A 55626-nucleotide genomic window follows, 5' to 3' on the forward strand; every position below is an offset into this window, starting at 1 on the left:
CGCAGATCCAGGGCGGCGGGTTCGACTTCCTGCTCGCGGTGGGCGGCGGCTCGGTGATCGATGCCGTGAAGTTCATCGCCGCAGCCGTCAAGTTCGAAGGCGGCGACCCCTGGGCCATTCTGGAAAAGCACGGCCGCAACGTCACCGCCGCGCTGCCCTTCGGCGCCGTGCTCACGCTGCCCGCCACGGGCTCCGAAATGAACAACGGCGGCGTCATCACCCACCGCGCCAAGGGCGCCAAGCTGGCCTTTGGCAGCAATCACACCTACCCCGTGTTCTCGGTGCTCGACCCCACCAAGACCTATACCCTGCCGCCCCAGCAGTTGGCCAACGGCGTGGTCGATGCGTTTGTGCACACGGTGGAGCAGTACCTCACCTACCCGGTCAACGCGCCCGTGCAGGACCGTTTTGCCGAGGGCATTTTGCAGACGCTGATCGAGATCGGCCCGCGCCTGCTGGCTGCCCCCGAGCCCGTGTACGACGACCGCGCCAACCTCATGTGGGCGGCCACGATGGCGCTCAACGGCCTGATCGGCGCGGGCGTGCCGCAGGACTGGGCCACGCACATGATCGGCCACGAGCTGACCGCGCTGCACGGCATCGACCATGCGCGCACGCTGGCCATCGTGCTGCCCGCGCTGCTGCACGAGCGCCGCGGTGCCAAGCGCGCCAAGCTGCTGCAGTACGGCGAGCGCGTGTGGGGCATCACCACCGGCACCGACGACGAGCGCATCACCGCCGCCATCGAGCGCACGCGCAGCTTCTTTGAAAGCATGGGCATCGCCACGCGCCTGTCGGGCTATGGCCTGGGCGCCGACACCGTGGGCGCCGTGGTGGCGCAGCTGGAGGCGCACGGGATGCTGCAGCTGGGCGAGCAGCGCGAGATCACACCCGCCGTGAGCCGGCGCATTCTCGAAGCGGCGCTGTAAGCCAACGCCGCAACCTGCGCCGCACCAGGCGCATCTGCGCGGATTGAGGGTACGGTGGGCGGCTTTACGTTTCACCTCACCCCCAGAAAGGGATCGCTATGGCCCACATCCTCATGGTTCTCACGTCCCACAGCGAGTTGGGCGACACCGGCAAGAAAACCGGCTTCTGGCTCGAAGAGTTCGCCGCCCCGTACTACGTGTTCAAGGACGCGGGGGCCGAGGTGACCCTGGCATCGCCCCAGGGCGGCCAGCCCCCGCTGGACCCCAAGAGCGATGCGCCCGATGCGCAGACCGATGCCACGCGCCGCTTCAAAAGCGATGCCGCCGCACAGGCGCACCTGGCCAGCACCCTGAAGCTGTCGGAGGTGAACGCGGCCCAGTTCGACGCCGTGTTCTACCCCGGAGGCCACGGCCCGCTGTGGGACCTGGCATACGACACGCAGTCCATCGCCCTCATCGAGGCCACCCTGGCCGCTGGCAAGCCCCTGGCCGCCGTATGCCACGCGCCTGGCGTGCTGCGCGGCGTCAAGGCGGAAGACGGCACGCCGCTGGTGCGCGGCAAGAACGTGACAGGCTTCACCAACGGCGAGGAGGCCGCTGCGGGCCTGACGGACGTCGTGCCCTTCCTGGTGGAGAACATGCTCATGTCCCACGGCGGCCTGTACACCAAGCAGGCCGACTGGCAGCCGCACGTGGTCACTGACGGGCTGCTGATCACCGGGCAGAACCCGGCGTCGTCGGAGCCGGCGGCGCAGGCGCTGCTCAAAGCGCTGGGTTGACGCCCACGGGGTGGCCGGGAGGCTGGCTACCTGCACGGGCCACCACCCGCCCACCCAGCGCGCGTTCGCGCCTGGCTCGCGCACGGCTCGCGCCCGTCGCCTGCCGTTTCGCGCCACGCCCGCGCATTTCGTCGCATCCCGCTGCCTCTGCCGGCCCGCGGTGCCTACAGTGCCGCCATGCCGCACCGACCGTCACTCCACGGTCGCGGCCCCTGGCACTCCAAGACGAAAGGCGCACCGTGATCCTCCTCATTCTTCTTTCCCTCGCCCTGCGGTGGGCAACGCGGCACATCCGGCCCGTAGCGGCCACCGCCTTCGTGGCGCTGGCCACGCTGTCTGGCGCCGCATCGGCCCAGCACGCCGGCCTGCGCACCCTGGTCGTGCCCGGTGACGAGCCGATCAACGTCGCGCTGTTCTACCCCACCGTGCGCAGTGCAGGCGCGGTGCAGCTGGGCCCCTGGCGCCCAGTGGTCGGCCTGGGTGCGCCCGTGTCGGCCGAGCCGCTCAAGGGGCTGATCCTGGTGTCGCACGGCACGGGCGGCAATGAACTCGCGCACCACAACCTGGCCACGCGCCTGGCGGCCGAGGGTTACCTGGTGGCCGCCGTGCGCCACCCGGGCGACAACTGGCAGGACCGCTCCATGATCACCTCGGGCCGCTACTTCGGCGAGCGCCCCCGCCAGGTCAGCCGCGTGCTCGACGCGCTGCTGGCCAGCTCCGAGTGGGGCCCGCGCATTCCGGCCGGCCGCATCGGCGCACTGGGCCACTCGGCCGGCGGCTACACCGTGCTGGCCCTGGCCGGCGCCCAGGCCGAGCCCGCCCGTGCTGCGCAGCACTGCCGCAGCGTGCAGGACGACCCCGGCTTCTGCGGCCTGGCCCAGGGCCCCAAGGCGCCGCAGCCGGCCGCTGCCAACGCTGCAACACCCGCCAATCTGGTGCCGGACGGCGCCCTGGTCTCCGTGCCCGACCCGCGCATCCGCGCCGTCGTGGCCCTGGCGCCCATGGCCGTGGTGTTCACCCCCGAGAGCCTGAAAGCCGTGACCGTGCCAGTGCTGCTGCGCGTGGCCGAGCAGGACGCCGTGCTCACAGGCAAGTACCACGGCGGGCTGGTGGCCGCGAATCTGGCCACCGCGCAGGCGGCCACCGTGCCGGGTGCCGGCCACTTCGCCTTCATGGCCCAGCCCAGCCAGAGCCTGCCGTCCGACGCGGGCGACGCCGCCGCCAATCCGGCGGGCTTCGACCGCGTGGCCTACCACGCGGTGCTGGAGGCGCAGGTGGTGCAGTTCTTCGCGCAGCAGTGGAAGTGAGCGAGGAGGGTGGGCGGCTGCGTTCTAGCTACAAATGACCAAGTGGCCCGCGAAGTCTGAAACTGGCGCTGCCCAAGCCAGTGCTCCCGCACAAGGGCCGCCCCGCAGTGCTGGGAGCGTCCCCCTCCCGTAGCGCGCAGCGCGTAGAGAGAGGGGGAAGGCGCGAAGCGACTCAGGGGGTGTTTCATCTCAATACGGCAGGATTCCGGGCAGCAGCGGCCGGGCCAGCCGCTCGCACCACCACTTGAGCGCCTCGCCCCGGTGCTCGGGCTTCCAGGCCAGCCAGAAGGTTTCATCAGCGCGGGGCTCCTCCACCGGCACCTCCACCAGGATGCCGTTTTCCAGCTCCACCCGCACGCAGGCGCGCGGCACGAAGCCGTGGCCCAGCCCGGCGGCCTGGCAGGCGATCTTGGCCTGCATCGACGGCACGGTGATGCGCCGCTGGCCCGACAGCAGGCCCACCGTGCGGTCCGACAGCGTGCGCGCCCCGTCGCCCACCACCACGGCCGTGTGCTCCAGCAGGTCGCTGCGCGTGAGCGGCCGGCCCATGCGCGCCAGCGGGTGCGACGCGGTCACGCAGAACACGAAGTCCAGGCTGCCCACCGCCACGGCCTTGTAGCCGCCGCCGGCGGGGCCTTCGCCCGCCGCCACGATGATGTCGGCGCGCCCGTCGCGCAGCGCCTCCCAGGTGCCCGTCAGCGCCTCGCAGCCGATGCGCAGGCGCGTGCCGCAGTCCAGCCCCTCAAAGGCCGCGATGTCATCGTTGAACGCGCTGGTGGGTATCAGCGAGTCGTGCACCAGCCGCAGCTCGGACTCGAACCCCGTGGCGATCTGCCGCAGGCGCGATTCGAGCTGCCGCGCCGAGGCCAGCAGCCAGCGGCCCTCCTTGAGCAGCTCGTGCCCCGCGGGCGTGAGCGCCACGCGCGGCCCGTTGCGCGTGAACAGTGCCAGGCCCAGTTGCTCCTCGAGCTTGCCCACGGCATAGGAGATGGTGGACGGCACCTTGTGCAGCCGCTCCGAGGCGCCCGCGAACGAGCCGTAGCGGGCAATCGCATCCACCAGTTCGATGGCTTCGAGGGAGAGTTTCAGCATGGCAAAAAGGCCCGGAATTTCAATCATCGAAATTATCGATGATTGCGGGCCAAACCTTTCAACCTGACGCCCTGCCATGCGCCGGATACTTCATCCATCGCAGCACTGAAGCCCAATGAAATCCAGCAGATTTCAAACCGGACACCCAGTGTGAAATTCATCGACAGACATTGAAAGGAAGACACCATGATCGACATCCGCAAAGCCCAACACCGCGGCAACGCCAACCACGGCTGGCTCCATTCGCGCCACACCTTCTCGTTCGGCCACTACCACGACGCCCACCAGCAAGGCTTTTCCGACCTGCTGGTCATCAACGACGACCGCGTGGCCCCGGGCAAGGGCTTCGGCACCCACCCGCACCGCGACATGGAAATCTTCTCGTACGTGCTGGAAGGCGCGCTGGAGCACAAGGACTCCATGGGCACCGGCTCGGTCATCCGCCCCGGCGACGTGCAGATGATGAGCGCCGGCACCGGCGTGCGCCACAGCGAGTTCAACCACTCGGGCGAAGAGCCCGTGCACTTCCTGCAGATCTGGATCGTGCCCGGTGCCCGCGGCGCCGCACCCCGCTACCAGCAGGTGCACTTCAGCGAGGCCGACAAGCGCGGCCGCCTGCGCCAGATCATCTCGCCCGAAGGGACCGACGGATCGCTGGCCGTGCACCAGGACGCCCGGGTGTACGCCGGCTTGTTCGACGGCAGCGAAGAGTCGGCCGATCTGGACGTGGGCCCGGGCCGCAACGTGTATGTGCACGTGGCCCGCGGCAGCCTGGAAGTGAACGGCGAGCGGCTGTCCGAAGGCGACGGCGCCCGCATCCGCGACGCCGGGGCCCTGCGCTTTGCCCACGGCGAAGGCGCCGAGGTGCTGGTGTTCGACCTGCGGCCCAACGAGCTGCCCACGATGCCGCACTGAGCGGATGGGGCGCCGCTGAGGAGCGGGGTGGGCGATGCCGCCCATCCCTTGCGCCCCGGCCCGCCGCATTGCCTTGACTCGTTTTTTTTGTTTGTTCTTCTTCTCGACGTACTTCATCTTCAATTCCAGGGAGCTCACCATGACCCACGCCAACACGACAACGACCACGACTGCCAGCGCCAACGCCGCCCGCCCCGTCGCCTACGCCAAGCCCGGCGCCACGCTGCTGAACGCCGACGACCACACCCTGGTCATGATCGACTTCCAGTCGCAGATGGCCTTTGCCACGCACTCCATCGACGCGATCACGCTGCGCTCCAACGCCGGCCTGGTGGCCAGCGCCGCCGCCGGGTTTGGCGTGGACACCATCCTCACCACGGTGGCTGAGAAGAGCTTCAGCGGCCCCATGTTCGAAGAAGTGACCGCACCGTTCCCGGGCCAGGCGCTGCTGGACCGCACCTCCATGAACACCTGGGAGGACGAGGCCGTGATCGCCCGGGTCAACGCCATCGGCAAGCCGCGCATCGTGCTGGCCGGCCTGTGGACCAGCGTGTGCATCGTGGGCCCGGCGCTGTCGGCGCTGGACCAGGGCTTCGAGGTGTATGTGATCGCCGACGCGAGCGGCGACATCTCGGCCGAAGCCCACAACCGCGCCATGGAGCGCATGGTGCAGGCCGGCGCGCGGCCCATCACGGCATTGCAGTACCTGCTGGAACTGCAGCGCGACTGGGCGCGGGGCGAGACGTACGACATGACGACGGGCATCGCCAAGAAGTTCGGCGGGGGCTATGGCCTGGGCATCACCTACGCCAAGACCATGTTCAACGCCCACGAAGGTTAAAAAGGGCGCATCAACCTACTGCGCGGCCGGATCCCGCACCTGTGGTCCTCACCGTACGAGAGTACGGTTGCGGTCCTCGGCGCAGGCTTCGGCCGCTCGCTACGGCTGCTGCACCCTTTTTGCGCTCTGCCATTGCTGAAAGTTCGAAGCCAGAAGACCATGACACAACCTGCCCAAACCCCCGACCTCATCCTGCGCAACGGGCGCTTCACCACGCTGGACCGCGCCAATCCCACGGCCAGTGCGGTCGCCATTGCGCTAGGGCGCTTCACCAAGGTGGGTGATGACCGCGAGGTGATGGCGCTGGCCGGTGCGGGCACGCGGGTCATCGACCTGGGTGGGCGCAGCGTGCTGCCGGGGCTCATCGACAACCACCTGCACATCATCCGCGGCGGCCTCAACTTCAACATGGAGCTGCGGTGGGACGGGGTGCGCAGCCTGGCCGATGCCATGGCCATGCTCAAAGCCCAGGTAGCGGTGACGCCCGCGCCGCAGTGGGTGCGCGTGGTGGGCGGCTTCACCGAACACCAGTTTGCGGAAAAGCGCCTGCCCACGCTGGCCGAGCTGAACGCCGTGGCGCCGGACACGCCCGTGTTCATCCTGCATTTGTACGACCGCGCATTGCTCAACGGCGCCGCGCTGCGCGCCGTGGGCTACGGCAAGGACACGCCCGCGCCGCCCGGCGGCGAGATCGTGCGCGACAGCGCGGGCAACCCCACGGGCCTGCTGCTGGCCAAGCCCAATGCGGCCATCCTGTATGCCACGCTGGCCAAGGGCCCCAAGCTGCCGCACGACTACCAGGTCAACTCCACGCGCCACTTCATGCGCGAGCTCAACCGCCTGGGCGTGACCGGCGCCATCGACGCAGGCGGCGGCATGCAGAACTACCCGGATGACTACGACGTGATCCAGGAGCTGGCCGATGCTGATCAGCTCACCATCCGCCTGGCCTACAACCTGTTCACGCAAAAGCCCCAGCATGAGAAGGAAGACTTCCTGAACTGGACAGCCACCTCGCAGTACAAGCAGGGCACGGACTACTTTCGCCACAACGGCGCGGGCGAGATGCTGGTGTTTTCCGCCGCCGACTTCGAGGACTTCCGCCAGCCCCAGCCCGAGCTCGCGCCCGGCATGGAAGGCGAGCTGGAAGAGGTGGTGCGCATCCTCGCGCAGAACCGCTGGCCCTGGCGCATGCACGCCACCTACGACGAGACCATCGAGCGCGCGCTCAACGTGTTCGAGAAGGTCAACCAGGACACGCCGCTGGCCGGCCTGAACTGGTTCTTCGACCACGCCGAGACCATCTCGGAAAAGTCCATCGACCGCATCGCCGCCCTGGGCGGCGGCGTGGCCGTGCAGCACCGCATGGCCTACCAGGGCGAGTACTTCGTCGAGCGCTACGGCGCCGCGGCGGCCGAGGCCACGCCCCCGGTCAAACGCATGCTGGAGAAAGGCGTCCACGTGTCCGCCGGCACCGACGCCACCCGCGTGGCCAGCTACAACCCCTGGGTATCACTGTCCTGGCTCGTCACCGGCAAGACGGTGGGTGGCCTGCAGCTCACGCCGCAGCGCAACTGCCTCACCCGCGACCAGGCCCTGCGCATGTGGACCGAGAACGTCACCTGGTTCAGTAACGAGCAGGGCAAGAAGGGCCGCATCGAGGCGGGCCAGCTGGCCGACCTCGTCGTGCCCGACCGCGACTTCTTTGCCTGCCCCGAGTCCGACATCGCCGACACCACCGCCCTGCTCACCGTGGTGGGCGGCAAGGTGGTCTATGGCGTGGGCGACTTCGCGCGCTTCGACGACGCGGCCCCGCCGCCCGCCATGCCCGACTGGTCGCCCGTGCGCACCTTCGGCGGCTACGGCGCCTGGGGCGCCCCGGGAGGGCCGGACGGCGCGCCGCTGCAGGCCGTGCTGCGCAACGCGGCGGCGAACTGCGGCTGTGCCAGCGACTGCAACCTGCACGGCCACGCCCACGCCACGGCCTGGAGCAGCAAGCTGCCCGTGTCCGACCTGCAGGGCTTCTGGGGTGCGCTCGGCTGCGCCTGCTGGGCGGTGTGACGGTGCAGCACGCATTGCAAACCGCCGCCACCGCCCCCTGGGTGCAGACGCTGGCGCTGCTGTGCCTGTGCGCCGCGTACCTGCAGGGCGGCATCGGCAAGGCCCGCGACTTTGCCGGGGCCGTGGCCGAGGTGCGCTCGCTCGGCCTCGCGCCCGCCGCGCCCATCGCTGCCGCCACGCTGGTGCTGCAGCTTTCGGCCTCCGCGCTCATCCTGTCGGGCTGGTACCGCTGGCTGGGGGCGCTGGCCCTGGCGGGCTTCACCGTGCTTGCCGCCTTGCTGGCAGACCGCTTCTGGGCCGCGCCGCCCGCCGATCGGCAGCGCAGCGCCAACGCATTTTTTGAACATTGGGGCCTGGTGGGCGGCATGCTGCTCGTCGCCTGGCACGACCTCGGAGGCCACCATGCCGGATAACCAACACGATCGTCACCACCACCACACCCCTGCTGCGCCCGCGCCGGCATCGGCTGCTCCGGCGGCTTCCGGCAGCTTCGCGCCGCTGGCCATCCCCGTCTTCGCGGTGCTCTGGGCCGCCACCGTGCTGGGCAACATCGGCAGCTTCATGCGCGACGTCGCCAGCGCCTGGATGGTGACCGAACTCTCGTCCAGCCCCACCGCGGTCGCGCTGATCCAAACCGCCGCCACGCTGCCCGTCTTTCTGCTCGCCATCCCTGCGGGCGTGCTGTCGGATATCCTGGACCGCCGCCGTTTCCTCATCGGTGTGCAGGTGCTGCTGGCCGCCGTCAGCGGCACGCTGCTCATCCTGGCCAACACCCACACGCTGACGGTGGAGTGGCTGGTGGCGCTGACCTTCGTGGGCGGCATCGGCGCTGCGCTCATGGGCCCCACCTGGCAGTCCATCGTGCCCGAACTGGTGCCGCGCAGCGAACTCAAGAGCGCCGTGGCGCTCAACTCGCTGGGCATCAACATCGCACGCGCCATCGGCCCGGCGGCGGGCGGCCTGCTGCTGGCCAGCTTCGGCGCGGCCATGGCCTACGGCCTGGACGTGCTGAGCTATGTGTTCGTGATCGCCGCGCTGCTGTGGTGGAAGCGCCCGAAGGCCGAGGCGTCAGGCCTGAACGAGCAGTTCTTCGGCGCCTTCCGCGCCGGCGTGCGCTACGCCCGCGCCAGCCACGAGCTGCACGTGGTGCTGCTGCGCGCGGCCGTGTTCTTCCTGTTCGCCAGCTCCGTCTGGGCGCTGCTGCCGCTGGTGGCGCGCCGCATGCTGGGCGGCTCGGCAGGCTTCTACGGCGTGATGCTGGGCGCCGTGGGCGCAGGCGCCATCCTGGGCGCTGTGCTGCTGCCCCGCTTGCGCCAGCGGCTCGACACCGATGGCCTGGTGCTGCTGGCATCCCTGCTCACCGCCGCCGTCATGGGCGTGCTGACCGTGGCCCCGCCCCAGTGGGCCGCCGTGGCGCTGATGCTGGTGCTGGGCCTGGGCTGGATCATCGCGCTGACCACCCTCAACGGCGTGGCCCAGGCCGTGCTGCCCAACTGGGTGCGCGGCCGCGGCCTGGCCATCTACCTCATGGTCTTCAACGGCGCGATGGCCGCTGGCAGCCTGGGCTGGGGCCTCATCGCAGGGCAGGCCGGTTTGCCGGTCACGCTGCTGATGGGCGCGGCCGGGCTGGTCGTGGCGTCGCTCATCTTTCACCGCGTGAAGCTGCCCACCGGCGAGGCCGACCTGCAGCCATCGAACCACTGGCCCGAGCCCCTGCTGGCCGAGCCCGTGGCGCACGACCGGGGCCCGGTGATGGTGCAGATCGAATACCGCATCGCCAAGCCCGACCTGCCCGCCTTCCTGCAGGCCATGCAGCGCCTGTCCCAGGAACGCCGCCGCGACGGCGCCTACGCCTGGGGCGTGGCCGAACACACGGGCGAGCCGGGCCGCGTGATCGAGTGGTTCCTGGTCGAGTCCTGGGCCGAGCATTTGCGCCAGCACCACCGCGTGTCCAAGGCCGATGCGGACCTGCAGGCGGAGGCTTTGCGGTTTCACCAGGGAGCGGAGCGGCCCGTGGTGCATCACTTTTTGGCGCTGGGGGCTGAGGATGCCGAAGCTGAAGCAGGCAATGGCGATGCCCGTAAAGCCCCAGGGTCATGACTCTCTGGTTAGCGTCGACTGGTTGCGCGCGCGGAGGGCTCGCTGGGTTGCTGACAGAACGCTCATAATTCCCCGTCCATCAGCCTTGAGAGCCCCCTTGCTTCCACAACACCTGCCCGGCCTGAACCAGCGCACCCCCTGGCTGTCGCTGCGGCCAGGGGGGCGCACAGCCCCTGAAGTATTGGCTCGACGCCTAGCCTTCGTCAGCCGCAAGCCTGCCGGAGAGGACGCCCTATGACGGCTCTGCAAGCACCATCCGACCTGTTGACCCGCATTCGCCAGATCTGGGAGTCTGCGCGCACACAGGCGGCCCGCTCGGTCAATACGGCGCATGTGTGTGCCAACTGGCTGATCGGCCAGCAGATCGTCGAGGCCGAGCAGGGCGGCGCCAAGCGTGCAGAGTATGGCAAGGCATTGCTCAAAGCGTTGTCATCGCAATTGACGGCGGACTATGGGGACGGGTTTTCCGTCAGCGCGCTGCAGTACATGCGCAGTTTCTTCCTGGCTTACCCCGACCTGCTGGCAAAACAACACGCACTGCGTGTTGTTTTGGATGTGGGACAGATTCAACACGCAGTGCGTGATGAATTGGGTGCGGATACTGATGGCGATTGGCGGCCCGGAGCGTTGCACCCGGGCTTGTCATGGACGCACTACCGCACGCTGCAGAAAGAGGGGCGCCGCGCAGTGCGTGACTTCTATGAAATCGAGGCGGTGAACAACGGCTGGTCTGCCCGCCAGCTGGAGCGGCAGATGCATTCTTTCTTGTTCGAGCGGCTGGCCAAGAGCCGCGACAAGAAAGGCCTTCTCGCTCTGGTCAACGAAGGGCAGGTACTGGCCCGGCCTCACGATGCCATCAAAGACCCCTATGTGCTGGAGTTTTTGAATCTGCCGGAATCGCATCGCTTGGTGGAGTCGCGCATCGAAGAAGCCTTGATCAACCAGCTGCAATCCTTCCTGCTGGAGTTGGGCAGCGGCTTTGCTTTCGTGGGGCGGCAGCGCAGGCTGACGCTGGATGGCGATCACTTCTACCCCGACCTGGTGTTCTATCACGTCAAGCTCAAGTGTTATGTCGTGATCGACTTGAAAGTGGGCAAGCTCACCCATGGGGACTTGGGCCAGATGCAGTTGTATGTGCACTATTACGACCGCGAGGTCACCGGCCCGGGTGACAACCCCACGATCGGGCTGCTGTTGTGCAGCGAAAAGAACGACGCGGTGGTGCGCTACGTGCTCGGTGACCAGAGCGAGCAGATATTTGCGAGTCGCTACCAGTTCGCCCTGCCCAGCGAGGACGCCTTGCGCGCAGAAATTCAGCGCGAGCTCGAACAGTGGGAGCAAGCGGCTCCCAAAGCGACGCGCAAAGCGACGCGCAAAGCGAGTGTGCCCCGTACGTCGAGCCAGCCAGCAGATGCGGGTAAAGCCGTCAAGCGAGCAAAACCCGCCAAGGCAACCAAGGCGGAGGTCAAGCCCAAGGTACCGGTCAAACCGGTGAAGGTTGCAAAGCCCCGCACGAAAACCCCAGCGTCAAAAAGCCGGCTTCAGTGATTCGGGGCGGGTCTGGCGCTTCTACGCAGCCGGTGCCCAGATCTGCTGCATCCGCCGGCTGCATTGTCGGAGCACTCAGGAAGACACCGCCGGTTCAGCGCAAGCCTCCACCTCCACCAAACAGTCATAAAACGTCGGCGCGCGCCCCAGGTCCGTCAGTGCCTGGCTCGTCACCTCGTTCACGTTCGTGCCATCGAGCCCCAGCTTGCGCCACCAGATGCCCAGGCCGTTGACCACGCCGGGGCGGGCGCGGCGCGAGACGGTGGCGTGGCACTGGTAGCTGCCGCGGTCGTTGAACACGCGCACCACGGCGTCGTTGCCGATGCCGCGGGCTTCGGCGTCGTCGGGGTGGATCTCCAGGATCGGGCGGCCTTCGATGTTGCGCAGGCTCGTCACGTTTACGAAGGTGGAGTTCAAGAAGTTGCGCGCGGGCGGCGAAATCATGGCCAGCGGGTAGCGTGCGTCGGTGCCCTGCAGCTCGTAGTTGGGCAGGTGGTCGGGCAGGCCGTCCAGGCCCTGGGCTGCCAGGCGGGCGCTGTAGAACTCGCACTTGCCTGACGGTGACGGGAAGTTGCCTTCGGCAAACAGCGCATCGGGAATGGCCACCGTGGCAAAGCCCTGGGATTCGAGCAGCGCGTAGTCCACCGCATCGCCGAAGGCCTGGCGGCACAGCGCCTCGTCGGTGTCGGCAAAGCAGGCGTCGGCAAAACCCATGCGCGCGGCCAGGTCGCGGAAGATCTGCGCGTTGCTGCGGGCTTCGCCCAGCGGCGCAATCGCGGGGCGGTTGAGCACCACGTCGGTGTGCCCGTAGGACAGGTGCACGTCCCAGTGTTCGAGCTGCGTGGTAGCGGGCAGGATGTAGTCCGCGTAGTCCGCGGTGTCGGTCTGGAAGTGCTCCAGCACCACGGTGAACAGGTCTTCGCGCGCAAAGCCGCGCACCACCTTGCCCGAGTCCGGGGCCACGGCCACGGGGTTGCTGTTGTAGACCACCACGGCCTCGACCTGCGGGCCGAAGGCGGGCGATGCTTCGCGCAGCAGGTCGTCGCCGATGGTCGTCATGTTGATGGTGCGCGGCACGCGCCCTGAGGCCGCCTGGGGCATCAGGTCGGGCCGCTGCAGCACCGCGCGCTGCGCCGGGAACTGGCCGGAGCTCGACAGCAGCAAGCCGCCAGCGCGGTGGCGCCAGGCGCCGGTGAGGGCGGGCAGGCAGGCCACGGCGCGCACGGCATTGCCGCCGCCGCGCACGCGCTGCATGCCGTAGTTCAGGCGGATGGCGGCGGGCTTCGTGGTTCCGTAGTCGCGGGCCAGCTGGCGGATCTGCTCGACCGGAATGCCGCAGACTTCGGCCGCGCGCTCGGGCGGCCACTGCAGGGCGCGCTCGCGCAGCGGGTCCCAGCCCAGCGTGTGGCGCGCGATGTAGTCGTGGTCCAGCCAGTCGTGGGCGATGAGTTCGTGCATCAGCGCCAGGGCCAGCGCGGCATCGGTGCCCGGGCGCAGGGCGATGTGCTCGTGGCACTTGTCGGCCGTCTCGCTCTTGCGCGGGTCGATGCACACCAGCCGGGCGCCATTCCTCTTGGCCTGCTGCGCGTAGCGCCAAAAATGCAGGTTGCTGCCGATGGAGTTGCTGCCCCAGATCAGGATGAGCTGCGATTCCGCGAAGAACTCCACCTTCATGCCCACCTTGCCGCCCAGGGTCTGCGTCAGCGCCTCAGCGCCCGCAGATGCGCAGATGGTGCGGTCCAGCAACGATGCGCCCAGTTGGTGGAAGAAGCGCCGGTCCATGCTCTCGCCCTGCACCATGCCCATGGTGCCGGCGTAGCTGTAGGGCAACACGGCTTCGGGATCGCGCGCGGCGATGGACTGCAGGCGCTGCGCAATGTCGTCCAGGGCTTCGTCCCAGCCCACAGGCGCGAACTGGCCGCTGCCCTTGGGGCCGGTACGCTTGAGCGGAGTGAGCACGCGCTCGGGGTGGTAGCTGCGCTCGGTGTACTTGCTCACCTTGGCGCAGAGCACGCCGTCGGTGTGCGGGTGGTCGGGGTTGCCCTGCACGCGGGTGGCCACGCCGTTGTCGTCCACGGTGGTGATCAGGGCGCAGGTATCCGGGCAGTCGTGCGGGCAGGCACCGCGCACCTGGATCGGGCCAGAAGGGAGGGAAATGGCGTCAGAAGGCGTGGACATGGGTGGGGCGATCGTTAAACTTCGTAGGAAGCGGCGTGCATATCGAACCAATATCCAACAAAAAGCCCGCCGCTTCACCGCAGACTGCCGGGGACCTGTGCGCAGGTTCTTGCCGGCAGCGCCGAGGTGTCAACCTCGTTGTGTTGACAGGAAGAGGGATTTCACCATGAAGCCAAAGGCATTGGGGCGCAGACAGTTTTCCATCGGTCTGGGCGCGGTCGCGCTCGGCGGTTTCCACACCGCGCAGGCCCAGGGCGAAGCCCGCATCGTACTGGGTCAGTCGGCCGCATTCACCGGCCCGGCCGCGCAGCTGGGCGTGCAGTTCAACCAGGGCGCCAAGCTCTTTTTCGACCAGTTCAATGCCCAGGGTGGGGTGGGCAAGCGGCTGGTCGAGATTCGCACGCTGGACGACGGCTATGAGCCCGAGCGCTGCGCGGAGAACACGAAGAAGTTCATCGCCGACGACGTGTTCGCGCTGTTCGGCTACATCGGCACGCCCACCAGCCTGGCTGCGCTGCCGCTGTTCACGCAGGCCAGGCTGCCGTTCTTCGGCCCGTTCACCGGGGCCGAGGCGCTGCGCCAGCCGTTCAACCGGCTCATCTTCCATGTGCGCGCCTCGTACTACGACGAGACCGCGCTCATCGTGCGCCAGCTCACCAACCTGGGCCTCAAGAAGATCGCGGTGTTCTACCAGAACGATGCCTACGGCAAGGCGGGGCTCGATGGCGTGACGAAGGCGCTGGCTGATCTGAAGCTGGCACCCGTCGCCACGGCCACGGTGGAGCGCAACTCGGTGGAGGTCAAAGCCGCCACCGACAAGCTCATGGCCGCCAAGCCCGACGCCGTGGTGCAGATCGCGGCCTATGCGGGCAGCGCGGCCTTCGTGCGCTCGGCGCGCAAGGCGGGGTTCGGCGGCACGTTCTACAACGTGTCGTTCGTGGGCACGCAGGCCCTGGCCGACGAGCTGGGCAAGGACGGCGCTGGCGTGGTCGTCTCGCAGGTCGTGCCTTCGCCCTACCAGCCCTCGCGCCAGATCACGCGCGAGTTCCTGGAGGCGATCAAGAAGGGCGGCGACAAGGTGCAGGCCAACTACTCCAGCATGGAGGGCTACCTGGCGGCCCGCGTGTTCTCCGAAGGCCTGCGCCAAGCGCAGGCCGGCGGCAAGGGCCTCACGCGCGAGAGCTTCATCACCGGCACCGAAGCCATCGGCAACCAGACGATCTCGGGCTTTCCGGTGGCCTTCAGCGCCACGAGCCATGCGGCGTCGAAGTTCGTGGAGATGTCGATGCTGACCGGCGACGGACGTGTGAGGACTTGAGCCCGGATGGACGCGGGTTCGCGCCCCATCATTCAATACCCAGAACCGTTCGGGCTGAGCCTGTCGAAGCCTTGCGCGGCGCTTCGACAGGCTCAGCGTGAACGGTTGTGTATTTTTGAAAGTAAGGCTTCACGGGATTTGACTAGTCGATCGACGTAGTGCGCGCCAGCCCCTGCATGAAAGCTTCGCAGCGGCCGAGCTGTTCCAGGCTCACATACTCGTCGGGCTGGTGCGCCTGCTGGATGCTGCCGGGACCGCAGACCACGGTGGAGATGCCGGCGTTCTTGAACAGGCCAGCCTCGGTGCCGAAGGCCACGAGGGTGGTGCTCTTCTCGCCCGACAGGGTCTGCGCCAGGCGCGTGACGGGGTCGTCCTTGCTGCCCAGGAAGCTCGGGATTTCGCAGATGGTTTCAAACGAGAAGCCGGCCGCGGGCGCCACCTGTTTCATGCGCGGCTCCAGCGACTTGGCGTACGCCACCACCTCGGACTGCATCTGCGCGGCATTGGCCGTGGGCAGGTCGCGGAATTCGTAGCGGAACTCGGCGTCGCGCGGCACCACGTTGTCGGCGATGCCGCCGTGGAACTGCCCCACGCTGGTGGTCGAGAACGGCACATCGAAGCCTTCGAAGCGGGGCTCCTCGCGCTCGAAGCCCTCACCCATGTCGCGCAAGCGGCTGACCACACGGGCCGCCATCTCGATGGCGTTCACCGAGTGGGGCGTGAGCGATGAGTGCGCTTCCTTGCCGCGCACGCAGCACTTGTAGCGGTACACGCCCTTGTGGGCAATGGCGGGCACCATGCTGGTGGGCTCGCCCACGATGCAGGCCAGGGGCTTGATGTTCGCGTCGCGCAGGTCGGCGATGAGCTCCTTCACGCCAAAGCAGCCGATCTCTTCCTCGTAGCTGAAGGCCAGGTGCACGGCAAACGGTGCGTTGCTGTTCAAGAACTGCTCGGCCTGCGACACGGCGATGCCGATGAAGGCCTTCATGTCCGCGCTGCCACGGCCGTACAGGCTCGGGCCTTCGGGGCCGTCTTTGATCTGCGCGCTCAGCGGGTCCATGGTCCAGTCCTGGCCGTCCCACGGCACGGTGTCGGTGTGGCCCGACAGGATGATGCCGGCCGGTTTGCCCTCGCCCAGCGTGGCGAACAGGTTGGCCTTGGTCTTGTCGTCGTTGAAGGTCAGGCGGCTCTTCACCCCCAGCCTGGCCAGGTGGTCGCGGATGAAGTGGATCAGCTCCAGATTGGAGTTGTGGCTGACGGTGTTCATGCGCACCAGGGTTTGCGCAAGTTCGAGGGCGTGGGGCGAAATCATGGTGTGGACTGGTGATAAACCCGGGTTGGCACGTGGCTTGCTGTCGGGCTAGACTGTGAGATCGTAAGGATACATATCATGAACGTAATTGATTCCATCGTCACGCAGGCGGCCAGCATTGCCGCGGTGCGCAAGGACATTCACGCGCATCCCGAGCTGTGCTTCGAAGAGGTGCGCACCGCTGACGTGGTGGCCCAAAAGCTCACCGAATGGGGGATTCCGATCCACCGCGGCCTGGGCAAGACGGGTGTGGTGGGTATCGTCAAGGGGCGCGACGGCGGCGCCAGCGGCCGGGCCATCGGCCTGCGTGCCGACATGGACGCCCTGCCCATGCAGGAGTTCAACACCTTCGCCCACGCCAGCAAGCACCAGGGCAAGATGCACGCCTGCGGCCACGACGGCCACGTGGCCATGCTGCTGGCCGCGGCGCAGCACTTTGCCAAGCACCGCAATTTCGACGGCACCGTGTACCTGATCTTCCAGCCCGCGGAAGAGGGCGGCGGCGGTGCCCGCGTGATGATCGAGGACGGCCTGTTCGAGCAGTTCCCCATGCAGGCCGTGTACGGCATGCACAACTGGCCCGGCATGCCGGTGGGCACGTTTGCCGTGAGCCCCGGCCCGGTGATGGCGTCGACCAGCGAATTCAAGATCGTGATCCGCGGCAAGGGCGGCCATGCAGCGCTGCCGCACACCGGCATCGACCCGGTGCCGATCGCCTGCCAGATGGTGCAGACCTTCCAGACCATCATCAGCCGCAACAAGAAGCCGGTGGATGCGGGCGTGATCTCGGTCACCATGATCAACGCGGGCGAGGCCACCAACGTGGTGCCCGACAGCGTCGAGCTGCAGGGCACCGTGCGCACCTTCACCGTCGAGGTGCTGGAGCTGATCGAAAAGCGCATGCGCCAGATCGCCGAACACACCTGCGCGGCGCACGACGCCACCTGCGAATTCGCGTTCGTGCGCAACTACCCGCCCACCGTCAACTCGCCCGCCGAGGCCGAGTTCGCGCGCAAGGTCATGACCGAGATCGTCGGCGCTGAACATGTGCTGCCCCAGGAGCCCACCATGGGCGCCGAAGACTTTGCCTACATGTTGCAGGCCAAGCCCGGCGCGTACTGCTTCATCGCCAATGGCGACGGCGCGCACCGGGAGATGGGCCATGGCGGCGGCCCCTGCATGCTGCACAACCCGAGCTACGACTTCAACGACGACCTGATCCCGCTGGGCGCCACCTACTGGGTCAAGCTGGCCGAGCAGTGGCTGGCCCAGCCCACGGCGACGGCCTGAACGCCACCGCTCCGCCGCCGCTGATTTCTCGTTCTGCCTTGAAACCCTGGGCGCCCCGTGTGCCCCGGGTTTTCTTTTGTCCCCTCCCCCCCGACCCCTGAAAGCCCCGCCCATGATCGGCATCCCCAGCGCCTTTTCCTCCAGCTACGCAGAGGCCCGCACCAAGCTCCTCGAAGCCGCCGCCGCGGCCGGCCTGCCCATCGAGTCGCACGCCCACCCGCTCAAAGGCCGTGACGGCGAGGACCTGGCGATGGACGTGGTGCTGGACGGCCCGGCCGATGCGAAAAAGCTGCTCATCGTGAGCAGCGCCTGCCACGGCGTGGAGGGCTACTGCGGCAGCGGCGTGCAGGTGTTTGCGCTGCACGACCAAGAGTGGCGCGACAAGGCACGCGCCGCCCGCGTGGCCACGCTGTACATCCATGCGCTCAACCCCTACGGTTTCTCGCACGTGCGCCGCTTCACGCACGAGAACGTGGACCTGAACCGCAACTTCCAGGACTTCTCCCAGCCCCTGCCGGTGAACAAGGCCTACCGCGAGGTGCAGCCCCTGCTGCTGCCCGAGCAGTGGCCGCCCTCGGCCGAGAATGCCGCCGCCCGGCAGCAGTACATCGACACGCACGGCGAAGCCGCCTGGCAGGCCGCCATCTCGCAGGGCCAGCACGAGTTTCCGCAGGGCGTGTTCTTCGGCGGCACCGAGCCCACCTGGAGCAACCGCACGCTGCGCCAGGTGCTGCGCCAGCACGGCGCCAACGCATCGCGCATCGCCTGGATCGACCTGCACACGGGCCTGGGCCCCAGCGGCCATGGCGAGCGCATCTACGCCGGCAAGGACGATGCCGACTCCGTGGCGCGCGCCCGTGCCTGGTGGGACGGCGGCGGCGCCACGCCGGTCACGTCCATCTACGACGGCTCCTCGACGTCGGCCTTCCTCACCGGACTGATGTGGAACTCCGTGTACGACGAGTGCCCCCACGCCGAGACCACGGGCATCGCGATGGAATACGGCACCGTGCCGGTGCTGGAGGTGATGGACGCGATCCGCGCCGAGCAGTGGCTCAACCTGCACCCCGAGGCACCGGCCGAGCAGCATGCCCAGATCAAGGCGCAGATGCTGGCAGCGTTCTACACCGACACCGATGTGTGGAAGGGCCAGATCGTGAGCCAGGCGCGCCAGTCGATGTTCCAGGCGGTCGACGGCCTGGCCCGGTAGTTGGGTTTCATCGGCCTCCAGCGCTTGCCTGGCAAGCGCAAGGTGCTACAAAAAACATAGTCATGTCGGGGCATGAGGCCCTGTGCGCCGTGGCGCAGGGCGGTGCGGGTGCACGCTCTGGGCGGGCCGGGGGCGCTGGCGTCGTGCGCGCGGCGGCTACCATCGCGCCAAACCCAGGAGACCGCGCCATGGCCTTTGCCCCTACCTCGCTGCGCGCGGCGCAGCGCCCGCTCCGATGAGCGTTCCGGCCCCCCAGCCCGGCGCAGGCCCGCACCCCGATGCCGTGCGGGCGCTCAGCCGCAGCCTGCTCGCGCTGGGGCAGCTGGCGCGGCACACGCAACCCCAGGACATGCTGCACCAGGCCCTGCAGACGCTGCAGGCGCTGGTGCCGTTCGACTCGGCCTGGTGGGGCGAAATGTCGGCAGGCGATGTGCACACCAGCCCCCGCAACTGGCTGCATGGAAGCATGGGCCTGAGCCAGAGCTTTGCGCAGGAATGGAATGAACTGTCTGCGGTGGACGAGTTCGCGCGCCAGTCCATGAGCCGGCTCGGCGTGGTGATCCGCGAACGCGACGTGACCGGCGACATCGCCGAACACGCCGAGGTGCTGGCGTTCAGCGAGCGCCATGGCCTGTACCACTGCATGGCGCTCACGGCCGAGCTGCCGCACAGCGGCCTGCTGTTCTTCGTCTCGGTGTACCGCCCGCAGACCCGCACCGAATTCACCGACCAGGAGACCGTGCTGTTCGGCGAGTTTGTCGTGCACCTGCTGCAGCACTGGCACCACCGGCTGCAGGCGCTGCAAAGCGATTCGCCCAGCCGCCCGTGGGACAGCTTTGCGCTCGCAGAGCCTTCGGGCGATCTGCTGTTCGCGGGGCTGCGCATCAGCCTGGCGCTGGGCGAGGCCCACCCCGGCTGGGCCGGCACGCGGCTGCCGACGGCGGTGGTGCAAGGCCTCGCGCGCGCGCCGTGCACCGTGGCCGTGGGCAAGGCCTGCCGCCTGCGGATGGAGCCCTGCGGTTCGCTGGTGGCCATCAGCATCGCATCGCGCCACCCGAAGTCGCCGCTGGCGCCGCGCGAACTGAGCGCGGCCATGCTCTATGCGCAGGGGCGCTCGCACAAGGACATCGCCGCCACGCTCGGGCTCACGCCCGCCACCGTGCGCACGTACCTGCGCACCGCCTATGCGGCGCTGGGGGTGAGCAACAAGCTGGAGCTGGTGGCGGCGCTGCGCACCGCCTGAGGGCGTTCAGCACACGTGGTACCTCGGTCTTCCTGCCGGGTGTTGGTGGCCGTGCGGGTCGATCCCGGCGCTCGGTAGTTTCCCGGGCCCTCTGCATTTGCAGAGGCTGCAGCAGCGCCTTCTTTTCCTATCGTCCGCACCGGAGCCGCAAGGGCTGCGGTGGCGGTGCTGCCGCGCACAGCCCTTGCGGCTCCTGAAGAAACATCATCACAGGAGACGCATCCCATGTTCCCGAGCACATCCCGCGCCACCGAGGCGCACCGCCGCAGCATCCCCGGCCCTGCACACGCAGGGCGATGGGCCGCCCGAACCCTGGGCGCCAGCGCGGCCCTGGCGCTGGCGGCCTGCGGCGGTGGCGGCAGCGACGCCCCACCCCTGGCCGCCAAGCCCCTGGCCGAAGCCTGCGCCGCCTACACCTCGGCCGCGCTGCCCCATGGTGCCAAGGTCACCCGCACCGAGCTGCGCAAGGCCGACAGCACGCTGCCCGACGCCTGCATCGTGCGCGGCGAGATCGTCTCGTCGCCCGAGTCCACCATCAACTGGGCGGTGGAGCTGCCCACGCTCGCGCAGTGGAACGGCAAGACGCTGACCATCGGCGGCGGGGGCTTCGACGGGTTCATCCCCACCGACGACCCGTGGTACCAGCAACTCGTGGGGCCGTCCGCCCACGCCTACGTGAAGATCAGCTCCGACTCGGGCCACCAGATTCGCGGCTTCGCCTGGGGCAAGAGCGATGTCGCGCTGCGCAACCATGCGTTCGACGCGAACCATTTCGTGCTCGAGGTCGGCACGGCGATCGCCACCGAGTTCTATGGCAAGCGCCCCGCGCGGCGCTACCACATGGGCCATTCCAACGGCGGGCGCTCCGGCCTCATCGCCACGCAGAAGTACCCCAAGGACTACGACGGCGTGGTGGCCATGGAGCCCGCCATCAGCCAGCAGGCGCACCAGGTCAACCTGGGCCCCACGGTGCTGCGGCACATCTTCAAGAGCCGCGACAACTGGCTCAGCCCCGCCAAGATCGCGCTCTACGCCAAGGCCGAAACCGCAGCGTGCGACGGCCTGGACGGCCTGAAGGACGGCATCATCGGCAACGTCGAGGCCTGCAGCTATGTGCCCACCGACCTGCTGTGCAAGGGGGCCGACAGCGACACCTGCCTGACGGCCGGGCAGATCGAATCGATCCGCCTCATCTACAGCGACCACAAGACGCCCGTGACCCTGTCGCGCGGTGCGGTGGGCTATCCGCGCTACGGCCGGGGCGGGGCGTCCACCTCGGACTGGCAGTCGTACATGTTCGGCACCAGCTTCGACGCACCCGATTCGTTCAACCACATGGCCGTGACGGAAGCCGCGCGGCTGGTGGAGGGCAACCCCAACGCCAACATCCTGACGCACGACCCCACGCAGTACCAGGCGCAGTACGCGCGGCTGGCCGGGATGATCGATGGCACGGACCCCGACATCTCCGCCTTTGCCGACAACGGCGGCAAGCTGCTGATCTGGTATGGCCTGGGCGACACCTGCGTGTCGGTGTACCGCACGGCGGACTACTTCGAGTCGGTCAAGCAGCGCCTGGGCGCCAGCAAGGTGCAGGGCTTTGCGCGCATGGTCACCTCGCCCTCCAACGGGCATGACCTGGACGGCACGGGCACCGAGCCGCGCTCCATCGACCTGCTGGCGGCCATGGATGCCTGGGTGGAAAAGAGCACGGCGCCCGACAAGCTGGTGGCCACCAAGTTCGCACCGGGCACCAGCACCCCCGTGGCGCAGCGCCCGGTGTGCGAGTACCCGAAATTCCCGCGCTACAACGGCACGGGCGACCCGGCCAAGGTCGAGAGCTTCACCTGCTCTGCGACGTAGGCACTGCAGTGCGGGCCAGTTCGATGAAGGCCCGCACGTAGTCAATGGCGGTGTCCGTCTCGCGTGCCCCGAGGAAGATCTGCTTGGCGATGCCGCGCGCGCCCAGCCGGACAGGCACCACATCCATCTTGGCCGCGTACTCTTGCACCAGCCAGCGCGGCAGGGCGGCCACCCCCCGGCCGCTGGCCACCATCTGCAGCATGATGTCGGTGGTCTCGATGGCCTTGTGGCGCTTGGGCGTGACACCGGCCGGTAGCAGGAACTGGCTGTAGATGTCCAGGCGCTCGATGTCGACGGGGTAGCTGATGAGCACTTCCTGTGTCAATTGCTGGGGCTTCACATAGGCCGCCGAAGCCAGGGCATGGCCCTTGGCCACGACGAGCACCTGCTCGTAGTCGAACACGGGTTCGAACTTCAGCCCTGGCTTGAACAACGGGTCGGGCGTGACCAGCAGGTCGATCTCGAAGCCGAAGAGCGCGCCGATCCCGCCGAACTGAAACTTCTGCTTGACGTCCACGTCCACGTCGGGCCATGCGGCCAGATAAGGGGACACCACCTTGAGCAGCCACTGGTAGCAAGGGTGGCATTCCATGCCGATGCGCAGCGCACCGCGTTCGCCCTGTGCAAACTGGCCCAGGCGCTCTTCGGCCAGGTCCAGCTGCGGCAGCACGCGGTTGGCCACTGCCAGCAGGTACTGGCCGGCCTGCGTGAGGCGCAGGCTTCGACCTTCGCGCAACCACACGTCGGTGCCCAGTTGCTGCTCCAGCTTCTTCATGCTGTGGCTCAGGGCCGACTGGGTGAGGTTCAACACGCCCGCCGCGGCCGTCAACGACCCTTGCTTCTCAACCTGCTGAACGATGTTGAGGTGAATGCGTTCGAGCATTTTAATGAACCGTGTTCATGGGTTGATGAAATAAGACCATTTTACTTCATGGTTCACAGCCACTAGCATCCCCTCCCATGAACGCACTTACAGCACATCCCCTGCGCATCGTCGCAGTCTCCGGCGGGCTGCAGCGCCCCTCCAGGTCCGCTGCCCTGGCAGAGCACCTGCTGGACCTCATCGCCGATGAGCGTCCCTGCGAACAACGCCTGGTCGACCTAGGCCAGCTCGCACCGATGTTCGCTGGCGCGGTCAGGCGCGATCAACTGCCCAGCGCTGTAGAGCGGGAATTGGCGGCGGTCGAGCAGGCCGACATCCTGGTGGTGGCGACACCGGTGTACCGCGGTGCCTATGCGGGGCTGTTCAAGCACTTCTTCGACTTCGTTCACCAGGACGCCTTGATCGACACGCCGGTGCTGCTGGCCGCCACCGGCGGCAGCGAGCGCCATGCGCTGGTGATCGACCACCAGCTGCGGCCGCTGTTCAGCTTCTTCCAGGCGCGCACGTTGCCGCTGGGCGTGTATGCGACCGACAAGGATTTCGTGGACTACCAGTTGCAAAGCCAGGCCCTGATCGCCCGGGCCAGACTGGCCGTCCAGCGGGCACTGCCGCTCATGCCGTTGGCGCGCCACGCCCAGCCCTCGCTGGCCGACGAAGTGGCGCTGGCCTGAAACAAGCACCGCCCCTTCCCCTCCCCAATTCAAGCCACCGGACCGCCATGAACGACGAACTCAGCTTCAGCCTCAAAAGCATATGTTTCGATGAAAACTATGAGCCATCGGACAGCACACGCATGACCACCAACTTTGCCAACCTGGCCCGGGGAGCCAGTCGGCAACAGAACCTGCGCAACACGCTGAAGATGATTGACAACCGCTTCAACGACCTGGCGCATTGGGACAACCCGACGGGGGACCGCTACTGCGTCGAACTCGAGATCATCTCGGTCGAGATGAGCATGAATGCCAAGGGTGGAAATGCTGCCTTTCCGCTGATCGAGATACTGAAAACCTGCATCCTCGACAAGACAGCGAACCAACGCATCCCTGGCATTGCAGGGAACAATTTCTCCTCCTACGTGCGCGACTACGACTTCAGCGTGCTGCTTCCTGAGTACAACGCCCACCGCGCGCAATTCAGCACGCCCGATGATTTTGGCGACCTGCATGGAAAGCTGTTCCAGCAGTTCGCCAACTCGCGCATCTACAAGGAACGCTTCGGCAAACCGCCTGTCATCTGCATCAGCGCTTCGACCAGCAAGACCTATCGACGCACCGGCAACCAGCACCCGGTACTGGGCATCGAGTACCAACAGAGTGAGCTGTCCTCAACCGACCAATACTTCGCAAAAATGGGGATGCAGGTCCGATTCTTCATGCCTGCGAATGGCGTTGCGCCGCTGGCGTTCTACTTTCACGGAGACCTGCTGGGCGACTACACGAGCCTGGAGTTGATCGGCACCATCAGCACGATGGAAACCTTTCAGAAGATCTACCGCCCCGAGATCTACAACGCCAATTCAGCGGCAGGAAAACTCTACCAACCGAGCCTTAAGCACCAGGATTACTCGTTGACGCAGATCGTGTACGACCGGGAAGAGCGCAGCCAGTTGGCGGTCAAGCAGGGCAAGTTTGCGCAGGAGCACTTCATCAGGCCGTACAAGAAGGTCCTGGAGCAATGGGCCGCTGCTGCCCACGCCCACTGAATACTCGGCTTCCATCACCGGGTCAGTCTCCCGGAATATGCTCACCCACCCCTCTTTGCTTCAAAGGAATTGTCAGATGTTTGAAACCTCCATCGCAGGCAGCCTGCCCAAACCCGCCTGGCTGGCTGAAACCAACAAGCTCTGGCCGCAGTGGATGGCCGAGGGCGATGCGCTGCGCCAGGCCAAGGCCGACGCCACCCTGCTGTGGATCAAGGCCCAGGAAGACGCGGGCCTGGACATCGTGGGCGACGGCGAGCAATCGCGCCAGCACTTCGTACACGGCTTCCTCGAGCAGGTCGAAGGCATCGACTTCGAGCACAAGGTGAAGATGGGCATCCGCGACAACCGCTACGACGCGATGGTGCCTCAGGTGGTCTCGGCCCTGCGCCTGAAGGGCCGCGTGCATGCCTTCGAGGCACAGCTGGCGCGCGCGCACACCAGCAAAAAACTGAAGTTCACCCTGCCCGGCCCGATGACCATCGTCGACACCGTGGCAGACCGCTTCTACGGTGACAAGGTCAAGATGGCCTTAGCGTTTGCGGAGCTGCTCAACCAAGAAGCGCTGGCGCTGCAGGCCGATGGCGTGGACATCATCCAGTTCGACGAACCCGCCTTCAACGTCTACATGAAGGACGCCGCCGACTGGGGCGTGCAGGCGCTGGAGCGCGCAGCGCAGGGCCTGACTTGCACGACGGCGGTGCACATCTGCTACGGCTACGGCATCAAGGCCAACACCGACTGGAAGAGCACTCTGGGCGACGAATGGCGCCAGTACGAGGCAGTGTTCCCCGCGCTGGCCAAGAGCAGCATCGACCAGGTGAGCCTGGAATGCATCCATTCCCATGTGCCGCCCGACCTGATGAAGCTGCTGGCCGGCAAGGACGTGATGGTCGGCGTGATCGATGTGGCGAGCGACGTGGTCGAGACCCCCGAGGAAGTGGCGGACACCATCGCCCGGGCACTGGAGTTCGTGCCCAAGGAGCGGCTGTTCCCTTGCACGAATTGTGGTCTGGCGCCCATGGGGCGGGACGTCGCCTGGCGCAAGCTGAAAGCGCTGGCAGAAGGCACAAAGCTGGCCAAGGAGCGGCTCGCCGCGGCGTAACGCCAGCCGGGCTGGCTTGGTGCTGCGCCCGCTGGGCGACGCCGCCAGACATCGGGAACTGAAGTGGCCGCCCACGCGGCCACTTCAAATTTCATAGCTGCCAGAGCTTGCTCAACGAGCGCTGGAGCCTCATTGCACTGTCAAGACGCCAGTGCGCGCATCTCCGCGATCAGGTCCGACTTGCCCTCGAAGCCGATGCCCGGCAGCGGCGGCAGCGTGACGTAGCCGTTCTCGACCTTCACGCCGTCCGGGAAGCCGCCGTAGGGCTGGAACAGGTCCGGGTAGCTCTCGTTGCCGCCCAGGCCCAGGCCCGCGGCAATCGCCAGCGACATCTGGTGGCCGCCGTGGGGGATGCAGCGGCTGGGGGACCAGCCGTGTTCCTTGAGCATGTCCAGCGTGCGCAGGTACTCCACCAGGCCGTAGCTCAGTGCGCAGTCGAACTGCAGCCAGTCGCGGTCCTTGTGCATGCCGCCGTGGCGGATCAGGTTGCGTGCGTCCTGCATCGAGAACAGGTTCTCGCCCGTGGCCATCGGGCCCTGGTAGACCTCGCCCAGCTTGGCCTGCAGCTCGTAGTCCAGCGGGTCGCCGGCTTCCTCGTACCAGAACAGCGGGTACTGCGACAGGGCCTTGCCGTAGTCGATGGCGGTGGCCAGGTCGAACCGGCCGTTGGCGTCCACCGCCAGCTGCTGGCCCGGGCCCAGGATCTTGAGCACCGACTCGATGCGCTCGCAGTCCTCGGCCAGCGTCGCGCCGCCGATCTTCATCTTGACCACCGAGTAGCCGCGCGCCAGGTAGCTTTCCATCTCGCGCTGCAGCGCTTCGAGCCCCTTGCCGGGGTAGTAGTAGCCGCCCGCCGCGTAGACGAACACGCGCGGGTTGGGCGTGCCGTTGCCGTAGCGCTCGGCCAGCAACTGGAACAGTGGCTTGCCCGCTATTTTTGCCGTGGCGTCCCACACCGCCATGTCGATGGTGCCCACCGCCACCGAGCGCTCGCCGTGGCCGCCGGGCTTCTCGTTGATCATCATGCGGGCCCAGACCTTGTGCGGGTCGATATTCTCGCCGGTGGCGTCGAGCAGGCTGGCGGGCTCGGCCTCCAGCACGCGCGGGATGAAGCGGTCACGCATCAGCGCGCCTTGGCCGTAGCGGCCGTTGGAGTTGAAGCCGTAGCCGATCACCGGCTTGCCGTCGCGGATCACATCGGTGACCACGGCCACGAGGCTGAGCGTCATCTTCGAGAAGTCGATGTAGGCGTTGCGGATGTCCGACTTGATGGGACGGGTCGATTCGAGGATGTTGACGATCTTCATGGTGGTCGTGGTGGTGGATGAAACAAAAAAGGAAGGGTGACGAAACAAGCGATCAGCGGGCGAGCGACGAGCCTCCGCAGATCGCGATGTCCTGCCCCGTGATGGCGGCGGCAGGGTCGGAGAGCAGAAATCCCACCAGCGCAGCGATCTCGGCCGGCTCGATCAGCCGGCCGATGGGCGGCAGGCGCGGCGCGCTCCCGGCACGCGCCGGGTCGTTCAACATGCCGGTGGCCGTGGCCGCGGGCGAGACGACGTTCACCGTCACGCCCTGCGCGGCCACCTCGGCCGCCCAGCTGCGCGCCAGCGCGATCAGCGCAGCCTTGGTCGCGGCGTACTGCCCGCGCCCGGCCATGCCCTGCGCCACACGGCTGCCGATGAACACCACGCGCCCCCGGCCGCGCTGCGCCATGCCGGGCACGATGGCGTCGGCCAGGCGGGTGGCGGCGTCCACATGCAGGCGCCACATCAGCTCGCCGCCGGCATGGTCGAGCTGGCCCAGCGGCCCCACGCGCAGCACGCCGGCCGCATGGACCAGCGCGTCCACGCCGGGCAGCGTGGCGGCCACGCGGGCGATGGCGGCGCCATCGGCCAGGTTGACGGGCGTGTGGGTGAACGAGGGATGGACGACCGTCGCCTGGGCCACGTCAAGGCCTGTCACGCGCCAGCCGTTTGCCAGCAGCGACTCGGCGATGCTGCGGCCTATGCCGCTGCTGGCGCCGGTGACCACGGCGTGGCGGGCGTTACTCGACACGGATGTTCCCTTCGGTGACGATCTTCTGGGACCGCTCCATGTCGCTGCGCTGGAACTTGGCGAAGTCCTCCACGCTGCCCGGCGTGGTCAGCAAACCCTGCTCGCGCAGCTTGGGCGTCATCTCGGCCAGGGCCTTGTTCACCTCGGTGTTCAGCCGCTGGGTGATGTCGGCCGGCAGCCTGGCCGGGCCCCACAGGCCGTACCAGCTGTAGAACTCGTAGCCCGGGATCGTCTCGCCCACCGTGGGCACGTCGGGCAGGCTGGCCGCGCGCTGCGCGGAGGTGACGGCCACCACGCGCAGCATGCCGCTCTTGTGGTACTGCAGCGAGCCGAGGATGGGGTCGATGAAGCCGTCGATCTGCCCGCCGATCAGGTCCTGGAACGCAGGCGCCGTGCCCTTGTACGGCACGATCAGGTAGTCGAGCTGGCCGGCGCGTTTGAGCAGCTCGGTCGACAGATGGCCGGCCGACCCGATGGAGCCCACGGCAAAGGTCATCTTGCCGGGGTTGGCCTTGGCGTACGCCATCAGCGACTTGATGTCGGTGACGGGCAGGTTCTTGTTGATGGCCACCGACAGCGGCGCCTTGGCCACCAGCGCCACGGGCGTGAAGTCCTTCACCACGCCGTAGGGCACGGACTTCATGGTCATGGGCGCGGTGGTGAAGGTGGACGCGTTGAACAGCAGCGTGTAGCCGTCGGCCGGTGCCTTGGCCACCACGTCGCCGCCGATCACGCCGTTGCCGCCGGGCTTGTTCTCCACGATGAAGTTCTGGCCCATCTGCTCGCCGAGCTTTTGCGCCAGCTGGCGGCCCACGGTGTCGAGCGTGCCGCCCGGCGGGAAGGGGATGACCACCCGCACCGGCTTGGTGGGGTAGGCCTGCGCAAAACTGCCGGCCGCCATCGCGAGCGTGGCGGCGCCCAAAGCGGTGCGCAGGAGTGTCCGAAGGAATCGATTGCGTTGCATGGTGTCTTGTCTCCGGTCTTTTTGTTCGAGAACTACCAACACGGGGGATTGACTTGAGATCCCCCGCCCACGTCCATCACTCAGCGCTTGAGCAGACCCGCCTGCTTCACCGCAGCGCGCAGGGCTTCGACTTCCTGCGCGTTGGGCGCCTCCGTCGGCGGGCGCACGGTGGCGTCGTCCAGCACGCCGGCCAGGTACATGCCGCCCTTCATGCGGGCGTGGGCCTCGCCGGTGGGCTCGCCGCCGCCGTACACGGCATCCTTCAGCGGCGTGATGACGGCCTGCACGGCCATGGCCTTCTTCAAATCACCGGCCTTCACTGCGTTCCACAAATCGATGATGAGCTGCGGGATGAACGTGGCAAACCCCACCAGTGCGCCGTCCACGCCCTGCACCATCGAGGCCAGCAGGTACTCGTCGTGGCAGGTCAGGATGGCCTTGGAGGCGTCGGCCTCGCGGATCGCCTGGATGTCGCGGGCGTACTTGTTCATGTCGCGCTGGCCCACCTTGAAGGCCTGCAGGTAGGGCAGCCGGGCCAGGTCGGCCAGCAACTGCGACGAGTACGAGGCGCGCGTCCAGGCGGGGTAGACGTGGCAGACCAGGTCGGCGCTGGGTGCGGCCTGGTGGATGGCCTCGAAGTACTGCAGCGCGTGGCCGGGCGTGAAGCCAAAGCGCAGCCAGTGGTGCGGGGGCATCACGTCGAGCGCCACGGCGCCGGCCTCGACGGCGGCGCGGGCATGGTCGGCCGCATCCTTCAGGCCTTCGCAGACGATGGAGGAGATCACAGGGCAGCGCCCCTTGAGCTCGTCGGCCACGATGCGGGTGACCTCGGCGCGCTCGGTGGGCGTCAGCGAAAACACCTCGCCCGTGTGCCCGTTGGTCATGATGGCGACCACGCCTTCGTGGCCCGCCAGCCAGGCGGCGAGCTTGCGCAGCGCGGGCTCGTCGATGCGGTGGTCCGGGGTGAAGGGGCACGAGATGGCGGGAATGATCCCGCGATAATTCGAGATGGCAGGCATGCTTTTTTGTCTCCGTAGGGGAAAGCGGGTGAACGACGGGGTGGATCATTTCCCACCCCGTGCCCGCGGTCCAATACTTCAATCGCATACAACTATCGCAAGGCAGGAACGCACCCATGGGCCCTGGCAACCGACCGCTGGATCTGGAGTGGCTGGAGGACTTTCTGGCCCTGGCCGAGACCGGCAATTTCTCGCGCGCGGCCGAGGCGCGCTCGATTGCCCAGCCCGCGTTCAGCCGCCACATCCGGGCGCTGGAGGACTGGGTGGGGGTCGAGCTGTTCGACCGCAGCGCGCACCCGGCTGCGCTCACGCCGGCCGGCCAGCGGTTCCTGCCGCTGCTCGAAGCCATCCTGGCCAACCTGGAGGCCGCCCGCATCAAGGCCCGCGCCGCGCACGACGTGGCCGCCGCCAGCCTGCGCTTTGCGGCCACGCACGTGCTGTCGCTCACCTTCTTTCCGCGCTGGCTGGTGGGCATCGAAACCCGGCTGCAGATGGGCCCCATCCAGACCATGTCCGACAGCTCGCACGCCTGCGAGGACCTGATGCTGCAGCGCCGCGTGCAGTTCGTGCTGTGCCACGGCCACCGGGACGTGCCGGGCCGGCTGGACGAGGCGCAGTACCCGGTGCTGCGCCTGTCGGACGATGTGCTGCTGCCGGTGAGCGCGCCCACTCCCACGTCGCCGGGCCGGCCGCTGCACGCCATCGTGCAGAAGTACCCGGTGCCCGTGCTGGCTTACAGCGAGGCCTCGGGCCTGGGCCGCATCATGCGGTCGCGCATGCGCCACCTGCTCAGCGAAGGCCCGGACGCCGCCATACCGCAAGGGGTGTCGGTGGTGTTCACCGCGCACCATGCGGTGCTGCTCAAGACCATGGCGCTCGAAGGCCGCGGCGTGGCCTGGCTGCCCGAGAGCCTGATCACCGATGAGCTCAAGGCCGGCACGTTGGTTGCCGCAGGCGGCAGCGACTGGAGCCTGCCGGTGCAGATTCGCCTGTACCGCCAACGCGCCGAGATGTCGCCCATGGCCGAGGCGGTGTGGGGGCTGTCCGCGTCGCTGGCGGCGCAGTAAGGGCCCTTCGAGGGCAGCGTTGCGCGGCGCGGTGCGGGGGTAGCGGACTCACCAGCCGGGATGGCGGGCCGGTTGGGTACCGGGCTATTGGAAGAACGGCTGGCTCACTCCAGCTTGGCGCCTTGCGATGCGCCGTGGCGGGTGTCGCGGTCGTACTGTTTTTCGCGCTCGGTATGCTCGCGCAGCAGCCGGTGGCCCAAGGCGTTGGCCTGGCGCTCCAGCGTGGCGCAGTCGGGCGCGGTGGGCAGCTGTGCAATGCCGTTATCGATCGCGCGGGCAGCGTCGCGGCCCACTTGTACATGGCCCTGCTCATGGCGCGACAGGGCGGGCAGGTAGCGGTCGAACAGCGCGCGCTGCTGCGCAGTGGCACGTCGCAGTTCGGGCAACTGCACCTCGGTGCGCAGCCGCGTGGTGACCTCGGTGATGCGGCAGCGGCCCGAGGCTTCAGGCTGCCAGCGGAAACTCCAGCGCACGTTCCAGCGCGTATAGCCATGAAAGCGCTGACCGTCCACGGTGATGGGCGTGGCCGCGTTGAGCGCCTGGCGCAGCGTGTCGGCAGGCTCTGCGTACACGGCGTACGGGCGGTCGGCATGCTCTTCGACCACCGCAGCCTGGGCGCAGGTGGCCGCTGCCGCAGCCCACGGTGCCAGAAACAGGACGGCGGCTTTCACCGCAGGGGGCTGCTTCACTCGCCCCACGGCAACATGAGCGTGAGCAGCGACAGCTGCGCAAACTCCGGCGTGAACGCATCGATGATGCGCTGCGGCTCGGGGCACAGCGCGGTGTCGGTGATCACGCCGAACTGCACGCCGCCGCCGTAGCTCAGGATGGAGACCCCCAGGCCGATGTCGCCCGACTGCGGCACCCAGAACATGCACTGCGTGACGCGCGCCCCGCACAGCGTGAGCTGCTCCTTGGGGCCGGGCACGTTGGTCATCACGGCCGTGGTCTTGCGGCCGAACAGGTTGAGCAGCGCATCCTGCGCGGGCTTGATCAACAGCCCCGCTACGGCCAGCATGGCAAACGCCAGGATGGGCTGGGTGCTGCCCTTCAGGGCATTCATGCGCCGGCGCACTTCGTACACACGCTCGACCGGGTTGGCCATGCCGATGGGCAGTACCAGCGGCACCAGGCCGAAACGGTTGCCCAGCTTCCACGCCTCTTCCATGGGGCGCAGGTTGACGGGGATCATCGCGCGGATCTCCTGGCCCGTGGGGTCGTCGCCCTCGCTGCGCAGGTAGCCGCCGATGGCGCCGGCCACGCACGACAGCAGCACGTCGTTGATGGAACAGTTGAGCGCTTTGCCGATGGCCTTGACCTCTTCGAGCGGGAACGGCGGGCACCAGGCCACGCGCTTGGCGCTGCCGGGCTGGCCCTTCAGGCGCGTGGGCGAGTCGTCGGGCATCAGCGCCAGGGCGGCTGCGTCGCTGACCAGCTGGTACGCCACGCGCGCCATGTCCATCGTGCCCGACAGGCCGCTGTGCATGGTCTTTTCGGGGTCGCCCAGCATCTGCAGCGACTTGGCGGCGCTGTCGCCCGCCAGGTCCAGCGCCTTCACGGTCATGCCGGTGAAGGGCTTGATGAGCGTCTCGGCGATCCAGTCCTCGGCCGTGGCGGCCTGCTCGCGCTCTTTGCGGGTGCGCTTGGGCGGCTCGGCGCCGCCGTCCACGATGGACATCGTGACCGAGATCAGCGCGATGCCGTCGGCGATGCAGTGGTGGATGCGCACGATGAGCGCGCTGCCTGGTTGGCCGTCGTCGCCCACGAAGTCTTCGACGAGGTGCATCTGCCACAGCGGGCGGCGCGGGTCCAGCGGCTGCATGGCCAGCTCGCCCACGCGGTCCTGCAGCGCGCGCTGCAGGCTTTTCTCGCCTTTCGGGGCTGTGAGCTTTTCACGCAGCACGTGGGCCGCGATGTCGAACTGCCGGTCTTCCACCCAGGTGGCACCCGCCGCGTCTTCCACCACGCGCTGGCGAAAGCGCGGGTACTGCAGCAAGCGCTGCTGCACGCGCTCGCACAGGGCCTCCCACCCGATGCCGGGCGAGAGCGTCCACACGCCGTTGATCATCATCAGGTTGCTGGCCGAGTCCATGCGCAGCCAGGCGGTGTCGACCTTGCTCATGCGCTCGCCCGAAAGCCCCAGCATGCCGGTGGCAGCGCGGCGCACGTTCTTTTGCACCGCGCCCGCGGCCTTGCGCGCGGCAGGCGGCAGCGCCTGGGCTGCACGGCGGGCGACGGCGGGGGCCTGGGCGCGGGCCTTGCGCAAGGGGCTGGCGGCGCCTTCGGTGGCCGTGGCGCTGGGGGCAGAAATGCGGGTCACCATCGGATGTACACCTGTTGTTCGTTTTTGGGGGCTTGCCTCTATGGATGGCACGGCCTCTCACCATGCGCAGCCCGTAAGATACAACGCAGCAATCTCTTGCCAATACCGTTCTTTCCCTCCCCCTCAAGAATTCACCCAGGAGCAATTCCCATGGCCGATCTGAACGAGACTTTCGAAGCCGCCGTCGCCAATTCCAAGAACCTCAGCGAGCGCCCCGACAACGCCACGCTGCTCAAGATCTACGCGCTGTACAAGCAGGCCACGGCCGGCGACAACACCGAGAAGAAGCCCAGCTTCTCCGACATGGTGGGCCGTGCCAAGTGGGACGCGTGGGAAAAGCTCAAGGGCACCGAGGCCGATGCCGCCAAGCAGCAGTACGTCGACCTGATCACATCGCTGCAGTAAGCAGTTGGTTCCCCCCAGCAAAAGCGGCCCAGGCCGCTTTTGCTTTTTCTGGGGGGCGTAACTCCGGCCTGGAAATCAATCAGCCTGGTAGGCCATTTGCTTCAGGGACCCCCAAATTCGCTCACCCATCCGTTCGGGCTGAGCTTGTCGAAGCCTTGCACGCGCGGGGTACGCCCTGGCTTCGACGGGCTCAGCCCGAACGGTGGTTGAGAGGTTGAGAGGTGGAGAGGTGGGCATGAGGGGATGTGAAGACCGAGGTCATTGGCCCATCAAGCACCATTTGAGAAAAATCAGGCTTTGCCGCTTGCTGGATAAGCGCCAAGCGCTTCAATTTTTATAGCATCGTACCCCAGCTCCGCCAGCAGCTCTGCATTGTGCTCACCCACCCGGGGCGGCGACAGCCGCACGCCGGGGCGCTGGCCGTCCATGGCCAGGGGCAGCAGCACCGTCTGGGTGGCGCGGCCGTCGGGCAGGGTCATGGGGGCCAGGGCGCCTGTGGCGTTCAGGTGCGGGTCGTCCAGCAGGTCTTGCGGTCGCGTGATGGGCGCAAACGGCAGGGTGTGGCGCTCGAACACGTCGGCCAGGTGCGCGGCACTGAACGGCGCCAGCCGCTCGCGCAGCAGCGGCATCATCCAGGCGCGTTCGCGCACCCGGTCGTTGTTGCTGGCCAGGCGCGGGTCGGCCTTCAGGTCCGCAAAGCCGAAGGCGTCGCAGAACACCGCCCACGCGCCGTCGCTCACCACGGCCAGGAAGATCTGCTCGCCATCCTTCACCTGGAACACGTCGTAGATCGCCCAGGCCGAGATGCGCGCAGGCATGGGCGCCGCGGGCTGGCCCGTGACGGCGAACTGCATGATGTGCTGTGCGACGAGGAACACGTTGTTCTCGAACAGCGCGCTCTGCACCTCCTGGCCGCGCCCGGTCTTTTCGCGCTGCGCCAGCGCGGCCATCGCGCCGATGGCGCCGAACATGCCGCCCATGATGTCGTTGACGCTGGTGCCCGCGCGCAGCGGGTCGCCGGGCCGGCCGGTCATGTAGGCCAGGCCGCCCATCATCTGCACCACCTCGTCGAGCGCAGTGCGGTGGTCGTACGGGCCAGGCAGAAAGCCCTTGTGGCTCACGTAGATGAGGCGCGGGTTCAGCGCCTTCAGGCTGGCGTAGTCCAGGCCCAGCTTGTGCATGGTGCCGGGCTTGAAGTTCTCGCTCACGATGTCGGCCGTGGCGATCAGGCGCAGCACGGCCTCCTTGCCCTCGGGGGTTTCCAGGTCCAGCGCCAGGCTCTTCTTGTTGCGGTTGAACAGCGGGAAGAAGCCCGCCCCCGACCCGCGCAGCTTGCGCGTGGCATCGCCCTCGCGGCCGTGGCCGATGGGCTCGACCTTGATGACCTCGGCCCCCAGGTCGGCCAGCACCAGGCCGCAGGTGGGGCCCATGACCATGTGGGTGAACTCCACCACGCGGATGCCGGCGTAGGGCAAGTCGCCGGGGCCCTGGCTCGGGGCACTGTCGTTGTTCTCAAGCATGCGTTGCCTCCTGTATCCATCCCTTGGGCAGCCCCGCCTCGGGCGTCATGCCGTACACCGGCTCGCCGGGCAGCCCGGCCTGCAGGGGGATGCGCGCGGCGAACAGCCGGGCCAGGTCCACGCCGGTGGTCACGCCCATGGCCTCGAACATGAACACCAGGTCTTCGGTGACCACATTGCCCGAGGCTCCCGGTGCATAGGGGCAGCCGCCCAGGCCGCCCAGCGATGCGTCGAAGGTGCGCACGCCCACGTCGTACGCGGCCAGGCAGTTGGCCAGGCCCAGGCCGCGGGTGTTGTGCATGTGGGCCGCGCCCGCGTGCGGGCCGATCTCGCTGCGCAGCCGGGTGAACAGGCGGCGCACCTGGGCGGGGTTGGCCATGCCGGTGGTGTCCGACAGGCCCACCTCGTCCACGCCCGCCGCCACGCACGCTGCAGCCAGGCGGATCACGTCGTCCTCGGGCACCTCGCCCTGCAGCGTGCAGCCGAAGGCGGTGGAGATGCCCACCTCCACCAGCACCTGGGGCGCGGTCTCGGCGCGCAGGCGGGTGATGGCGCGCAGCTCCTGCACCATCTCTTCGGGGGTCTTGCGCACATTGGCCTGTGAATGCGCTGCGCTGGCCGACACGGGCAGCGTGATCTTGTGCACGCCGCTGGCCAGCGCGGCCTCGGCGCCGCGCAGGTTGGGCACCAGGGCCATCACGGTGATGCCGGGGTGGGTGAGCGCGTGGCCCACCACCTCGGCCACGTCGGCCATCTGGGGCAGCAGGCGTGCGGGCACGAACGAGCCGACTTCGATCTCGCGCAGGCCTGCGGCGACGAGCGCGTCGATCCAGCGCAGTTTGTGCGCCGTGGGCATGGTGGCCTGCACGGACTGCAGGCCGTCGCGCGGGCCCACTTCGCTGATGAGGATGTCGGGGGATGCCATGGGGTCCTTGGTGCAGTGCAGGGCGGCTGCAAAGGCTTGACGCTGCCGCGGTGCGTTGTTCTAATAGATAGAACGGTGTTCTTTCCATTGAAATGATTGGCGTTTTAACCAGCGCCGTCAAGCCCTGACCCTCCGGTTTTTCTTTTGCAAGCTGCCCCATGCCCCGCAAATCCGCGCACGAATCCCTGGCCGACGCCCACGCAGCGCCGGGTGGTGTGGCGGCCGTGGACCGCGCCCTCACGCTGGTGGCCGCCTTTCGCGCGGGGGAAGGCGCTCTCACACTGGCCGAATTGGCCGCCCGCACACAACTGCACAAGAGCACCGCGCTGCGCCTGCTGGCGTCGCTGGAGCATGCGCGCTGGGTGCAGCGCCTGGCGGACGGGCGTTACGCACTGGGCGCTGAAGTGGCGCGGCTGCATGCGCTGTACGCGGCATCGTTCTCGCTCGACCGGGTGGTGCTGCCCGTGCTGCGCGACCTGGTGGCCGCCACGGGCGAGAGCGCGGCCTACCACGTGCGCCAGGGGCAGGGCGCTGACGCGGTGCGGCTGTGCCAGTTCCGTGTGGATTCGCCGCACCCCGTGCGCGACCACATCCGCGCCGGCGATGTGCTGCCGCTCGGGCGCGGCACTGGCGGGCGGGTGCTGGTGGCGTTCGACCCGGCGCTCAGCCGCACGCTGGGCCAGAAGGACCGTGTGCTGTACGCCCGCATCCGCGCCGACGGCTACATGGCCGGCGCGGGCGACCGGCTGCACGAGGTGGCGGGCATCTCGGCGCCCGTGTTCCATGCGGACGGCAGCCTGGCCGCCGCCGTCACGCTGACGATGCCGGCGCATCGCTATGAAGAGCGGTACGTCAAGGCCGTGCTGGAGGCGGCGCGCCGGTTGAGCGGGCAGGTCTGAGGCGCAGACCGAGCATTGCCGACTGGTCAGAAGGCCAGTTTCGGCTGCCAGTTCGCCAGGGCGGTGCGCAATATGCGGCAGTTCTGGCGATTCCCATTGCCATCTGCCCGGCGGAAACTTGTCTCCATCCCTTTGGAGACAAGACCATGGTCACGCAGAACCTGACACCCACCGCATCGCACGCCACCCCCACCACCTTCTCCACCCTGTACCTCAGCGCGCCGGACGTCATCGCCCTCGTGCGGTGCAAGGGCATCGAAGCCTGCCTGCGGGGCATCGCCGACAACATCGAGGCCGACTTCCTGCGCTGGGAGTCGTTCGACAAGTCGGCGCGTGTGGCCAGCCATTCGCAGGACGGCGTGATCGAGCTGATGCCGATTGCCGACGATGCAACCTACGCCTTCAAGTACGTCAACGGCCACCCGCGCAACACGCGCCATGGCCTGTCGACGGTGATGGCCTTCGGCGTACTGGCCGATGTGGCCACAGGCGCACCGCTACTGCTGAGCGAGCTCACGCTCACCACCGCGCTGCGCACCGCCGCCATGTCGGCCGTGGCCGCGCGGGCACTGGCGCGGCCCGGCAGCCGCACCATGGCGCTGATCGGCAACGGCGCGCAGAGCGAGTTCCAGGCGCTGGCCTTCCACCACCTGCTGGGCATCACCACGCTGCAGCTGTTCGACACCGACCCGGCCGCCACCGCCAAGCTGCAGGCCAACCTGCAGGGCACAGGCATCGCCACCGTTGCCTGCGCCAGCACGGCCGATGCGGTGCGCGGGGCCGACATCGTGACCACGGTGACGGCCGACAAGACCAACGCCACCATCCTCACGCCCGACATGCTGTCGCCCGGCCTGCACATCAACGCGGTGGGCGGCGACTGCCCCGGCAAGACCGAGCTGCATGCCGATGTGCTGCGTGCGGCGCAGGTGTTTGTGGAATACGCGCCGCAGACCCGCGTCGAAGGCGACATCCAGCAACTGCCCGCCGACTTTGCGGTGACCGAGCTGTGGGAGGTGCTGGCCGGCCGGCGCGCAGGCCGCAGCGGCGATGCCGCGGTCACCGTCTTCGATTCCGTGGGCTTTGCGCTGGAGGACTTTTCGGCCCTGCGCTTTCTGCGCGATGCGGCGCAGGTGCTGGGTGTGGGCGAGCGCATCGAGCTGATTCCTGCGCTGGCCGACCCGAAGAATCTGTTTGGCGTGCTACAGGCGCGCAGCAGCCCCTTGCTGCGCGCAGCGGCGTGACCGGAAGGCCCCGTCAGTCGCGCCACACCACGCTGTCGGCCGCATCGGCCCGCGTGGTGCGAAAGTGGTTGGCCGGGTGCGCCAGGTCCGCCATGCCGAACGAGATGCCGCAGACGATGGTGCGGTCATCGCCAATGCCCAGCACTTCGCGCAGCACGGCGGGGTACGACGCGAGCGCGGCCTGCGCAATGGAGCCCACGCCCAGGCTATGCGCGGCCAGCATGAAGTGGGCCACGTACGCGCCGCAGTCCACCGCGCCGTAGGGGCCCAGTGCCTCGTCGCTGGTGACGATGGCCACGTGCGGCGCGCCGAACATCGTGAAGTTCTGCGCCGCCTGGCGGGCCGAGGCTTCGCGGTCGCCCTTGGCAATGCCCAGGGAGTCGTACAACCCCCAGCCGCATTCGCGGCGGCGCTCCTGGTACACGCCGCGGTACTCCCGCGGCCAGGGCAGGTCGGGTGCGGCGGGCGTGGTGGGCAGCACGGCGGCGAATGCTTCGCGCAAGCGGTTCAGCGTGGCGCCGCTGGCGATGTGCACCTGCCAGGGCTGTGCGTTGCACCACGACGCGGTGCGCTGCGCCGTCACCAGGATCTGTTCGATGGTGGCGCGCGGCAGGGGCTCGGGCTGGTAGGCGCGGCAGCTGTAGCGGGTGTGCAGCAGGGCCGACAGCGTGTCGAACGCCGTGGCGTCAGCGGGCGGCGCTGCGGCCGTGCCTGTGGAGGTGGTGGGTGCCGGGGAGGCCATGGCGGGCTGCGTGCCTCAGGCCTTCTTGGGCTTGGCCGCGGTTTTGGCGGGCGTCTTGGCGGCGGCCTTGGGGGCTGCCTTGGCGGGGGTCTTGTCCTTCTTGGGCTCTTCTGCATCCGCCGCCGCCTTCTTGCCCGCCGCCTTGGCCGGCTTGCCGTTCAGCAGCGCGTCGAGCTGGTCGCCGATCTCGGACTCGATGCGGTCCTTGAATGCGCCGAACAAAAAGCCCAGCTGCGCCTTCATCTCGAACTGCGTGGCGTCCACCAGCAGCGTGCCCTTCACGCCCGAGCGGCTGAAGGTGAGCGTGTCTTCGGTGTCGCCCTCTTCGTAGACACATTCCATGTCGAATTTTTCCTCGGCCTTTTCGGCCCACGAGAAAGCAATCTTGCGGGCCTCTTTCAGGCCCAGTTGGTGTTCGCGATGGATGTGGATGTCAGGCACCGGGTGTCTCCTTGGGGGTCGTGGGCGCCAATGCGCGCAGGGCGTCTTGGCGCTCCTGCAGCGGCTGGCGGGTCAGTTGTCGTACGGCATCATAGAACCGGCTCCAGTCGCGGCCCTGCTGCGCGAACAGGGCCTCGAAGCCCGGCACCAGTTCGTCGTAGGCGGCCTGCGCTGCAAAGCTGGCGTTGTTGGCCTTGGCCACCCAGCGGTCGTAGCCCGCCACCTGGGCGGTGGTGACCTGGGGCGTGGAGCCCGGCGCGGTGCCCAGCCACTGCGCGCGCAAGGCGTCGTAGCGGCTGCGGAAATCCTGCATTGCTTCTGTTTTCATAGCGGCTAGCGCTTGTCCAGCCAGCGGTGGAGCCTCTTTTTGCTCATAAATGGCCGCCAGCCGGGCGCGCGTGGCACGGGTCAGCGCACGGAAGGCGGCGCGGCGCGACTCGCTGGTGGCGTAGGCCTCGCGCACGGCGGGTGTGGAATGGGTGGCCAGCCACTGCGCCACGCCGATGCGTTCCACCGCCGTGGCGAACGATTCGTTGAACAGCGTGTCGCCCTCGGCGTACACCACCTGGTGCGCCAGCTCGTGGAACAGCAGGCGCACGAAGTCGCCCTCGGGCCAGCCGATGAAGGTGGACAGCAGCGGGTCGCCGCCCGCCCAGTTCATGTAGCCCAGCGTGGAGTACGCGGGCACGCCGTACACCTCCACCTCCAGCCCCTGCGCCGCGAGCTGGTCGGCCTCGGCCTGGGCGTCGGCCTGCGCGAAGTAGCCGCGGTAGCCGATGCAGCCCGTGACCGGAAAGCACCAGGTGTGCAGCGTCAGCGCATACGGCGGCGCGGCCACCACGTTCCACACGGCGGCGGGGCGCTGGAGGTCCGCATAGCGGCGGTAGCTGGCGTTGTCGGGCAGGCCCAGCTCGGCCACCGCAAAGGCGCGGGCTTTTTGCGCCAGCTGCAGCCGCTCGCGCAGCGCGGGGTTGATGTCGCTGCGCGCGATCCAGCGGTCGATGGGCTCGGCCGCGTGCATCAGCTGCATGTGGCCGCGCACCGATTGCCAGTAGTAGCCCAGCGAGTCGGTGGTGCTGGCGCAGCCCGCCAGCAGGAACGAGGTGGCGATGGCCAGCCACAGCAGAGGGCGTACGGGAAGCAGGCGCATGCAGGCAGTCGTCTCGGAACAGGGTGTGAAAAGGCGGGGGGGCGCGGGCGGCAGGGCGTGCCTGCCGGGCAGTTTAGGGCAACCGGTGGACCGCGGTGCGGCACGCCGTGTGTGCCCGGGGCCTGCGCTGTGCCTGCCTAGAATGCCCCACCATGACCGACGCCCCCACCGCCCTGCCCGAAGGCCTGTTCGCCGACGATGCTGGCTGCCCGCGCTGCACCTGGTGCCAGGCCACGCCGCTGTACCGCCACTACCACGACACCGAGTGGGGCTTTCCGGTGGATGACGACCGGCGCCTTTTCGAGAAGCTCTGCCTGGAGGGTTTTCAATCCGGCCTGAGCTGGCTCACCATCCTGAACAAGCGCGAGGGCTTCCGCGCCGCGTTCGACCATTTCGACGCCGAGAAGGTCGCCGCCTATGGCGAGGCCGACATCGAGCGCCTGGTGCAGGACGCGGCCATCGTGCGCCACCGCGGCAAGATCGTCTCCACCATCAACAATGCGCACCGCGTGCTGGAGCTGCGCCGCGAGTTCGGCTCGCTCGCCCGCTACGCCTGGCGCTACGAGCCCGCCGCCGCCGACCGGCCCGCACGCCTCACGCGCGAGGCAGCGCGCGCGCTGTCCACATCGCCCGCCTCGGTGGCCATGTCCAAGGACCTCAAGAGGCGCGGCTGGACCTTCGTGGGCCCCACCACCGTGTACGCCTTCATGCAGGCGATGGGGCTGGTGAACGACCATCTCGAAGGCTGCCATTCGCGCGACCGGGCGCTGCAGGCGCGGGCGGCGTTCACGCTGCCCTAGCCCCACCCATTGGCGGGTGGCCGCATCAGTGGCTATAGTGGTGCAGGTCACCCTTTCGGAGCTGCGCACCATGCATGCCTGTCCCCACTGCCAGAAGCCCGGCGTCCGCGACCCGGCGGTCCGCTGGTCCGCGCGCGAGAACCCTGCGCAGTGCACCTACTGCGGCGGCCTGTCGCACGTGCTGGCCAGCACCTCCAGCGCGATCGCCATGTTCACCTGGGTGACGCTGATCGGGGGTGCCGGTCTGGCCTTTGGGCTTGGCTCGGTGGTGATGGCGGTGGCCGCCGTGCTGGTGGCCTGCGCTGGCAATGTGTGGATGTGGCGCCGTTGCGAGCTGATCCCCATCGACCGCAAGTCTGCGCAGACCGCGAACCGCGTGGGCTGGGCCGCCACGGCGCTGGCCGTGATGATGGGTCTGTTCAGCTGACTGGACCGGCCCGATGGCCCGATGGCGCCCGCAGCGTCAGGCCCGCTCGCCCTTCGCGTTGACCACCACTTCGCCGTCTTCCTTGCTGAAAGCGCCTTGCTGCGGCGCGGGCAGGATGTCGAGCACCAACTCCGACGGCCGGCACAGCCGGGTGCCCAGCGGCGTCGTCACCAGCGGCCGGTTCATGAGGATGGGGTGGGCCAGCATGGCGTCGATGAGCTGCGCGTCCGTCACGCCCGGCGCGTTCAATTGCAGCTCGGTGAACAGCGCCTCCTTGGTGCGCACGGCGTCGATCACCGGTGCGCCCGTGGCGGCAATCAGCGCGACCAGCGTGGCGCGGTCCGGCGGGGTTTTCAGGTACTCGATGACCTCGGGCTCGATGCCGCTGTTGCGGATCATGGCGAGCGTGTTGCGGGAGGTGCCGCACTTCGGGTTGTGATAGATAGTGACGGTGGACATGGCGTGGTCGGTCATGGATCGATGGACAAGGGTTGCGAGTATCGCGGCCACGAGCGGTCGGGCCACCAGCGGAACACCAGCGGGCCGCCTTGCTGCCGGCACGTCATCCAGCGCCCAGCTCCAGGTGGTCCAGCAGCGCGAAGTCGGCCCCCGGCGCCGGCTCGGCAAACAGGGCAAGGCTGTCGAACTTCAGCGCGGGCATGTCGGAGAAGTATTCCTGCGCGGCATCCAGCACCAGCGCCTGGGTGCTGGCATCCACCTGCGACAGTCGCCCCGTGATCGTCATGTGGAAGCGGAACTCCTCCAGCACGAAGGGGTAGCCCCAAAGCTGCATCAGTTCGTCCTGCCGCGCGCTGAGACCGACGGCTCGGCGACGCGCCAGATCGGCCTTGGACAGGGGCGCTGCCAGAGGCTGCAATTGCATGACGCAGGCCGCCGCCGCGTCGCGCAGGGCTGCGTTGGCCGCATGCGAAGGCGGCGGTACCAGCGCCAGGAAGTCGCCCAGGCGCTCCACGTGCAACGGCGGCAGCTGGAAAGCGCTCAGGCTCTGCGCCACGGTTTGCACTGCGTGGTGCAGCGTCATCCAGTCCACGCCGGGCGCCAGTGAGAACGGGGCCTTGAGTGTGGCGTGCCAGCCGTATCGGCGCGGTGCTGCGGTGAGGCGTTCCAGCACATCGGCAGGCACGCCATGGATGTCGAGCTGTGGCAGCGGCTGCAGCAAGGCTGCGCATCGGCCCAGCCAATGGCTGCCCGCCAGCCATCCCAGGCTGCCGGGGCTGGGCGCGAAGTAGACCGCATAGCGATGGGCCGCCGCGGTCTCGGAGGCCGCCGGCAGAGGGGCTGCGGTTGCCGCCTGGTGCGGGCACGGTGTTGTCTTGGTATCAGGTGGCATTGCGGTCTTCGCTCATCCACCCCAGGTTGAGCGGGCGGTCTTCGAACTCGGTGTTGAGCACCACCGTGCTGGTGGTGCGCGCCACGCCCTCGATGGCCTTGATCTGGTAGAGCACGTCTTCCAGCGCCCGCGCGTGGGTGGTGCGCACCTTGGCCAGAAAGTCGTATTCACCCGCCACGCTGTGCAGCTCTTCGATCTCGGGCATGGCCTGCAGGCGCGGGGCGATGTCGCGGCAGTGGGCGCCGCCGTCGTTGCGGATGGCCACGAAGGCCGTGAAGGACAGCCCCACGCGCTCCGGCTCCACGCTGATGGAGAACCGGCGGATCACCCCCTTGTCCAGCAGCTTCTTCACGCGCTCGTGCACGGCCGCCGTGGACAGCCCCACTTCGCTGCCCACTTCGGCGTACGAACGTCGGCCATCCACGCTCAGCGCCGAAATAATTCTGGCGTCCATGTCATCTGTCTGAATATTTGCTTGCATAGCGGCATGAATTTGGTAAAAATTCCGAAATTCTTGCGAATTCCATAAATTATTCGGTCAGGTGAAGAATATGCCGGCAAATATCAATGTGCAAGCCCGCCACCCCGCGCCGTGGGCCTTGGGCCTCGCCCTGCTGTTGGTGTACGTGGTGTGGGGCACCACGTACTTTGCCATCGGCATCGCCTTGCAGACCATGCCGCCCCTGTTGATGAGCGCGATCCGTTTCCTGTGTGCAGGCGGCGTGATGCTGCTGGTGGCGCTGTGGCAGGGGCACGCGCTGCCCACGGTCTTGCAGTGGCGTAACTCGGCCATCGTGGGCGCGTTGATGGTGTTTCTGGCGATGAATCTGGTGGTTTTTGCGCAGAAGCTGGGCATCGGCTCGGGCCTGATGGCCACGGTGGTAACCACCATGCCGATGTGGCTGGCGCTGTGGTCGCACTGGGGCGGCGAACGGGTACCGTTGATGAGCTGGATCGGCGTGGCACTGGGCGTGGTGGGTGCGCTGCTACTCGCATTGGAGGGCGACTTTTCTGCGACCTGGCTCGGAGCGCTGCTGGCCTTTGGCGCGCCGCTGTGCTGGAGCGTGGGTTCGTACGCATCGCGCAAGTTGTCTCTGCCTGCGCCTGCCATGGCGGCGGCTGCGCAGTGGCTGGTGGGTGGGGCGATGGGGCTGGTGGCGGCACTGTGCTTCGAGCCGCTGAGCGCGCTGGGGCAGGTGAGTGCGAAGTCGTGGGCTGCGTGGGTGTACCTGCTGGTGTTTGGGACGCTGGTGGCGCTCAATGCGTATCTGTGGCTGCTGCAGAACACGTCGGCGGCGTTGGCGGGGAGCTATTCGTTTGTGAACCCGGCCGTGGCGTTGTTGGTGGGGGTGGCGCTGGGGGGTGAGTTGCTGACGGGGTGGGTGTTTGCGGCGTTGCCGCTGATTGGGGCGGCGCTGGTGTTGATTTTGTATGGCAAGGCGTTGAAGGGGTGGTGGGTGGGGCGAAGGGCGTCTTGGTGGGGCCTGCGGGTGGGGTAGTGGGCTGGGGTGTCTTGTTTTGTCTTGTCTTCCACCCGTTCAGGTTGAGCCTGTCGAAGTCTTTGCGCGTCTTCACTATCCGTTCTGATTGAGCTTGTCGAAACCTGGGCGCTAGCTCGCTAGCTCGCTGATTCGGCAGCATGCCTTTGTTGAGGGCGGGGGCCGGGGTGCGCGCCCGGCGGCGCGGTAACTTTCTCTTGGTTCGCCAAGAGAAAGTCACCAAAGAGAAGGCGACCCCAAGTCTGCGACCCCTTCGCTGCGCTACGGGGCAAACCTGCGTCGGGGCGGTTGCGGGGTGCGCCGTGGAACTCACTGCGCGCCTGCGGCGCTACGTTCAGACAGCCACGGCGAGCTAGATAACGAAGCATGCGCGCTTCGACGCGCATGCTCACCCCGCAACCGCCCCGACGCAGGCGCAGCCACAGGGGGGGCAGCCGAACAGCCAACCTCCGAACAGCCACACGGGCCATTGCTTCGCTCGGCCGCGCGGTCGCGGCGCGCAGCGCCTGCGCGTTCGGGGCCGAGCAACGCGATGGCCCGTGTGGATGTTCTCTCCCACATCCCTTCAGGATGCGCCGAGGAGCACAGGGCGTGGGGTGAGCGTGTGCCGAAGGACACACGCATCGTGAACTGACTCGCTGCGGATGTCTGAGCGTAGCGCGGCAGCGCGCAGCGAGTTCCGCAGCGCACCCCACGACCGAGCACCGCAGGTTGCCCCACTCGCCCGCAGGGCGAGTGGGGACGCAGGCTGTAGGGTCGCCCTTTCTTTGGTGACTTTCTTTCGGCGACGCGAAAGAAAGTTACTCGCACGCCGGGCGACTCCCGGCCTCCGCCCTTGAACCAGGCACGCGGTACAAACCAGCGAGCCTGCGAGCGCACCCCGGATTCGACAAGCTCAACCCGAACGGCCATGGGTCGATGTGCCCAGGTTTCGACAAGCTCAACCCGAACGGGCGGGAAGTCAATTCGCGGCTCTGTAGCTTCAGCCGACGCGGCTGAGCACTGCGGCGCTCAACCATGGATCACATCCATCAAGCCCCATCCGGCACCACCGCCGTCGCCTCAATCTCCACCTTCGCCCGCTCCTCCATCAACCCCACTACCTGCACACACGCCATCGCCGGAAAATTCTTCCCCAGCACCTCGCGGTACACCGCCCCCAGTTCCTTCAACCGCGCGTTGTACTCCTGGCGGTCCACCACATACCAGGTCAGCCGCACCAGATGCTCCGGCCCCGCGCCACCGGCCTGCAGCACCTCCCGCACGTTCAGCAACGTCTGCCGCGTCTGCGCAATGAAGTCATCGCTCTCGAACTGCTGCTGCGCATTCCACCCGATCTGCCCGCCGGTAAAAACCATGGTGCCGCGCGCCGCCACGCCATTGGCATAGCCCTTGGGTGCCACCCAACCTTGCGGTTGCAAAAGTGTGTTGATCATGTTGTTTCTACTATCTTCTAAGAGGACGACGACGAGGACGACGATAAGGGAGACGGAGCAGGCGAAGGAGCGCCCGCAGCCCCCTGGCGCAGCTTGAACCGCTGCAGCTTGCCCGTCTCCGTGCGCGGCAATACCGTGACGAACTCCACCACGCGCGGGTACTTGAACGGGGCAATCGTGGCCTTCACGTGGTCCTGCAGGGTCTTGACCATCGCCGCATCGCCGGTGTGGCCAGGTTTGAGCACGCAAATGGCCTTGACCACCATCCCGCGCTCGTCGTCGGGCACGCCGATCACGCCGCACTCGGCCACCGCGGGGTGGCGCAGCAGGGCGTCTTCGACCTCGGGGCCGCCCACGTTGTAGCCGGCGGTGATGATCATGTCGTCGTCGCGCGCTTGGTAGAAGAAGTAGCCGTCGGCGTCCTGCGTGAACGCGTCGCCGGGGTAGTTCCAGCCGTCCTTCACATACTTGGCCTGGCGCGGGTCGTCGAGGTACTTGCAGCCCGTGGGGCCGACGACGGCGAGCTTGCCCACGGTGCCCAGTGGCACCTCGTTGCCGTCGTCGTCCACCACCTTGGCGGTGTAGCCGGGCACGACCTTGCCGATGGCGCCGGGGCGCGTGTGGCCGCCCGCCGACGAGACAAAGATGTGGAACATTTCGGTGGCGCCGATGCCGTCCGTCATGTCGATGCCGGTAGCGTTCTTCCACAGCTGGCGTGTGGCGTCGGGCAGGCCCTCGCCCGCGCTCACGCTGATGCGCAGTTGCGGCAGGCCGATCTGTTGGGCGAACGGCGCCATCTGCCGGTAGAAGGTGGGCGCGGTGTAGCAGATGGTGACGCCCGCATCGCGCATCAGCGTGACCATGGTCTCGGGCGTGTAAGGCTGGTCCGGGAAGTACACGCTGGCCCCGGCCCACATGGGGAAGACGAGCAGGCCGCCCAGCCCGAAGGTGAAGGCCAGCGGCGGCGATCCGGCCACGATGTCGTCGGGCGTGGCCTTGAGCACGTGGCGCGGCCAGGCCTCGCAGGCGGCCAGCACGTCGCGGTGGGTGTGCACCGCCGCTTTGGGCGCGCCCGTAGTGCCGGAGGTAAAGGCCATCAGCGCGATGTCGTCGGCCGATGTGGGGCAGGGCGGTGTGGTGCCGGGCTTGGCCTGTGCGCGCTGGACCAAGTCGGCCGCATCGGGCGCGGTGTGGAACGGCACGATGGCGGCCAGCACGGGTTGCTGCGCCTGCGCCGCCTGCAGCTCGGCCAGCAGGCGGCCGTCGCACAGCGCCAGCGTGGGCTGTGCGCGTTCGATGATGCTGGCCAGCTCGCCCGCGCGCAGCAGCGGCATGGTGGCCACCGCAACCAGGCCGGCGTACACCGTGCCCAGCCAGGCCAGCGCCATCTCCACCGTGTTGCCGCCGCGCAGCAGCACGCGGTTGCCGGGCACAAGGCCGTGGTCCTGCGTCAGTACCTCGGCGATGCGCGCGGCCTCGGTCCAGGCGTCGCGGTAGGTGTACGTGCGGTGCGGGCCGCGCAGCAGCGGGCGGTCGATGTGGCCGGCGCGCTCGGCCTGCTCGAACAGGGATTGCACCAGGTTGGCCTGCGCGGCGATCTGCTGCTCGGGCAGGTCGTAGTGCAGCGTGGGCCAGGCCTCGGGTGGGGGCAGGCGGTCGTGCACGAAATGGTCGGGCTGTGCGGACGGGGCGGTGCTGCTGCTGCTGCTGCTCGTGCTGGTGCTGCTCATGTCGTGTTACTCCTGCAGGGTGGCCTTGCCGATGATGAGTTGCTGCACTTCGGTGGCACCTTCGTAGATGCGCAGCGAGCGGATGTCGCGGTACAGCGACTCGACCTTGCTGCCCACCTCCACGCCGCGCCCGCCGTGCAGTTGCAGCGCCATGTCGATGACGCGCTGGGCGTTTTCGGTGGCGGTCATCTTCGCCATTGCGGCTTCGGCCGAGACCCGGGCCTGGCCTGTGTCGCGCAGCCAGGCCGCGCGGTAGGTGAGCAGCGCGGCGCTGTCCACCAGCGCGGCCATCTCGCCGATCTTGGCCTGCGTGAGCTGAAAGTCCGCCAGTGTCTGGCCGAACATGCGGCGCTGGCGCGCGTGGTGCACGGCCTCGGCCAGTGCGCGGCGCGCCATGCCCAGCGCGGCGGCGGCGACCGACGCGCGAAAGATGTCGAGCGTGCGCATGGCCAGCTTGAAGCCGCCGTTTTCTTCGCCCAGCAACGCGTCGCCAGGCACTTCGCAATCGGTGAACTGCAGTGTGGCCAGCGGGTGGGGGGCCATCACGTGGATGTGGTGCGAGGCATCCAGGCCCGGCGTGCCCGCATCGACGATGAAGGCGCTGATGCCGCGCGTGCCGCCCGCCGGGTCGGTCTTGGCGAACACGCAGTAGAAGTCGGCGATGCCGCCGTTGCTGATCCAGGTCTTGGTGCCGGTCAGCGAATAGGAGCCGTTGTGGCCGCTACCGCTGGATGGATGAGCGCGAGCAGCTATCGTTTGCATAGCGCCCACATCGGAGCCTGCCTCGGGCTCGCTCAGCGCAAACGCCGCGATCAGTTCGCCGCGCGCCACGCCCTGCAGGTAGTGCGCCTGCTGCGCGGGGCTGCCGGCCAGCGTGATGGCGCCGCTGCCCAGGCCCTGCATCGCAAAGGCAAAGTCCGCCAGCGGCGAGTGGTAGGCCAGTGTCTCGCGCAGCAGCACCAGCGCGCGCGAGTCGAGTGCGGGCAGCGCGCCGCCGTGTTCGGCGGGCACGCAGTAGCGCAGCCAGCCGCCCGCGCCCAGGCGCTGCACCCAGTCGCGGCAGGCGGCGCGGTCGTCGGTTTCATCGACCTGCTGCGCGGCGGCCCAGGGCACCAGGCCGTCGGCCAGCGCGCGGTGGGCGTCGTCGAAGAAGGGCAGGGCCAGGTGCGCCGTGGAGGGCGGGCGGGGGGCTGGGGGCGTTGCTACGTGCATCTTCTCAATCCCCTTGGAACACAGGCTTTTGCTTGGCCGCAAACGCCTCGTACGCGCGCCGGAAGTCTTCGGTCTGCATGCAGATGGCCTGCGCCTGCGCCTCGGCCTCGATGGCCTGCTCGATGGTCATGCTCCACTCCTGGCTGAGCATGGTCTTGGTCATGCCGTGGGCGAAGGTGGGGCCGTCGGCCAGCGTGCGCGCCGTGGCCTGCACGTTGGCCAGCAGGTCGGCGCTCTCATACAAATCATTGAAGAAGCCCCAGGCCAGGCCTTCGTGCGCCGTCATCGCGCGGCCGGTGAACAGCAGCTCGCTGGCGCGGCCCTGGCCGATCATGCGGGGCAGCAGTGCGCAGGCGCCCATGTCGGCACCGGCTAGGCCCACGCGCGTAAAGAGGAAGGCGGTCTTGGTCGCCTGGGTGCCGTAGCGCATGTCGCAGGCCAGCGCCATCATCGCGCCCGCGCCGGCGCAGATGCCGTCGATGGCGCCCAGCACGGGCTGCGGGCAGGCGCGCATGGCCTTGATCAGATCGCCCGTCATGCGCGTGAACTCCAGCAGCTCGGGCATGGTCATGGTGGTGAGCGGGCCGATGATCTCGTGCACGTCGCCGCCCGAGCAGAAGTTGCCGCCCGCACCGGTGACGACGATGGCCTTCACGTCGGTGGCAAACCGCAGCGCGTAGAAGAAGTCGCGCAGCTCCGAGTAGCTCTGGAAGGTGAGCGGGTTCTTGCGGTCCGGCCGGTTGAGCGTGACGGTGCCCACGCCGCCATCAAAGCTCCACGCAAAATGCTCGGCCACGTAGCGGGCCTCAGGGTTGAACTGCTCGCGCATAGGGTTGCTGGCCCCGATGAAGTGTTTCATTCGGCTGTCTCCAAAGAGTTGTCTTGGGTGTGTTCCTTCACCTTGCCCAGCAGGCGGTGCAAGGTGGCGATGTCGCGTTCGCCCAGCGTGGCAAACGCCTCGACGATCCACTGCTCGTGCTGGCGCGCCATGTCGTTGAACTGCTGGCGGCCTTGCGGTGTCAGGCGCACCAGGTAGGCGCGGCGGTCGCCTTCCACGTCCAGGCGCTCCACCAGGCCTTCGGCCACCAGTTGGTCGGTGATGCCGGTGATGTTGCCGCTCGTCACCATCATGCGGCGCGAGAGCTCTTTCATCTTCATGCCTTCGGGCGCGCGTTCGAGCTGCGCCATCAGGTCAAAGCGCGGCAGCGTGGTGTCGAACTGCGCGCGCAGGTTGCTGCGCACCTGCTTTTCGATGAGCTGCGTGCAGGTGAGCATGCGCAGCCACAGGCGCAGCGCCTCGGGGTGCTCGCTGGGGGCGGCGCCGTGCAGGCGGGCTTCGAGGTCCATGGCTAGCCCTCTTCCTCGGCCGATGCTCTGTTTTTGGTCGCTGATGGCGCTTGTGCAGCCAGCGCTGCGACCTGTTTTTGTTTGGCGATCTCGCGCAGCATCTGGTCGCGTCCGCTGGCGTACTGCACGGGCCAGTCGGTGTGCGCGGCGGCCACGGGGCTCAGCTGCGCAGCGGCGTGCAGCGTCCATGCCGGATCGGCCAGGTGGGGGCGGGCGATGGCGCACAGGTCGGCGCGGCCGGCGGCGATGATGCTGTTGGCGTGGTCGGCCTCGCTGATCGCGCCCACGGCCATGGTGGCGATACCCACCTCGTTGCGGATGCGGTCGGCAAACGGCGTCTGGTACATGCGGCCGTACACCGGCTTGGCGGCGCGCGTGGTCTGGCCGGACGACACGTCGATCAGGTCGGCGCCTGCGGCCTGGAACAGGCGCGCGATCTGCACCGCGTCGTCGGGCGTGGTGCCGCCCGGCGCCCAGTCGTGGGCCGAGATGCGCACGCTCAATGGCTTGTCGGCCGGCCACACGGCGCGCACGGCGGCGAACACTTCGAGCGGGTAGCGGCAGCGGTTGTCGATGCTGCTGCCGCCGTATTCATCCGTGCGCTGGTTGGTGATGGGGCTGATGAAGCTGGCCAGCAGGTAGCCGTGCGCGCAGTGCAGCTCCAGCCAGTCGAAGCCGCAGGCCGCGGCGCGCTCTGCGCTGGCGACGAACGCGGCGGTCATCCCGTCCATGTCGGTGCGGGTCATGGCGGCGGGCGCCTGGTTCTGCTCGCCGTAGGCCAGGGCGCTGGCGGCCAGCAGGGGCCAGTTGCCATCGGCCAGCGGCTCGTCCGTGCCTTCCCAGCCCACGCGCGTGGAGCCTTTGGGGCCGCTGTGGCCCAGCTGCAGGCCGATCTTGGCGGTGCTGCTGCCGTGCACGAAGTTCACGATGCGGGTAAAGGCGGCTTGCTGCGCATCGTTCCACAGCCCGGTGCAGGCAGGGGTGATGCGGCCCTCGGGCGTGGGGCTGGTCATCTCCACCATCACCAGCGCCGCGCCGCCCAGCGCGCGCGCGCCCAGGTGCACCAGGTGGAAGTCCTGCGGCACGCCATCGACCGCGCTGTAGGTGGCCATGGGCGAGACGACGATGCGGTTCTTGAGGGTGAGGCCTTTCAACGCAAAGGGCGTGAGCATGGGGGGCACGGCTGTCGTGCCACCGGCCAGCCAGGTCTCATAGCCCTCCAGCCACTGCGCATCGCGCAGCCGCAGGTTTTCGTGGCTGATGCGCTGGCTGCGGGTGAGCAGCGAATACGCGAACTGCTCCACCTGCATGCCGGTGTAGCGGTTCACGTTCTCGAACCACTCGGTGGAGTTGCGCGCGGCGTTCTGGATCTTGAGCACCTCAACGCTGCGGCGCGCCTCGTAGTGCTGCAGCACCTCGTCCATGGGCAGGCCCTTGGGAAGGCCGGTCGCAAATTCGTTGGCCAGGTCGATCGCGTCTTCGAGCGCGAGCTTGGTGCCGCTGCCGATCGAGAAATGCGCGGTGTGCGCCGCGTCGCCCATCAGCACGATGGGCACCTGCTTGCCGCCGATGGTCTCGCGGTGCACCCAGGTGTTGCAGATCACGCGCGGAAAGCGGATCCAGTTGGCCGAGCCGCGCAGGTGCGTGGCATTGCTGATGAGGGCGTTGCCATCGAGGTACTTGGCAAACAGCTGCTCGCAAAACGCAATCGCCTCGGGCTGCTCCATCTGGTCCAGGCCGTGGGCCTTCCACACCGCTTCGGGGGTCTCGATGATGAAGGTGGAGGTGTCGGCGTCGAACTGGTAGGCGTGCGCCTGAAACCAGCCGTGTTCGGTCTGCTCGAAAGCGAAGGTAAAAGCGTCCAGTTTCTTGTGCGTGCCCAGCCAGACAAAGCGGCACTCGCGCAGGTCGATGTCGGGCTGGTAGGTGGCGGCGTAGCGCGTGCGGATGCGGCTGTTGAGGCCGTCGCTGGCGATCACCAGGTCGGCGCCGTACTGCACGGCCAGGGCCTGGTCGTCGGCCACATCGGTCTCGAACACCAGCTCCACGCCCACGGCCAGGCACCGGTCCTGCAGGATGTTGAGCAGCCGCTTGCGCCCGATGCCGCAAAAGCCGTGGCCCGAAGAACGCACGCTGCGGCCCTTGAAGAACACCTCGATGTCGTCCCAGTGGTTGAACGCGTCGCCGATGAGCGCGGCCGTGGGCGCGTCGGCCGCCTGCAGGTTGGCCAGCGTCTGGTCGGACAGCACCACGCCCCAGCCGAAGGTGTCGAACGGCCGGTTGCGCTCGACCACCGTGACCCGGTGGGCAGGGTCTTGCTGCTTCATGAGCAGTGCGAAATAAAGGCCTGCGGGCCCGCCGCCAATGCAGAGGATGTTCATGGGAAAATAGTTTAGGCTTAAACAACATGCTGTCAATGGGGCCTTCCCGGCGACCCATGGCGCGGGCAAGGTCATGGCGCCAGGTGTTGACGCAGTGCAGCAAGCTGCCAAAAATAAATTGCATGAAGCACCTTCTGAACACCCTGGAAGGGCGGCTGGCGGCGCTGCCGGTGCCGATGGCCGTGCAACTGCCCGCCGGGCAGCAACTGGGCGCGCGCGACCCCGCGGTCACGCTGCGCTTTCGCGACCGCCTGGCGCTGGTGGCGCTGGCCACGGGCGAGATCGGCAACGTGGGCGCCGCCATCGTCGAAGGCCGGGTGGCGCTGGAGGGCGGCATGCGCGACCTCATGGCCGCGGCCGCGGGCCTGCTGACGCGCGATCCGGCCCGCGACCAGCACCATGGCTGGCAGCGCGTGCTGGCGCGGGCCCGCTCCATGGCCGTGCACACCCTGGGGCACGATGCACGGCATGTGCAGTTCCACTACGACCTGTCCGACGACTTCTATGCGCTGTGGCTGGACGAGCGGCGCGTGTACTCGTGCGCCTACTACCGGGACGCCGCCCTGGACCTGGCCTCCGCGCAGGAGGCCAAGCTCGACCACATCTGCCGCAAGCTGCGCCTGGCGCCCGGCGAGCGCTTTCTCGATATCGGCGCGGGCTGGGGCGGCCTGCTGCTGTGGGCGGCCGAGCATTACGGCGTGGACGCCACGGGCATCACGCTGTCGCACCACCAGCATGCGCACGTGCAGCGCCTCATCGCAGAGCGCGGCCTGCAGGGCCGGGTGCGCATGGAGCTGCGCGACTACCGCGAGCTGCCGCCCGGCCAGCCCTTCGACAAGATCGCCTCGGTCGGCATGTTCGAGCACGTGGGCCGCGCGCAGATGGGCCGCTACTTCGACACCGTGCACCGCCTGCTGCGCCCGGGCGGCCTGATGCTGAACCACGGCATCACCGCCGGCGCGGTGGACAACGCGCAACTGGGCGCGGGCATGGGGGATTTCATCGAGCAGTACATCTTTCCGGGCGGCGAGCTCATCCATGTGAGCGCGGTGCTGCACGACATGGCGCGCGCGGGCCTGGAGATGGTGGACACCGAAAACCTGCGCCCGCACTACGCGCGCACGCTGTGGGCATGGTCCGACAGGCTGGAGGCCCGCCTGCCTGCGGCGCGCGACGTGCTGGCCGCACACTGGGGCAGCGAGCAGGGCGATAAAGTCCTGCGTGCGTACCGCCTGTACCTTGCAGGCAGTGCGCTGGGGTTCGAGCGCGGCTGGATGGCCCTGCACCAGATGCTGGCCGTCCGGCCCGACGGCGACATGGCCACGGGGGCGATGCCCGGCGCACAATCGGACTATCCGTTCACCCGCGAGTACATCTACCGCAGCTAAGTCTGCTTCATCCAACCAAGAAAACGGTTCACCTCCATGCTCTACAAATTCAAATCCCGCGCTGCAGCCGACCTGATCATGCTCGAGCCGCAGGGCCGCCAGGTCGTGACCATCATGGGCAAGACGCCGGGTGCCAGCGGCATCGTGACGGTTGCCCAGATCCCTGCCGCCATCGCAGCGCTCGAGTCCGCCGTGGCCGCCGAAGAAGCCCTGCCGGCCTCTGCAGACGCGGACGGCGACGACGAAGCCACCACGCAGGAACGCGCCGAGACCGTGCGCCTGCGCCAGCGGGTGGCACCGCTGATCGACATGCTCAAGCGCAGCGCGGCCGAGGGCGCGGATGTGGTCTGGGGTGCGTGATCAGATGTGATCTGATCTGGACTCGCACTGGGGCGGACGGACGCCCTGGCCGCCTTTGAATCACTGCCGGAACATGCCCGCAGCGATCCGGCAGGCATTCAAATTTGAAAGAGGCGCGTAGTTGTGGCGACAGCGCGTGGCGCGATGGCCGCGCCGTCAGCGGCGATCAATCCACCTTCGCTCCCGACGTCTTCACCACCTGCGCCCACTTCTTGTGCTCATTGTCGATGTGCCTGGCAAAGTCGGCGGGCGTGTTGCCCCCAGGGATCGCGCCTTGCGCCACCAGCCGCTCCTTCATCGCCGGCGTGGCCAGCGACTTGGCGACTTCCTGCTGGATGCGGTTCACGATGTCGGCCGGTGTGCCAGCAGGCGCCAGCAGGCCGAACCACGAGCTGGCTTCGTAACCCTTGAGCGTGGGGCCGCCGGCCTGCTCCACCGTCGGCACATCGGGCAGGGCGCTGGAGCGCTGCGAGCTGGTCACCGCCAGCGCCGTGAGCTTGCCCGCCTTGATCTGCGCCATCGACGACGGCAGGTTGTCGAACATCACATCGGCGTTGCCCGCCACCATGTCCAGCAGCGCGGGGCCCGAGCCGCGGTAGGGCAGGTGCAGCATGAAGGTGCCCGTCATGCTCTTGAACAGCTCGCCCGCGAGGTGGATGGACGTGCCATTGCCGCTCGACGCCATGTTCATCTTGCCCGGGCTGGCCTTGGCTACGCGGATGAAGTCCTGCACGTTGGAGATGCCCTGGGCCTTGGCCTTGTCGGCATTCATCACCATCACGTTGGGCACCGCAGCGACCATGGTGATGGGCACGAAGTCCTTGATCGGGTCGTACGGCAGCTTGGCATACAGCGCGCGGTTGATGCCGTGCGTGCCCACCGTGCCCATCAGCAGCGTGTAGCCGTCGGCGGGCGACTTGGCCACGACCTCGGCCCCCACATTGCCGCCCGCGCCCGCACGGTTGTCAACGATGAACTGCTGTCCGAATGCACGGCTCAGTTCGGGCGCCATGGCGCGCGCCAGGATGTCTGTGGTGCCGCCCGGGGCGAACGGCACCACGATGCGCACGGGCTTGGTGGGCCAGCCGCCGCCGGTCGTGGGCGCTGCGGTCTGCGCATGGGCAGCGCCCGGTGCTACCAGCAGCGAGCCCGCCGCGGCGATGGCGAGGGCACCGAGCGCGCTCAGGGTGAAGGCGAGCGCGACGGCCTTGCGGCGGCTGCGCGCCTGGCTGCGGGCCTGGATCTGTGCGCTGGTGCGCGCG

The 55626-nt window shown here is 68.0% G+C and carries 51 protein-coding genes (2 of these 51 only partly in view); 26 read left to right on the forward strand and 25 right to left on the reverse strand.

Annotated elements, in window-relative coordinates:
- The 3 genes from ACSQ3N_RS02940 to ACSQ3N_RS02950 all read left to right on the forward strand — a co-directional run.
- Nucleotides 1–929, forward strand: partial view of an iron-containing alcohol dehydrogenase gene (locus ACSQ3N_RS02940; RefSeq protein WP_436145544.1) — the 3' portion only. The gene continues 235 nt to the left of window position 1, outside the view; the window shows 929 of its 1164 coding nt (coding positions 236–1164); the start codon falls outside the window, past its left edge; its stop codon occupies nt 927–929.
- A gap of 98 nt (nt 930–1027) precedes the next feature.
- Nucleotides 1028–1708, forward strand: a complete 681-nt coding sequence (locus ACSQ3N_RS02945) for a type 1 glutamine amidotransferase domain-containing protein (protein ID WP_436145545.1) — start codon at nt 1028–1030, stop codon at nt 1706–1708.
- Nucleotides 1709–1947: 239 nt separating this feature from the next.
- Complete coding sequence (locus tag ACSQ3N_RS02950; RefSeq protein WP_436145546.1) at nt 1948–3015, forward strand: alpha/beta hydrolase family protein; 1068 nt, start codon at nt 1948–1950, stop codon at nt 3013–3015.
- A 189-nt stretch (nt 3016–3204) separates the two neighbouring features.
- On the opposite strand, the gene ACSQ3N_RS02955 is transcribed toward ACSQ3N_RS02950, so the two are convergent.
- Nucleotides 3205–4107 carry a LysR family transcriptional regulator gene (locus ACSQ3N_RS02955; RefSeq protein ID WP_396505138.1) on the reverse strand — a complete coding sequence of 301 codons (903 nt, stop codon included), beginning with the start codon at nt 4105–4107 and terminating at the stop codon, nt 3205–3207.
- Between the two features lie 186 nt (nt 4108–4293).
- On the opposite strand from ACSQ3N_RS02955, the gene ACSQ3N_RS02960 reads away from it, so the two are divergent.
- From ACSQ3N_RS02960 to ACSQ3N_RS02985, 6 genes are all read left to right on the forward strand, one after another.
- Entirely contained in the window at nt 4294–5022 is a 729-nt protein-coding gene (locus ACSQ3N_RS02960) for a pirin family protein (RefSeq protein WP_436145547.1), read from the forward strand.
- A 139-nt stretch (nt 5023–5161) separates the two neighbouring features.
- Nucleotides 5162–5863, forward strand: coding sequence for a hydrolase (locus ACSQ3N_RS02965; protein WP_436145548.1), 702 nt, complete (start codon nt 5162–5164; stop codon nt 5861–5863).
- 159 nt (nt 5864–6022) lie between these two features.
- Nucleotides 6023–7924: an amidohydrolase gene (locus tag ACSQ3N_RS02970; RefSeq protein WP_436145549.1), complete on the forward strand. Its 1902-nt coding sequence runs from the start codon at nt 6023–6025 to the stop codon at nt 7922–7924.
- 14 nt (nt 7925–7938) lie between these two features.
- Complete coding sequence (locus ACSQ3N_RS02975; protein ID WP_436145550.1) at nt 7939–8337, forward strand: DoxX family protein; 399 nt, start codon at nt 7939–7941, stop codon at nt 8335–8337.
- Complete coding sequence (locus tag ACSQ3N_RS02980) at nt 8327–10024, forward strand: MFS transporter (RefSeq protein ID WP_436145551.1); 1698 nt, start codon at nt 8327–8329, stop codon at nt 10022–10024. Before ACSQ3N_RS02975 ends, ACSQ3N_RS02980 begins: the two co-directional genes overlap by 11 nt.
- A gap of 234 nt (nt 10025–10258) precedes the next feature.
- Nucleotides 10259–11572: a PDDEXK nuclease domain-containing protein gene (locus ACSQ3N_RS02985; RefSeq protein WP_436145552.1), complete on the forward strand. Its 1314-nt coding sequence runs from the start codon at nt 10259–10261 to the stop codon at nt 11570–11572.
- Between the two features lie 75 nt (nt 11573–11647).
- Here the strand turns inward: ACSQ3N_RS02985 and ACSQ3N_RS02990 are convergent, their stop codons facing one another.
- Nucleotides 11648–13750 (reverse strand): molybdopterin-containing oxidoreductase family protein, encoded by a 2103-nt coding sequence (locus ACSQ3N_RS02990; RefSeq protein ID WP_436145553.1) that lies wholly within the window; start codon nt 13748–13750, stop codon nt 11648–11650.
- Between the two features lie 166 nt (nt 13751–13916).
- On the opposite strand from ACSQ3N_RS02990, the gene ACSQ3N_RS02995 reads away from it, so the two are divergent.
- Nucleotides 13917–15068 carry an ABC transporter substrate-binding protein gene (locus ACSQ3N_RS02995; protein ID WP_436145554.1) on the forward strand — a complete coding sequence of 384 codons (1152 nt, stop codon included), beginning with the start codon at nt 13917–13919 and terminating at the stop codon, nt 15066–15068.
- 142 nt (nt 15069–15210) lie between these two features.
- Here ACSQ3N_RS02995 and argE read toward each other — a convergent pair whose 3' ends face one another.
- Nucleotides 15211–16380 carry an acetylornithine deacetylase gene (gene argE / locus ACSQ3N_RS03000; protein ID WP_056422652.1) on the reverse strand — a complete coding sequence of 390 codons (1170 nt, stop codon included), beginning with the start codon at nt 16378–16380 and terminating at the stop codon, nt 15211–15213.
- Nucleotides 16381–16458: 78 nt separating this feature from the next.
- Between argE and ACSQ3N_RS03005 the strand changes: the two genes are divergently transcribed.
- The 4 genes from ACSQ3N_RS03005 to ACSQ3N_RS03020 all read left to right on the forward strand — a co-directional run bounded on the left by ACSQ3N_RS03005 (nt 16459) and on the right by ACSQ3N_RS03020 (nt 21986).
- Nucleotides 16459–17670 carry a M20 aminoacylase family protein gene (locus ACSQ3N_RS03005; protein ID WP_056165124.1) on the forward strand — a complete coding sequence of 404 codons (1212 nt, stop codon included), beginning with the start codon at nt 16459–16461 and terminating at the stop codon, nt 17668–17670.
- A gap of 112 nt (nt 17671–17782) precedes the next feature.
- Entirely contained in the window at nt 17783–18880 is a 1098-nt protein-coding gene (locus tag ACSQ3N_RS03010) for a M14 family metallopeptidase (protein ID WP_436145555.1), read from the forward strand.
- A gap of 235 nt (nt 18881–19115) precedes the next feature.
- Nucleotides 19116–20123 carry a response regulator transcription factor gene (locus ACSQ3N_RS03015; protein ID WP_436127733.1) on the forward strand — a complete coding sequence of 336 codons (1008 nt, stop codon included), beginning with the start codon at nt 19116–19118 and terminating at the stop codon, nt 20121–20123.
- Between the two features lie 225 nt (nt 20124–20348).
- Complete coding sequence (locus tag ACSQ3N_RS03020; RefSeq protein WP_235507299.1) at nt 20349–21986, forward strand: tannase/feruloyl esterase family alpha/beta hydrolase; 1638 nt, start codon at nt 20349–20351, stop codon at nt 21984–21986.
- Here the strand turns inward: ACSQ3N_RS03020 and ACSQ3N_RS03025 are convergent.
- Entirely contained in the window at nt 21967–22869 is a 903-nt protein-coding gene (locus tag ACSQ3N_RS03025; RefSeq protein WP_056165132.1) for a LysR family transcriptional regulator, read from the reverse strand. The genes ACSQ3N_RS03020 and ACSQ3N_RS03025 overlap by 20 nt on opposite strands.
- Before the next feature lie 77 nt (nt 22870–22946).
- Here ACSQ3N_RS03025 and msuE point away from each other — a divergent pair, with 77 nt between their 5' ends.
- The 3 genes from msuE to ACSQ3N_RS03040 all read left to right on the forward strand — a co-directional run bounded on the left by msuE (nt 22947) and on the right by ACSQ3N_RS03040 (nt 25676).
- Nucleotides 22947–23540 carry an FMN reductase gene (gene msuE / locus ACSQ3N_RS03030; RefSeq protein WP_056165134.1) on the forward strand — a complete coding sequence of 198 codons (594 nt, stop codon included), beginning with the start codon at nt 22947–22949 and terminating at the stop codon, nt 23538–23540.
- Nucleotides 23541–23587: 47 nt separating this feature from the next.
- Entirely contained in the window at nt 23588–24574 is a 987-nt protein-coding gene (locus ACSQ3N_RS03035) for a DUF1852 domain-containing protein (protein ID WP_436145556.1), read from the forward strand.
- A 76-nt stretch (nt 24575–24650) separates the two neighbouring features.
- The gene (locus ACSQ3N_RS03040) at nt 24651–25676 is read left to right on the forward strand and encodes a methionine synthase (RefSeq protein WP_436145557.1); all 1026 of its coding nucleotides are present in this window, start codon (nt 24651–24653) and stop codon (nt 25674–25676) included.
- Nucleotides 25677–25816: 140 nt separating this feature from the next.
- Here ACSQ3N_RS03040 and ACSQ3N_RS03045 read toward each other — a convergent pair whose 3' ends face one another.
- From ACSQ3N_RS03045 to ACSQ3N_RS03060, 4 genes are all read right to left on the reverse strand, one after another.
- On the reverse strand, nt 25817–26983 hold the full coding sequence (locus tag ACSQ3N_RS03045) for a mandelate racemase/muconate lactonizing enzyme family protein (protein WP_056165140.1): 1167 nt from the start codon (nt 26981–26983) through the stop codon (nt 25817–25819).
- Between the two features lie 52 nt (nt 26984–27035).
- A complete protein-coding gene (locus ACSQ3N_RS03050; RefSeq protein ID WP_056165141.1) occupies nt 27036–27734 on the reverse strand; it encodes an SDR family NAD(P)-dependent oxidoreductase in 699 nt (232 codons plus the stop codon).
- Nucleotides 27724–28698 carry a Bug family tripartite tricarboxylate transporter substrate binding protein gene (locus ACSQ3N_RS03055; RefSeq protein ID WP_056165143.1) on the reverse strand — a complete coding sequence of 325 codons (975 nt, stop codon included), beginning with the start codon at nt 28696–28698 and terminating at the stop codon, nt 27724–27726. Before ACSQ3N_RS03055 ends, ACSQ3N_RS03050 begins: the two co-directional genes overlap by 11 nt.
- Nucleotides 28699–28778: 80 nt before the next feature.
- Nucleotides 28779–29717 carry a dihydrodipicolinate synthase family protein gene (locus ACSQ3N_RS03060; protein ID WP_056165145.1) on the reverse strand — a complete coding sequence of 313 codons (939 nt, stop codon included), beginning with the start codon at nt 29715–29717 and terminating at the stop codon, nt 28779–28781.
- A gap of 116 nt (nt 29718–29833) precedes the next feature.
- On the opposite strand from ACSQ3N_RS03060, the gene ACSQ3N_RS03065 reads away from it, so the two are divergent.
- Entirely contained in the window at nt 29834–30784 is a 951-nt protein-coding gene (locus ACSQ3N_RS03065; protein ID WP_436145558.1) for a LysR family transcriptional regulator, read from the forward strand.
- Nucleotides 30785–30888: 104 nt separating this feature from the next.
- On the opposite strand, the gene ACSQ3N_RS03070 is transcribed toward ACSQ3N_RS03065, so the two are convergent.
- Nucleotides 30889–31455, reverse strand: a complete 567-nt coding sequence (locus ACSQ3N_RS03070) for a DUF922 domain-containing Zn-dependent protease (protein ID WP_056165184.1) — start codon at nt 31453–31455, stop codon at nt 30889–30891.
- A gap of 14 nt (nt 31456–31469) precedes the next feature.
- Entirely contained in the window at nt 31470–33107 is a 1638-nt protein-coding gene (locus ACSQ3N_RS03075; protein ID WP_056165149.1) for a wax ester/triacylglycerol synthase family O-acyltransferase, read from the reverse strand.
- Between the two features lie 150 nt (nt 33108–33257).
- Here ACSQ3N_RS03075 and ACSQ3N_RS03080 point away from each other — a divergent pair, with 150 nt between their 5' ends.
- Nucleotides 33258–33512 carry an acyl-CoA-binding protein gene (locus ACSQ3N_RS03080; RefSeq protein WP_056165150.1) on the forward strand — a complete coding sequence of 85 codons (255 nt, stop codon included), beginning with the start codon at nt 33258–33260 and terminating at the stop codon, nt 33510–33512.
- Nucleotides 33513–33802: 290 nt separating this feature from the next.
- Here the strand turns inward: ACSQ3N_RS03080 and ACSQ3N_RS03085 are convergent, their stop codons facing one another.
- Together ACSQ3N_RS03085 and ACSQ3N_RS03090 are read right to left on the reverse strand one after the other, a co-directional pair.
- Entirely contained in the window at nt 33803–35032 is a 1230-nt protein-coding gene (locus tag ACSQ3N_RS03085) for a CaiB/BaiF CoA transferase family protein (protein WP_056165153.1), read from the reverse strand.
- The gene (locus ACSQ3N_RS03090) at nt 35025–35957 is read right to left on the reverse strand and encodes a hydroxymethylglutaryl-CoA lyase (protein WP_056165155.1); all 933 of its coding nucleotides are present in this window, start codon (nt 35955–35957) and stop codon (nt 35025–35027) included. The genes ACSQ3N_RS03085 and ACSQ3N_RS03090 overlap by 8 nt, the downstream gene beginning before the upstream one ends.
- A gap of 158 nt (nt 35958–36115) precedes the next feature.
- On the opposite strand from ACSQ3N_RS03090, the gene ACSQ3N_RS03095 reads away from it, so the two are divergent.
- The gene (locus ACSQ3N_RS03095) at nt 36116–36856 is read left to right on the forward strand and encodes an IclR family transcriptional regulator (RefSeq protein WP_436145559.1); all 741 of its coding nucleotides are present in this window, start codon (nt 36116–36118) and stop codon (nt 36854–36856) included.
- A gap of 146 nt (nt 36857–37002) precedes the next feature.
- Nucleotides 37003–38100 carry an ornithine cyclodeaminase gene (locus ACSQ3N_RS03100; RefSeq protein WP_436145560.1) on the forward strand — a complete coding sequence of 366 codons (1098 nt, stop codon included), beginning with the start codon at nt 37003–37005 and terminating at the stop codon, nt 38098–38100.
- Nucleotides 38101–38113: 13 nt separating this feature from the next.
- Here the strand turns inward: ACSQ3N_RS03100 and ACSQ3N_RS03105 are convergent, their stop codons facing one another.
- From ACSQ3N_RS03105 to ACSQ3N_RS03115, 3 genes are read right to left on the reverse strand one after another with little or no spacing between them, the layout of a single operon-like run.
- Entirely contained in the window at nt 38114–38842 is a 729-nt protein-coding gene (locus ACSQ3N_RS03105) for a nitroreductase (protein ID WP_436145561.1), read from the reverse strand.
- A gap of 15 nt (nt 38843–38857) precedes the next feature.
- Nucleotides 38858–39283 carry a polyhydroxyalkanoic acid system family protein gene (locus ACSQ3N_RS03110; RefSeq protein WP_436145562.1) on the reverse strand — a complete coding sequence of 142 codons (426 nt, stop codon included), beginning with the start codon at nt 39281–39283 and terminating at the stop codon, nt 38858–38860.
- The gene (locus tag ACSQ3N_RS03115; RefSeq protein ID WP_436145563.1) at nt 39276–40433 is read right to left on the reverse strand and encodes an aminopeptidase; all 1158 of its coding nucleotides are present in this window, start codon (nt 40431–40433) and stop codon (nt 39276–39278) included. The genes ACSQ3N_RS03110 and ACSQ3N_RS03115 overlap by 8 nt, the downstream gene beginning before the upstream one ends.
- 152 nt (nt 40434–40585) lie before the next feature.
- On the opposite strand from ACSQ3N_RS03115, the gene ACSQ3N_RS03120 reads away from it, so the two are divergent.
- On the forward strand, nt 40586–41233 hold the full coding sequence (locus ACSQ3N_RS03120) for a DNA-3-methyladenine glycosylase I (RefSeq protein WP_436145564.1): 648 nt from the start codon (nt 40586–40588) through the stop codon (nt 41231–41233).
- Between the two features lie 70 nt (nt 41234–41303).
- Nucleotides 41304–41660 carry a hypothetical protein gene (locus tag ACSQ3N_RS03125; protein ID WP_436145565.1) on the forward strand — a complete coding sequence of 119 codons (357 nt, stop codon included), beginning with the start codon at nt 41304–41306 and terminating at the stop codon, nt 41658–41660.
- Between the two features lie 36 nt (nt 41661–41696).
- Here ACSQ3N_RS03125 and arsC read toward each other — a convergent pair whose 3' ends face one another.
- The 3 genes from arsC to ACSQ3N_RS03140 form a co-directional block, all read right to left on the reverse strand.
- Entirely contained in the window at nt 41697–42119 is a 423-nt protein-coding gene (arsC, locus tag ACSQ3N_RS03130; RefSeq protein WP_436145566.1) for an arsenate reductase (glutaredoxin), read from the reverse strand.
- Nucleotides 42120–42222: 103 nt separating this feature from the next.
- Nucleotides 42223–43011 carry a DUF1045 domain-containing protein gene (locus tag ACSQ3N_RS03135; protein WP_436145567.1) on the reverse strand — a complete coding sequence of 263 codons (789 nt, stop codon included), beginning with the start codon at nt 43009–43011 and terminating at the stop codon, nt 42223–42225.
- Nucleotides 43001–43465, reverse strand: a complete 465-nt coding sequence (locus ACSQ3N_RS03140; protein WP_436145568.1) for an Lrp/AsnC family transcriptional regulator — start codon at nt 43463–43465, stop codon at nt 43001–43003. Before ACSQ3N_RS03140 ends, ACSQ3N_RS03135 begins: the two co-directional genes overlap by 11 nt.
- Nucleotides 43466–43562: 97 nt before the next feature.
- Between ACSQ3N_RS03140 and ACSQ3N_RS03145 the strand changes: the two genes are divergently transcribed.
- Entirely contained in the window at nt 43563–44510 is a 948-nt protein-coding gene (locus tag ACSQ3N_RS03145; protein ID WP_056165173.1) for an EamA family transporter, read from the forward strand.
- A gap of 1031 nt (nt 44511–45541) precedes the next feature.
- On the opposite strand, the gene ACSQ3N_RS03150 is transcribed toward ACSQ3N_RS03145, so the two are convergent.
- The 6 genes from ACSQ3N_RS03150 to ACSQ3N_RS03175 are packed head-to-tail and all read right to left on the reverse strand — an operon-like array spanning nt 45542 to nt 52616.
- Entirely contained in the window at nt 45542–45946 is a 405-nt protein-coding gene (locus ACSQ3N_RS03150; protein ID WP_056164173.1) for a RidA family protein, read from the reverse strand.
- 17 nt (nt 45947–45963) lie between these two features.
- The gene (locus tag ACSQ3N_RS03155) at nt 45964–47676 is read right to left on the reverse strand and encodes an AMP-binding protein (protein ID WP_436145569.1); all 1713 of its coding nucleotides are present in this window, start codon (nt 47674–47676) and stop codon (nt 45964–45966) included.
- Between the two features lie 6 nt (nt 47677–47682).
- Nucleotides 47683–48888: an acyl-CoA dehydrogenase family protein gene (locus ACSQ3N_RS03160; protein WP_436145570.1), complete on the reverse strand. Its 1206-nt coding sequence runs from the start codon at nt 48886–48888 to the stop codon at nt 47683–47685.
- Nucleotides 48889–48892: 4 nt separating this feature from the next.
- A complete protein-coding gene (locus tag ACSQ3N_RS03165) occupies nt 48893–49747 on the reverse strand; it encodes an enoyl-CoA hydratase family protein (protein WP_436145571.1) in 855 nt (284 codons plus the stop codon).
- The gene (locus ACSQ3N_RS03170) at nt 49744–50235 is read right to left on the reverse strand and encodes a MarR family winged helix-turn-helix transcriptional regulator (RefSeq protein WP_056164186.1); all 492 of its coding nucleotides are present in this window, start codon (nt 50233–50235) and stop codon (nt 49744–49746) included. Before ACSQ3N_RS03170 ends, ACSQ3N_RS03165 begins: the two co-directional genes overlap by 4 nt.
- Nucleotides 50236–50237: 2 nt before the next feature.
- Nucleotides 50238–52616, reverse strand: a complete 2379-nt coding sequence (locus ACSQ3N_RS03175; RefSeq protein WP_436145572.1) for a bifunctional salicylyl-CoA 5-hydroxylase/oxidoreductase — start codon at nt 52614–52616, stop codon at nt 50238–50240.
- Nucleotides 52617–52738: 122 nt separating this feature from the next.
- Here ACSQ3N_RS03175 and ACSQ3N_RS03180 point away from each other — a divergent pair, with 122 nt between their 5' ends.
- On the forward strand, nt 52739–54004 hold the full coding sequence (locus ACSQ3N_RS03180) for a class I SAM-dependent methyltransferase (protein ID WP_436145573.1): 1266 nt from the start codon (nt 52739–52741) through the stop codon (nt 54002–54004).
- A 36-nt stretch (nt 54005–54040) separates the two neighbouring features.
- Nucleotides 54041–54364 (forward strand): DUF1840 domain-containing protein, encoded by a 324-nt coding sequence (locus ACSQ3N_RS03185; protein WP_056164194.1) that lies wholly within the window; start codon nt 54041–54043, stop codon nt 54362–54364.
- 166 nt (nt 54365–54530) lie between these two features.
- On the opposite strand, the gene ACSQ3N_RS03190 is transcribed toward ACSQ3N_RS03185, so the two are convergent.
- Nucleotides 54531–55626: the 3' portion of a Bug family tripartite tricarboxylate transporter substrate binding protein gene (locus tag ACSQ3N_RS03190; protein WP_235507274.1), read on the reverse strand. It continues 32 nt past the right edge of the window; only the last 1096 of its 1128 coding nucleotides appear in the window; its start codon lies off the right edge, out of view — the gene reads right to left on this strand; its stop codon occupies nt 54531–54533.

The sequence above is a fragment of the Acidovorax sp. LjRoot194 genome (assembly GCF_964253015.1).
Lineage (GTDB): Bacteria > Pseudomonadota > Gammaproteobacteria > Burkholderiales > Burkholderiaceae_C > Acidovorax.

Coding starts and splice junctions, on each gene's coding strand:
- ACSQ3N_RS03125 (WP_436145565.1), top strand. CDS start 41,304: ATGCATGCCTGTCCCCACTGCCAGAAGCCCGGCGTCCGCGACCCGGCG.
- ACSQ3N_RS03090 (WP_056165155.1), bottom strand. CDS start 35,957: ATGGCATCCCCCGACATCCTCATCAGCGAAGTGGGCCCGCGCGACGGC.
- ACSQ3N_RS02965 (WP_436145548.1), top strand. CDS start 5,162: ATGACCCACGCCAACACGACAACGACCACGACTGCCAGCGCCAACGCC.
- ACSQ3N_RS03100 (WP_436145560.1), top strand. CDS start 37,003: ATGGTCACGCAGAACCTGACACCCACCGCATCGCACGCCACCCCCACC.
- ACSQ3N_RS02990 (WP_436145553.1), bottom strand. CDS start 13,750: ATGTCCACGCCTTCTGACGCCATTTCCCTCCCTTCTGGCCCGATCCAG.
- ACSQ3N_RS03060 (WP_056165145.1), bottom strand. CDS start 29,717: ATGCCTGCCATCTCGAATTATCGCGGGATCATTCCCGCCATCTCGTGC.
- ACSQ3N_RS03085 (WP_056165153.1), bottom strand. CDS start 35,032: ATGCTTGAGAACAACGACAGTGCCCCGAGCCAGGGCCCCGGCGACTTG.
- ACSQ3N_RS03025 (WP_056165132.1), bottom strand. CDS start 22,869: ATGCTCGAACGCATTCACCTCAACATCGTTCAGCAGGTTGAGAAGCAA.
- ACSQ3N_RS03095 (WP_436145559.1), top strand. CDS start 36,116: ATGCCCCGCAAATCCGCGCACGAATCCCTGGCCGACGCCCACGCAGCG.
- ACSQ3N_RS03175 (WP_436145572.1), bottom strand. CDS start 52,616: ATGAACATCCTCTGCATTGGCGGCGGGCCCGCAGGCCTTTATTTCGCA.
- ACSQ3N_RS03120 (WP_436145564.1), top strand. CDS start 40,586: ATGACCGACGCCCCCACCGCCCTGCCCGAAGGCCTGTTCGCCGACGAT.
- ACSQ3N_RS03075 (WP_056165149.1), bottom strand. CDS start 33,107: ATGGTGACCCGCATTTCTGCCCCCAGCGCCACGGCCACCGAAGGCGCC.
- msuE (WP_056165134.1), top strand. CDS start 22,947: ATGAACGCACTTACAGCACATCCCCTGCGCATCGTCGCAGTCTCCGGC.
- ACSQ3N_RS03005 (WP_056165124.1), top strand. CDS start 16,459: ATGAACGTAATTGATTCCATCGTCACGCAGGCGGCCAGCATTGCCGCG.
- ACSQ3N_RS03055 (WP_056165143.1), bottom strand. CDS start 28,698: ATGCAACGCAATCGATTCCTTCGGACACTCCTGCGCACCGCTTTGGGC.
- ACSQ3N_RS03115 (WP_436145563.1), bottom strand. CDS start 40,433: ATGCGCCTGCTTCCCGTACGCCCTCTGCTGTGGCTGGCCATCGCCACC.
- ACSQ3N_RS03150 (WP_056164173.1), bottom strand. CDS start 45,946: ATGATCAACACACTTTTGCAACCGCAAGGTTGGGTGGCACCCAAGGGC.
- ACSQ3N_RS02995 (WP_436145554.1), top strand. CDS start 13,917: ATGAAGCCAAAGGCATTGGGGCGCAGACAGTTTTCCATCGGTCTGGGC.
- ACSQ3N_RS02985 (WP_436145552.1), top strand. CDS start 10,259: ATGACGGCTCTGCAAGCACCATCCGACCTGTTGACCCGCATTCGCCAG.
- ACSQ3N_RS03045 (WP_056165140.1), bottom strand. CDS start 26,983: ATGAAGATCGTCAACATCCTCGAATCGACCCGTCCCATCAAGTCGGAC.
- ACSQ3N_RS03185 (WP_056164194.1), top strand. CDS start 54,041: ATGCTCTACAAATTCAAATCCCGCGCTGCAGCCGACCTGATCATGCTC.
- ACSQ3N_RS03015 (WP_436127733.1), top strand. CDS start 19,116: ATGAGCGTTCCGGCCCCCCAGCCCGGCGCAGGCCCGCACCCCGATGCC.
- ACSQ3N_RS03155 (WP_436145569.1), bottom strand. CDS start 47,676: ATGAGCAGCACCAGCACGAGCAGCAGCAGCAGCAGCACCGCCCCGTCC.
- ACSQ3N_RS03065 (WP_436145558.1), top strand. CDS start 29,834: ATGGGCCCTGGCAACCGACCGCTGGATCTGGAGTGGCTGGAGGACTTT.
- ACSQ3N_RS02945 (WP_436145545.1), top strand. CDS start 1,028: ATGGCCCACATCCTCATGGTTCTCACGTCCCACAGCGAGTTGGGCGAC.
- ACSQ3N_RS03180 (WP_436145573.1), top strand. CDS start 52,739: ATGAAGCACCTTCTGAACACCCTGGAAGGGCGGCTGGCGGCGCTGCCG.
- ACSQ3N_RS03170 (WP_056164186.1), bottom strand. CDS start 50,235: ATGGACCTCGAAGCCCGCCTGCACGGCGCCGCCCCCAGCGAGCACCCC.
- argE (WP_056422652.1), bottom strand. CDS start 16,380: ATGATTTCGCCCCACGCCCTCGAACTTGCGCAAACCCTGGTGCGCATG.
- ACSQ3N_RS02955 (WP_396505138.1), bottom strand. CDS start 4,107: ATGCTGAAACTCTCCCTCGAAGCCATCGAACTGGTGGATGCGATTGCC.
- ACSQ3N_RS03020 (WP_235507299.1), top strand. CDS start 20,349: ATGTTCCCGAGCACATCCCGCGCCACCGAGGCGCACCGCCGCAGCATC.
- ACSQ3N_RS02970 (WP_436145549.1), top strand. CDS start 6,023: ATGACACAACCTGCCCAAACCCCCGACCTCATCCTGCGCAACGGGCGC.
- ACSQ3N_RS03145 (WP_056165173.1), top strand. CDS start 43,563: ATGCCGGCAAATATCAATGTGCAAGCCCGCCACCCCGCGCCGTGGGCC.
- ACSQ3N_RS03035 (WP_436145556.1), top strand. CDS start 23,588: ATGAACGACGAACTCAGCTTCAGCCTCAAAAGCATATGTTTCGATGAA.
- arsC (WP_436145566.1), bottom strand. CDS start 42,119: ATGTCCACCGTCACTATCTATCACAACCCGAAGTGCGGCACCTCCCGC.
- ACSQ3N_RS02960 (WP_436145547.1), top strand. CDS start 4,294: ATGATCGACATCCGCAAAGCCCAACACCGCGGCAACGCCAACCACGGC.
- ACSQ3N_RS03010 (WP_436145555.1), top strand. CDS start 17,783: ATGATCGGCATCCCCAGCGCCTTTTCCTCCAGCTACGCAGAGGCCCGC.
- ACSQ3N_RS03135 (WP_436145567.1), bottom strand. CDS start 43,011: ATGCCACCTGATACCAAGACAACACCGTGCCCGCACCAGGCGGCAACC.
- ACSQ3N_RS03080 (WP_056165150.1), top strand. CDS start 33,258: ATGGCCGATCTGAACGAGACTTTCGAAGCCGCCGTCGCCAATTCCAAG.
- ACSQ3N_RS03105 (WP_436145561.1), bottom strand. CDS start 38,842: ATGGCCTCCCCGGCACCCACCACCTCCACAGGCACGGCCGCAGCGCCG.
- ACSQ3N_RS03040 (WP_436145557.1), top strand. CDS start 24,651: ATGTTTGAAACCTCCATCGCAGGCAGCCTGCCCAAACCCGCCTGGCTG.
- ACSQ3N_RS03165 (WP_436145571.1), bottom strand. CDS start 49,747: ATGAAACACTTCATCGGGGCCAGCAACCCTATGCGCGAGCAGTTCAAC.
- ACSQ3N_RS03160 (WP_436145570.1), bottom strand. CDS start 48,888: ATGCACGTAGCAACGCCCCCAGCCCCCCGCCCGCCCTCCACGGCGCAC.
- ACSQ3N_RS03140 (WP_436145568.1), bottom strand. CDS start 43,465: ATGGACGCCAGAATTATTTCGGCGCTGAGCGTGGATGGCCGACGTTCG.
- ACSQ3N_RS02980 (WP_436145551.1), top strand. CDS start 8,327: ATGCCGGATAACCAACACGATCGTCACCACCACCACACCCCTGCTGCG.